This window comes from Brevibacillus sp. MCWH, assembly GCF_013096935.1.
In the GTDB taxonomy this organism is placed as follows: Bacteria; Bacillota; Bacilli; order Brevibacillales; family Brevibacillaceae; genus Brevibacillus; species Brevibacillus aydinogluensis.
Window position 1 is genome coordinate 57,672 of record NZ_SDLF01000013.1, and the last position, 52,309, is coordinate 109,980.

47 protein-coding genes, 1 other RNA gene, 2 pseudogenes and 1 riboswitch (1 of these 51 running past the window's edge) are annotated in these 52,309 nt (G+C 56.3%); of the genes and pseudogenes, 34 read left to right on the top strand and 16 right to left on the bottom strand.

From position 1 onward, the window contains the following. The 5 genes from ETC00_RS12965 to ETC00_RS12985 all read left to right on the top strand — a co-directional run. Nucleotides 1–525: the final stretch of a fumarate hydratase gene (locus tag ETC00_RS12965; protein ID WP_171566507.1), read on the top strand. The gene continues 1,011 nt to the left of window position 1, outside the view; 525 of the gene's 1,536 nt are visible here — the last part of the coding sequence; the start codon falls outside the window, past its left edge; the stop codon is at nt 523–525. A gap of 264 nt (nt 526–789) precedes the next feature. Beyond that, a complete protein-coding gene (locus ETC00_RS12970; protein WP_171566508.1) occupies nt 790–1,074 on the top strand; it encodes a LysM peptidoglycan-binding domain-containing protein in 285 nt (94 codons plus the stop codon). Nucleotides 1,075–1,206: 132 nt separating this feature from the next. After that, the gene (locus ETC00_RS12975; protein ID WP_171566509.1) at nt 1,207–2,001 is read left to right on the top strand and encodes a carbon-nitrogen family hydrolase; all 795 of its coding nucleotides are present in this window, start codon (nt 1,207–1,209) and stop codon (nt 1,999–2,001) included. 176 nt (nt 2,002–2,177) lie between these two features. After that, nucleotides 2,178–2,366: a hypothetical protein gene (locus ETC00_RS12980; protein WP_171566510.1), complete on the top strand. Its 189-nt coding sequence runs from the start codon at nt 2,178–2,180 to the stop codon at nt 2,364–2,366. A 204-nt stretch (nt 2,367–2,570) separates the two neighbouring features. After that, on the top strand, nt 2,571–3,068 hold the full coding sequence (locus tag ETC00_RS12985) for a hypothetical protein (protein ID WP_171566511.1): 498 nt from the start codon (nt 2,571–2,573) through the stop codon (nt 3,066–3,068). Nucleotides 3,069–3,145: 77 nt separating this feature from the next. Here the strand turns inward: ETC00_RS12985 and ETC00_RS12990 are convergent, their stop codons facing one another. Next, nucleotides 3,146–3,400 (bottom strand): alpha/beta-type small acid-soluble spore protein, encoded by a 255-nt coding sequence (locus ETC00_RS12990; RefSeq protein ID WP_171566512.1) that lies wholly within the window; start codon nt 3,398–3,400, stop codon nt 3,146–3,148. A gap of 31 nt (nt 3,401–3,431) precedes the next feature. Beyond that, nucleotides 3,432–4,547, bottom strand: coding sequence for a radical SAM/CxCxxxxC motif protein YfkAB (yfkAB, locus tag ETC00_RS12995; RefSeq protein ID WP_171566513.1), 1,116 nt, complete (start codon nt 4,545–4,547; stop codon nt 3,432–3,434). 78 nt (nt 4,548–4,625) lie between these two features. Here yfkAB and ETC00_RS13000 point away from each other — a divergent pair, with 78 nt between their 5' ends. Further along, nucleotides 4,626–5,306, top strand: coding sequence for a DUF1385 domain-containing protein (locus ETC00_RS13000; RefSeq protein ID WP_171566514.1), 681 nt, complete (start codon nt 4,626–4,628; stop codon nt 5,304–5,306). A gap of 113 nt (nt 5,307–5,419) precedes the next feature. On the opposite strand, the gene ETC00_RS13005 is transcribed toward ETC00_RS13000, so the two are convergent. Then, on the bottom strand, nt 5,420–5,950 hold the full coding sequence (locus ETC00_RS13005) for a gamma carbonic anhydrase (protein WP_171566515.1): 531 nt from the start codon (nt 5,948–5,950) through the stop codon (nt 5,420–5,422). Between the two features lie 85 nt (nt 5,951–6,035). Next, the gene (locus ETC00_RS13010; RefSeq protein WP_253264296.1) at nt 6,036–6,275 is read right to left on the bottom strand and encodes a hypothetical protein; all 240 of its coding nucleotides are present in this window, start codon (nt 6,273–6,275) and stop codon (nt 6,036–6,038) included. 133 nt (nt 6,276–6,408) lie between these two features. Here ETC00_RS13010 and rnpB point away from each other — a divergent pair. Next, an RNA gene (gene rnpB / locus ETC00_RS13015) (RNase P RNA component class B) lies at nt 6,409–6,798 on the top strand. A 292-nt stretch (nt 6,799–7,090) separates the two neighbouring features. Beyond that, a complete protein-coding gene (locus ETC00_RS13020) occupies nt 7,091–7,666 on the top strand; it encodes a DL-endopeptidase inhibitor IseA family protein (protein ID WP_230076798.1) in 576 nt (191 codons plus the stop codon). A 23-nt stretch (nt 7,667–7,689) separates the two neighbouring features. Here the strand turns inward: ETC00_RS13020 and asnB are convergent, their stop codons facing one another. Further along, on the bottom strand, nt 7,690–9,537 hold the full coding sequence (gene asnB / locus ETC00_RS13025; RefSeq protein WP_171566516.1) for an asparagine synthase (glutamine-hydrolyzing): 1,848 nt from the start codon (nt 9,535–9,537) through the stop codon (nt 7,690–7,692). Between the two features lie 137 nt (nt 9,538–9,674). Between asnB and ETC00_RS13030 the strand changes: the two genes are divergently transcribed. From ETC00_RS13030 to ETC00_RS13060, 7 genes are all read left to right on the top strand, one after another. Next, entirely contained in the window at nt 9,675–11,426 is a 1,752-nt protein-coding gene (locus tag ETC00_RS13030) for a LytS/YhcK type 5TM receptor domain-containing protein (protein ID WP_171566517.1), read from the top strand. Next, a complete protein-coding gene (locus tag ETC00_RS13035) occupies nt 11,427–12,152 on the top strand; it encodes a LytR/AlgR family response regulator transcription factor (protein ID WP_171566518.1) in 726 nt (241 codons plus the stop codon). It begins immediately after the preceding gene. Nucleotides 12,153–12,313: 161 nt separating this feature from the next. After that, nucleotides 12,314–12,661: a DUF485 domain-containing protein gene (locus tag ETC00_RS13040; protein ID WP_171566519.1), complete on the top strand. Its 348-nt coding sequence runs from the start codon at nt 12,314–12,316 to the stop codon at nt 12,659–12,661. After that, on the top strand, nt 12,658–14,184 hold the full coding sequence (locus tag ETC00_RS13045; protein WP_171566520.1) for a solute symporter family protein: 1,527 nt from the start codon (nt 12,658–12,660) through the stop codon (nt 14,182–14,184). The genes ETC00_RS13040 and ETC00_RS13045 overlap by 4 nt, the downstream gene beginning before the upstream one ends. 84 nt (nt 14,185–14,268) lie before the next feature. Then, nucleotides 14,269–15,825: a solute symporter family protein gene (locus ETC00_RS13050; protein ID WP_171566521.1), complete on the top strand. Its 1,557-nt coding sequence runs from the start codon at nt 14,269–14,271 to the stop codon at nt 15,823–15,825. A 554-nt stretch (nt 15,826–16,379) separates the two neighbouring features. Beyond that, nucleotides 16,380–17,213, top strand: a complete 834-nt coding sequence (locus ETC00_RS13055; protein ID WP_171566522.1) for a deoxyribonuclease IV — start codon at nt 16,380–16,382, stop codon at nt 17,211–17,213. Between the two features lie 71 nt (nt 17,214–17,284). After that, entirely contained in the window at nt 17,285–17,668 is a 384-nt protein-coding gene (locus ETC00_RS13060) for a hypothetical protein (protein ID WP_171566523.1), read from the top strand. A gap of 89 nt (nt 17,669–17,757) precedes the next feature. Here ETC00_RS13060 and argS read toward each other — a convergent pair whose 3' ends face one another. From argS to ETC00_RS13075, 3 genes are all read right to left on the bottom strand, one after another. Further along, entirely contained in the window at nt 17,758–19,473 is a 1,716-nt protein-coding gene (gene argS, locus ETC00_RS13065) for an arginine--tRNA ligase (protein WP_171566524.1), read from the bottom strand. A 346-nt stretch (nt 19,474–19,819) separates the two neighbouring features. Then, nucleotides 19,820–20,299 carry a hypothetical protein gene (locus ETC00_RS13070; RefSeq protein ID WP_171566525.1) on the bottom strand — a complete coding sequence of 160 codons (480 nt, stop codon included), beginning with the start codon at nt 20,297–20,299 and terminating at the stop codon, nt 19,820–19,822. Between the two features lie 173 nt (nt 20,300–20,472). After that, the gene (locus ETC00_RS13075; protein WP_171566526.1) at nt 20,473–20,580 is read right to left on the bottom strand and encodes a YjcZ family sporulation protein; all 108 of its coding nucleotides are present in this window, start codon (nt 20,578–20,580) and stop codon (nt 20,473–20,475) included. 202 nt (nt 20,581–20,782) lie between these two features. Next, nucleotides 20,783–20,881: riboswitch (SAM riboswitch) on the top strand. Between the two features lie 115 nt (nt 20,882–20,996). Between ETC00_RS13075 and metH the strand changes: the two genes are divergently transcribed. Next, nucleotides 20,997–24,443 carry a methionine synthase gene (gene metH, locus ETC00_RS13080; RefSeq protein WP_171566527.1) on the top strand — a complete coding sequence of 1,149 codons (3,447 nt, stop codon included), beginning with the start codon at nt 20,997–20,999 and terminating at the stop codon, nt 24,441–24,443. 37 nt (nt 24,444–24,480) lie between these two features. Then, entirely contained in the window at nt 24,481–26,352 is a 1,872-nt protein-coding gene (locus ETC00_RS13085) for a bifunctional homocysteine S-methyltransferase/methylenetetrahydrofolate reductase (RefSeq protein WP_171566528.1), read from the top strand. A gap of 114 nt (nt 26,353–26,466) precedes the next feature. Here the strand turns inward: ETC00_RS13085 and ETC00_RS13090 are convergent, their stop codons facing one another. After that, nucleotides 26,467–27,045, bottom strand: a complete 579-nt coding sequence (locus tag ETC00_RS13090) for a mismatch-specific DNA-glycosylase (RefSeq protein WP_171566529.1) — start codon at nt 27,043–27,045, stop codon at nt 26,467–26,469. A gap of 79 nt (nt 27,046–27,124) precedes the next feature. Continuing rightward, nucleotides 27,125–28,645, bottom strand: a complete 1,521-nt coding sequence (locus tag ETC00_RS13095) for a carboxypeptidase M32 (RefSeq protein ID WP_171566530.1) — start codon at nt 28,643–28,645, stop codon at nt 27,125–27,127. Between the two features lie 544 nt (nt 28,646–29,189). Between ETC00_RS13095 and ETC00_RS13100 the strand changes: the two genes are divergently transcribed. Beyond that, nucleotides 29,190–30,788, top strand: coding sequence for a peptide chain release factor 3 (locus tag ETC00_RS13100; protein WP_171566531.1), 1,599 nt, complete (start codon nt 29,190–29,192; stop codon nt 30,786–30,788). Between the two features lie 99 nt (nt 30,789–30,887). On the opposite strand, the pseudogene ETC00_RS13105 reads toward ETC00_RS13100, so the two are convergent. Further along, a pseudogene (locus tag ETC00_RS13105) lies at nt 30,888–31,264 on the bottom strand (MaoC/PaaZ C-terminal domain-containing protein). Between the two features lie 241 nt (nt 31,265–31,505). Here ETC00_RS13105 and ETC00_RS13110 point away from each other — a divergent pair. Next, nucleotides 31,506–32,699, top strand: a complete 1,194-nt coding sequence (locus ETC00_RS13110; protein ID WP_171566532.1) for an MFS transporter — start codon at nt 31,506–31,508, stop codon at nt 32,697–32,699. A 16-nt stretch (nt 32,700–32,715) separates the two neighbouring features. On the opposite strand, the gene ETC00_RS13115 is transcribed toward ETC00_RS13110, so the two are convergent. Next, nucleotides 32,716–33,561 carry a sulfurtransferase gene (locus tag ETC00_RS13115; protein ID WP_171566533.1) on the bottom strand — a complete coding sequence of 282 codons (846 nt, stop codon included), beginning with the start codon at nt 33,559–33,561 and terminating at the stop codon, nt 32,716–32,718. Nucleotides 33,562–33,847: 286 nt separating this feature from the next. On the opposite strand from ETC00_RS13115, the gene ETC00_RS13120 reads away from it, so the two are divergent. From ETC00_RS13120 to ETC00_RS13170, 11 genes are all read left to right on the top strand, one after another. Next, nucleotides 33,848–34,816: a GNAT family N-acetyltransferase gene (locus ETC00_RS13120; RefSeq protein ID WP_171566534.1), complete on the top strand. Its 969-nt coding sequence runs from the start codon at nt 33,848–33,850 to the stop codon at nt 34,814–34,816. 204 nt (nt 34,817–35,020) lie between these two features. Further along, nucleotides 35,021–35,608, top strand: a complete 588-nt coding sequence (locus tag ETC00_RS13125) for a TOMM precursor leader peptide-binding protein (RefSeq protein WP_171566535.1) — start codon at nt 35,021–35,023, stop codon at nt 35,606–35,608. Next, the gene (locus ETC00_RS13130; protein ID WP_171566536.1) at nt 35,605–36,933 is read left to right on the top strand and encodes a YcaO-like family protein; all 1,329 of its coding nucleotides are present in this window, start codon (nt 35,605–35,607) and stop codon (nt 36,931–36,933) included. Before ETC00_RS13125 ends, ETC00_RS13130 begins: the two co-directional genes overlap by 4 nt. Before the next feature lie 28 nt (nt 36,934–36,961). Continuing rightward, nucleotides 36,962–37,651 (top strand): nitroreductase family protein, encoded by a 690-nt coding sequence (locus tag ETC00_RS13135; protein ID WP_171566537.1) that lies wholly within the window; start codon nt 36,962–36,964, stop codon nt 37,649–37,651. After that, nucleotides 37,648–38,841, top strand: coding sequence for an insulinase family protein (locus tag ETC00_RS13140; protein ID WP_171566538.1), 1,194 nt, complete (start codon nt 37,648–37,650; stop codon nt 38,839–38,841). The genes ETC00_RS13135 and ETC00_RS13140 overlap by 4 nt, the downstream gene beginning before the upstream one ends. 1 nt (nt 38,842) lies before the next feature. After that, nucleotides 38,843–40,108 (top strand): M16 family metallopeptidase, encoded by a 1,266-nt coding sequence (locus ETC00_RS13145; RefSeq protein ID WP_171566539.1) that lies wholly within the window; start codon nt 38,843–38,845, stop codon nt 40,106–40,108. A gap of 82 nt (nt 40,109–40,190) precedes the next feature. Continuing rightward, entirely contained in the window at nt 40,191–40,964 is a 774-nt protein-coding gene (locus tag ETC00_RS13150; RefSeq protein WP_171566540.1) for an ABC transporter ATP-binding protein, read from the top strand. Further along, the gene (locus ETC00_RS13155; protein WP_171566541.1) at nt 40,949–42,448 is read left to right on the top strand and encodes a hypothetical protein; all 1,500 of its coding nucleotides are present in this window, start codon (nt 40,949–40,951) and stop codon (nt 42,446–42,448) included. The genes ETC00_RS13150 and ETC00_RS13155 overlap by 16 nt, the downstream gene beginning before the upstream one ends. After that, a complete protein-coding gene (locus ETC00_RS20485; RefSeq protein WP_216369478.1) occupies nt 42,445–42,627 on the top strand; it encodes a mersacidin/lichenicidin family type 2 lantibiotic in 183 nt (60 codons plus the stop codon). The genes ETC00_RS13155 and ETC00_RS20485 overlap by 4 nt, the downstream gene beginning before the upstream one ends. Before the next feature lie 15 nt (nt 42,628–42,642). Next, on the top strand, nt 42,643–45,492 hold the full coding sequence (lanM, locus tag ETC00_RS13165; RefSeq protein ID WP_171566543.1) for a type 2 lanthipeptide synthetase LanM: 2,850 nt from the start codon (nt 42,643–42,645) through the stop codon (nt 45,490–45,492). 251 nt (nt 45,493–45,743) lie between these two features. After that, on the top strand, nt 45,744–46,487 hold the full coding sequence (locus tag ETC00_RS13170) for a LytR/AlgR family response regulator transcription factor (RefSeq protein ID WP_171566544.1): 744 nt from the start codon (nt 45,744–45,746) through the stop codon (nt 46,485–46,487). Nucleotides 46,488–46,711: 224 nt separating this feature from the next. Here the strand turns inward: ETC00_RS13170 and ETC00_RS13175 are convergent, their stop codons facing one another. Together ETC00_RS13175 and ETC00_RS13180 are read right to left on the bottom strand one after the other, a co-directional pair. Next, complete coding sequence (locus tag ETC00_RS13175) at nt 46,712–46,951, bottom strand: hypothetical protein (RefSeq protein WP_171566545.1); 240 nt, start codon at nt 46,949–46,951, stop codon at nt 46,712–46,714. 77 nt (nt 46,952–47,028) lie between these two features. After that, on the bottom strand, nt 47,029–47,463 hold the full coding sequence (locus ETC00_RS13180; RefSeq protein WP_171566554.1) for a DUF2621 domain-containing protein: 435 nt from the start codon (nt 47,461–47,463) through the stop codon (nt 47,029–47,031). 294 nt (nt 47,464–47,757) lie between these two features. On the opposite strand from ETC00_RS13180, the gene ETC00_RS13185 reads away from it, so the two are divergent. Beyond that, nucleotides 47,758–48,132 (top strand): ATPase, encoded by a 375-nt coding sequence (locus ETC00_RS13185; RefSeq protein ID WP_171566546.1) that lies wholly within the window; start codon nt 47,758–47,760, stop codon nt 48,130–48,132. A 105-nt stretch (nt 48,133–48,237) separates the two neighbouring features. Further along, nucleotides 48,238–49,203, top strand: a complete 966-nt coding sequence (locus ETC00_RS13190) for a tetratricopeptide repeat protein (protein WP_171566547.1) — start codon at nt 48,238–48,240, stop codon at nt 49,201–49,203. A gap of 154 nt (nt 49,204–49,357) precedes the next feature. Here ETC00_RS13190 and ETC00_RS13195 read toward each other — a convergent pair. Both ETC00_RS13195 and ETC00_RS13200 read right to left on the bottom strand, forming a co-directional pair. Beyond that, nucleotides 49,358–49,462: pseudogene (locus tag ETC00_RS13195) on the bottom strand (ABC transporter permease); the annotation flags it as partial. A gap of 22 nt (nt 49,463–49,484) precedes the next feature. After that, nucleotides 49,485–50,957, bottom strand: coding sequence for a recombinase family protein (locus ETC00_RS13200; RefSeq protein WP_171566548.1), 1,473 nt, complete (start codon nt 50,955–50,957; stop codon nt 49,485–49,487). Between the two features lie 187 nt (nt 50,958–51,144). Here ETC00_RS13200 and ETC00_RS13205 point away from each other — a divergent pair, with 187 nt between their 5' ends. Together ETC00_RS13205 and ETC00_RS13210 are read left to right on the top strand one after the other, a co-directional pair. Beyond that, on the top strand, nt 51,145–51,303 hold the full coding sequence (locus ETC00_RS13205; RefSeq protein WP_171566549.1) for a hypothetical protein: 159 nt from the start codon (nt 51,145–51,147) through the stop codon (nt 51,301–51,303). Nucleotides 51,304–51,488: 185 nt separating this feature from the next. After that, nucleotides 51,489–52,187 (top strand): S-layer homology domain-containing protein, encoded by a 699-nt coding sequence (locus ETC00_RS13210; protein WP_171566550.1) that lies wholly within the window; start codon nt 51,489–51,491, stop codon nt 52,185–52,187. Nucleotides 52,188–52,309 lie beyond the last annotated feature (122 nt).

A 52,309-nucleotide genomic window follows, 5' to 3' on the forward strand; every position in this document is an offset into this window, starting at 1 on the left:
GACGTGGTCATCATCAACGGTCTGATGCACACGGGACGCGACGCCCTGCACAAGTATCTGATGGATCACGACTGTCCGGTCGACCTGAACGGCGGCATCATCTACCACTGCGGTCCGGTGATGCTGAAAGACGAGGCGGGCAAGTGGCACGTAAAGGCTGCCGGTCCGACCACGTCGATTCGCGAAGAGCCGTACCAAGGCGACATTATCAAGAAATTCGGCATCCGCGCCGTCATCGGAAAAGGCGGCATGGGAGCCAAAACGCTGAAGGCACTGCAGGAACACGGTGCCGTCTACCTCAATGCGATTGGCGGTGCGGCTCAGTACTATGCCGATTGTATTGAAGAAGTGGAAGGCGTCGACTTTATGGAATTCGGCATTCCGGAAGCGATGTGGCACCTGCGCGTCAAGGGCTTTGCCGCCATCGTCACGATGGACGCACACGGCAACAGCCTGCATGCCGATGTGGAAAAAAGCTCGAAGGAAAAGCTGGCGCAGTTTGCCGAGCCAGTCTTCAAATCGTAACGGATATACGGTCAAAAACCTTTGGTCACCTGCTGCGGGGGCCAAAGGTTTTTTTCATCCGCAACCAAGGGGCGTTCTGAAGAAGCAACCTTCATCCGTTGCCTCACCGCTGGCATTTGCCGACATCGAATGGGCAGAGCCTGTCACGGCGAATTTCATGGGTGTTTGACCAATCTGCTGAAATTGGGTATTGGTTTATCTCCTCGCTTCGCAGGCAGGAATAGGTTATTAACGAATTACTATCCCAAAAGGAGATGGTCATGCGTGAATTATGTAGTCCGCCCCGGCGACACGCTAAATTCAATCGCTGCCCGCTTTGGAGTGTCGGTGCAGGATCTGATCCGCGCCAACAACCTTCAGCCTCCATTCTTTATCTACATTGGCCAGACGCTTTTTATTCCAATCCGCGAATCGCCGACACCGCCGCGTGATGACGTAGACCGCCGCCTGCGCCGCCTGGAGGCACAGGTGCGCGAACTGGACCGCCGTGTGGAACGCCTGGAAGTGCGCGTCACCCGTCTGGAAGGCCGCCCGCGCCCTCGTTCGTAAACGACCCGTTCGTCTCCCGAGGAATTTCCTCGGGGGTTTTTTTGCACCGGACGCATGCGCCGAGCGAGATTACACTTGAACTCCCGATAGCGGAAAGCTACGATAAAGACAATATTAATAGGGGGGAGAAGCATGAAGTGGAATGTTGCCTTGCTGCAGATGGATATCGCGTTCGGCCGGCCTGACCTGAATGCGGCAACGGTGCGCAGGTTGGTAAACCAATTGGCGGAGGCCAAGCAGCAGCCGGATCTGGTAGTTTTGCCTGAACTGTGGGATACAGGGTACGATCTGACCCGCCTGGACGAAATCGCAGATGACAATGGCGAGCGCGCAAAAACGCTGCTGCGGGAAGTTGCCGTGCAACTGAAGGCCCACGTCATCGGCGGTTCCGTTGCCGAACGCCGTGACGGGCGCGTCTACAACACCACGTTTGTGTTTGACCGGGAAGGAAATCTGGCGGGTTCCTATTCCAAAGCTCATCTGTTTCGCCTGATGGACGAAGAAAAGTACCTGGCGGCGGGAGAGAAGCCTGGATTGTACATACTGGACGGACAGACGGCGGGTTCTGTCATCTGTTACGACATCCGTTTTCCGGAGTGGCTGCGCGTCCACGCCCTCAAAGGGGCCAAAGTGATGTGCGTGCCAGCGCAGTGGCCTCACCCCCGGCTGGATCACTGGCGCCAACTGCTGATTGCGCGCGCGATCGAAAACCAGATGTACGTCGTCGCCTGCAACCGCGTCGGCGAGGGTGGCGGCAACACGTTCTGCGGTCATTCGATGGTGGTGAATCCGTGGGGGGAAGTGATCGCGGAAGGGATGCAGCAGGAGGAGATTGTGTTCGCCGAGCTGGACCTCGCGCTGGTGGACGAGGTGCGGGGACGGATTCCCGTGTTTGCCGATCGGCGTACTGAACTGTACGAGCTGTAACCGGCCTTGTTGGGCACGGGCTGCGAGCGGCCAGGAAGTGACGCGCATTTCAAACAGCTGGCACTTGATCGGCACACCTGCCGCCAAAAATGGGCGATAGCGGCTGCTGCCTCCACATTTCCTTTCAGGCCCATGCGGCATAGGGTGATAAGAGAGGAACCGAAGGAGGTGCGGTCATGTTACGACTGAACAGCAAAACGATTCGCCACCATTTTGACGGTGTCTACGGCAAAGTGGTGCAGATTCGCGAGCTGGTGGAAGTGCTCGACCAGATGTTCGATTCCTTCCACAGGGTAAACGACATCAGCCGCTCTATGTTCGGGCCGCGCAAGCCGAGGGCCAAACAATTTGATCGTCTGCGCTAAAGCGCACCATACAAAAATCACAGGGGAACCGCGATGGACGTCAAGCGGTTCCTTTTTCACTTCTTTTTCACTTGTAAACGGAACGGCAGTGAAAACAACCAATGACAGCGGGCAACACGGCGGCGTTAGGGGAACATCCGAAAATGAACTGGAACGAATAGGAATTTCCTGACGTCTTAAAACTGTGGGAAGGAGATGAACAAAATGAACAGGAAGATACTTTCGCTGTCTCTCGCGTTCGTTTTGGTTGGATCGGTCGGTGCTTATGCGTTCGCATTTCAAGGCGACGGAAACGAGGACGCAGTCACTCCGAAAGCGTACGCGGAGGTAAAAGCCGACAGTAAGCCGCTCGACAAAAATCCTGAACCCATTCTAAAAGGGAACGCTGACAAATTGGCCGTGCATAGCCAGTCCTTCAAAGCCACCAAAAGCGGTGTTCTTGACGATAAATACCTGGAAGAACATAACGCGGAAGTGAAGCTGACCGAGTACATGACGTACGAGCAATTTGTGAAACTTACGGGAGATGACGCCGTTTCCACCGAAATCGCCAAAGATCGCGTAGTCTTGGCTGTTCAGGTCTATTATCCAAATGGGCTGGAACATCCTCGTTTCGGCCTGATCCAAAACTGCTTGGCCACTGGCATGTATGATGCGGAAACCGGGGAGTATCTTGGAGGGAGTTTTCAAACAATGAAATAAACGGTCTGTACACGAAAAGGACGGGGAGCGCCCGTCCTTGTTCATTATGCGTATCACCCTGGCTGTGCGGATTAGGGTCACGGATGAGATTTCATCCGCTCCAAGGCCAACCGCACCAGTTCCTTGACCATGCTGCCGCCCAGTTGACCGCCGATTCGGCCGGCGCTGTGGGCGGTGAGGTGGCCGTTGTAGCCGCTCGTCAGGGGAATGTTCAGCTCTTTTGCCACTTCATACTTGGCCTGCTCAGGGTCGTTCACCCCGGCCGCCTTGGCTTTCAGCCGGTCCAGCCCGTGCTGTGCCTGCGGGACGAGGGGACGTCTGCGCCTGCTCATCGATCATCACCTCTGTCCCTAGTCTGCCCGTTTAGACCAGCGCTTTACGCTGCTTGAAGTTGGTATCGGCGTAGTAGGTGTTGGCAACCAGCAGATTGGGGCCGGCGCAGTTGACCGCCGGGCAGTGACAGTTGATCGTCTGGTTGAGCGGATGCTCTTGCCAACGCTGAAACATCGTCTGGAGCCGGTCGTTTTGAATGTTGCCGAGCGGCGCTACGTCCCCGAAGTCGGTAACGATGACGTCGCCGGTGAAAATGTTGATGTTCAAGCGGTTCCGGCCGTCGGGGTCGTTGCGCACGGTGACGTTTTTCGCTTCCCGCAGCCGGAGGATCAGCTCCCGGTCCTCTTCCAGCGGGCTGCAGGCGAAGAAGGGAAGCGTGCCGAACAGCATCCACACCTCTTCGTTGCGCACGTCCAGGAGCGAATGGATCGCGGTGCGCAGTTCATCCAGCGTCAGCACCTGCAGATCGCGGGCAAAGTCGCTGGCGTACATCGGATGGACTTCGTGACGGCGGCAGCCCATCTCCTGAATCTGCCGATGCAAGGTGTCCATTTTTTTCCACGTCCGCGTGTTGAGCATCGTCTCCGCAGAGACAAACACGCCGGCTTCCGCCAGTTTTCGCGCATTTTCCCCGATTTGGGCAAATTGCTGTTCTGCTTGTTTGAGTGAAACCGTTCGCCCGCTTTTTGCGTAGACAATCTCAAGGAACTCTTCGGGCGTAGACCAGTTCCAGGAGATGTGCATCACGTCTATGTAAGACAGGATTTGTTCGTACCGAGAGAACGGCAGGGTCATGTTGGAGTTGATCTGTGTGCGCAGGCCGCGGTCCGCCGCGTAGCGCAGGATCGGCAGAATCACCTCTCGCACGGTCCGTTCGCTGTACATCGGTTCCCCGCCTGTTATACTGAGTGTAAGCAGGTCTTCCGCTTCGTCCAGCCGACGCAGAATCAGGTCGACAGGCAGAGCGGGATCGTCCTTGAATCGCAATGTATCGCCGACGGCACAATGCTCGCAGCGGAGATTGCACAGATTGGTCACGGTCAATTCGACGCTGGTCAGCTTGTAAGCAGGCGGCGTCGCGTTAAAAAGCGGCTCCCATGGGTCGTGCCGCGGAGTCAGTGGTGTGGTTGGAACCATGCGGATCATGGTGAGACCTCCTTCAATTACACACGTACATTCATATAATTATACCGACTAGGGAGCGGAAGGAGAATAGCGAATAACATGATAATGGGCATGTCTTTTGGACGCGGTGTCATATTTCACGACCGGAACGTGCTGGCCTGCGCAGAAGTGAAAGACGGTGTCATTCACCTCTGGGCGGAAAAAATCACCTTTCGGACCATCGGAAAAATATGGCTGCGCATTTGTTTTTCCTTCCCCTGGCCGTATCAGCTGCTGCATCTGGCGCTCGTCCTCTATGTGATCACGGCGGTCGCCTTTCCGCGTCTGGCCGTGGTCGATCCGTGGTGGGCTGCCGTGTATGTGGCGGGATTGCACTTCATCTTTCCGCGGGAGCTGAAAAAATTTCACGGTGCAGAGCACAAGGTCTTCAGCTATCACGGGGAAAAGCGGTTGGAGTCCTGGCGTGAGATCGCCAGGGCCGACATTGTCAATGCCGGCTGCTCCACCAATCTGGTGGTGTGGTTCTTCGCCGGGTTTTTGCTGACGTTGCCGTTTGCGCCGCTGCAGTGGTGCGTGGCGGCGGGTGTCGCGTTCCTGCTGGCCGGCGTGATCGGTGACCGCCATCTGCGCAGGTACTGCCGGGTGATCTACCGTTTGTCTGCCTTTTTTCAACGGCATGTGACCACAAATGAACCGGCACGTCTGCACCTGGAGACAGCCATTCGTTCGTATCGCCTGTTTGAGCATATCCGCAGCAAGGAACTGCAGCGGGCGGCGTGACTTGCGGCCAAGACGTGTTGACGACATGCGTGCTTTTTACTGCGAACGACGAGGGGCAAAAGGCTTGAGCGGAATAAAAAAAGCCGCCAAGACGCGGCTTTTTTCATGCACGCTTACCGGCTGAGCGGCTGTTCCTCCAGCTTCCGGTAGATTTTCCCCTTGTCCACATAGGACTGGCGGATGCGGCGCATCTCGCGGAAGTCGTCTTCTGTCAGTTCCCGCTTTACCTTGGCGGGAGAGCCCACCACCAGGCAGCGGGGTGGCACCTTCATCCCCGGCGGAACCAGCGCACCGGCGGCCACCATCGCTTCTTCGCCCACTTCCGCGCCGTCCATGACGATCGCGCCCATGCCGATGAGGGCCCCGCGGCGAACGATGCAGCTGTGCAGCACAACGTTGTGGCCGACTGTCACTTCGTCTTCCAGGATGAGCGGCTTGCCGGGGCTTTGATGCAAGGTGCTGTTGTCCTGGACGCTCACCCTGCGGCCAATGACGGTGGGCGCGATATCGCCGCGGATGACGGTGTTGTACCAGATCGAGGTGTCTTCGCCGATGGTCACATCGCCGGAGATGACGACCCCGCGGGCGATGAATGCGGATTCGTGAATCCGGGGAACGCTATTTTCAAATGGAAGCAGCAGCATGAAAAATCCCTCCTGTCAGTGAGATAACGGGCAGCCGGTCTGCGGCGGACGGGGATGGGCGAGAGAAAATCGGCCGGTCATTGGATCAAAGTCCACAATAATTCCGTTCAGCATGTCTTTTTCTTCTTCGCGGTAAAAACAGACGTATGCCACTCACGTCGATCGATTTGTCCATGCGGCTCGCCTCCGTGATGGCAATGCTGTACGCTAAACTGCCGCAGCCCGATGTGGTTGCAATGATTTTGATGCCCAGACGGTCGGCGTCCTGCTCTTGTGCGATCAACGCGGACAGACGAGCGGCAGCGGCCGGAGTAATGGTGATCACGCTCAGCCCTCCTTTGTCCCTCATTGTACTACAGGCGGGTCCTGTTAACAATTTGCCATGCTTGCCAGATGATTCTCGTTGACTGAACATCCGCCATGTGCTAAATTATATGGTACTGATTCGGTATAGCAAGGAATGTGGGTAGTCGCTGCCGCGGCCGTTCTCGGTCGGCGGTAGAGGAAAGTCCAGGCTCGCCCAGGCTGAGATGCCTGGAGTGTTCGTACCTGGTGCAAACCAGGGCAGTGAGGCTTCGGCTTCGCTGACGGCGCGGAAAGGGTTCTCCCTGAGACCCGAGTACGCTGAAAGTGCCACAGAAACGGAGCTTCCCTGGCGACAGGGGAGATGGAACGCGGTAAACCCTGCGAGCGAGAAACCCAAATTTGGTAGGGGAACCGTCCCGAAGGAAATGAACGGAGGGACGGATGGCGGCTGTAAGCTGCCATAGATAGATGACTACCGCTCTTGGTGCGAGGGGAAAAAGCCCCGCTTGCAGCACGGGAGACACAGAACCTGGCTTACAGCATTCCTTGCTATCACGACGTACGCAAAACCGTCTGGTCACCAGACGGTTTTTTTATTGCCTGCTTCTCCCGACGCAAGCGAGGGATGTCCTCAAAGAAACCTTCAACTCGCTCCCCAAATCCGAATGTTTGCCAACTCCTTCGAGCATATCGTCAATACATACTCCCGCCTTTCAGGCACCCGAACGAAGCAAGCGAACAGCCTGTCGTGACGGCTCACGCCGGAAAAACAGGCGGTTAATCGGGCGTACTAGCACAAGCCCTCTTCCATAGGTTTTAGGAGGAGGTGATTTCTTGGATCACGAACGCTTTTTCCGAAACATGATCGAACAGGCGGAACAGGTCTGGAGCAGGGTGATGTCTTCTCCGCGTCGCAAGGTCATCTACACGGTCAACGGCGTCGACTACACCCCCTTGCCGGATCGGTTTAACACTCGACGCAAAATAGCCCGGTATTTTCGTCGATATTGGGGGAAGCGGCTGACACGGGTGATGGTGTGCAATCTGAACCTGCGCCTCGTCAAAGGTAAACTGTGCGTGCCGGCAGGGGACGTGCCGTTGTTCCCCACCATGGTCCAATCGCTGCGCATCGTACGAAATCGCCCCAATCAAAAAGTGGTCCGGGCCGTGCTCACCGGAGGCGCCACCCGCGTTTGCATTGATTACCGCTTTGTCCGCACAGGGCCGTCCAGTCCCTTTTCCATCGCCAAACGCACAGCCCGACAGTTTGATATCCGATACCGTTCCTGTTCGGCGAAGCCAGCGGCAGCTGCCGAACCGTTCATCATTCCCGCCGCAAAGCCGACCGCCCAACCGGCCGCGAAGCGGAACGCCGTCAGGAAAAAAAGAAAGCTCCTCAAGACCCCGTAAGTGGGGTCGAGGAGCTTTTTTCGTCAGGAACGGATCGTGACGTGATACGCCCGCAACCACACATCCATCTGTGCCAGGTAGGCAAACAGTTGGGGCGTGCTCATCAACTGGCCGAAAAACGGGACGTCCGTCGCTTTCGCATCTGTCATGGCCAGGCGTCTGATCGCTGCCGTGTCGATCAGCTGATGCAGGGGAGAGGAGGGATCGTTTAGAATCTCCAGAAGCCAGGTGCGGGTCGCTTCCGTGTACGCAGGATTATGCGTTTTCGGGTAGGGGCTTTTTTTGCGGTACAGGACGTCGTCCGGCACGATGCCCTCCAGTGCCTTGCGCAGAATGCCCTTTTCGCGGCCGCCCCACATTTTTAGCGACCAGGGGATGTTCCAGACGTATTCCACCAGCCGGTGGTCACAAAACGGCACACGTGCTTCCAGGCTGGCCGCCATGCTCATTCGGTCCTTGCGATCCAGCAGCGTGTTCATAAACCAGGTGAGGTTTAAGTAAAACATTTCCCGGCGGCGTGCTTCCAGCGGACTTTCGCCGGGCAGATGCGGCACCTCGTCAAGCGTCTCCTCATACCGCTGCGCTGCGTATTCCACCGGTTTCACCCACTCCCGCAGATCGGGCGAAAGCCAGGCGGCCCGCTGTTCGATGGCCTGTGACCAAGGGAACGTGCGGGAGTGGAGCAGATCCTCGCGGTGGAACCAGGGGTAGCCGCCAAAGATTTCGTCTGCGCACTCCCCGGAGAGGACCACCGTCGTTTCCTTTTTGATCTCGCGGCAAAACAGGTAAAGAGACGCGTCGACGTCAGCCATGCCGGGCAAGTCGCGAGCGTACGCGGCGGTGCGCAGGGCATCCACCAGTTCGGGCGTGTCAATCTCGATGGCGTGGTGAATGGTCCCAAAGAAGCGGGAAACCTTCTGCACGTACGGGGCGTCGGCATTGGGCTGAAAGGCGTTTGCCTGGAAGTGGCGGTCGTTGTCCACATAGTCGATGGAATAGGTGTGGAGCGGGCCCCGTCCGTCGCGCCGGAAGGTCTCGGCCGCGATCGCGGTGATGGCGCTGGAGTCCAGCCCGCCGGAGAGCAGCGTGGCGACCGGGACGTCCGCGACCAGCTGCCGCTGAATTGAATCGATCAAGAGCGTCCGTACGGTTTGGACGGTTCGGTCCGCGTCGTCGGTGTGGGGGCGGCTTTCCACTTGCCAGTACCGCTTGATGGTGAAGCGCTCGCGGGTGACCGTCAGGTGGCAGCCGGGGCGTAGTTCAAAGACGTCGTGAAAAACGCCGTGTCCAGGTGTCCGGGCCGGACCGAGAGCAAAAATTTCCGCGATCCCTTCCCGGGACAAGACCGGCTCTACATCCGGATGGGCCAACAGCGCCTTCAGCTCTGACCCAAACAGAAACGAACTGCCCCGTCTGGCGTAAAAGAGCGGCTTTACCCCCAGACGGTCGCGGGCAAGAAACAGGGTTTGCTCCCGTTCGTTCCAGACCGCAAAGGCAAAGATGCCGTTCAACCTGTGGACACACTCGCTGCCCCATTCGATGTAGGAAGCGAGCAGCACTTCCGTGTCCGAGTGAGAGTGGAACGTATGGCCCTTTTCCACTAGAATCTGGCGAAGATCGTCCGTGTTGTACAGCTCTCCGTTGTATATCAAGGTATAGGCGTGTCCGCCCCGGTAGCGCGTCATCGGTTGACGGCCGCCCGCAGGGTCGACGACGCACAGCCGTCGGTGTCCAAATGCGACCCGCGGCGACAGCCAGTATCCCTCGTCGTCAGGTCCCCGGCTGGTCAGCGTCTGTGTCATGGTTTCAATCGTGGCTCTCTCCCGGGAAAGGTCTTTTTCCCAGTCAACCCATCCAGCAATTCCGCACATAATCGGTCACCCTTCCGCATGAAGCGTTGCACATCCAGCCTATGCAGGGCGCCCAGCCAAGTTGTCTGTCCAGCAGGGAAAGCAAAAGCGAAAGCGGAATTGTTAACAGATGGAGAGAGTTGCGGAGGGATGGCGCAGTGGAACAGTTGACGCTGTTGTTGATTGAGCGGATGGGGATATTGCTTACGCTCGCCTTTATTCTGACGCGCATCCCGCTGTTTCGCCAGCTGCTGGACCGGGACGTTCACCTCGGGACGTCGATTGCGTATTCGCTGTTGTTTGGCCTGTTCGGAATGGCCGGCACCTATGCGGGCGTGGTGGTGCGGGAGGAGGTGTACCACCCCGCTTTCTGGATCTTTTCCCTGCAGTCCGATGAAGCGATCGCCAACTCCACCCTGGTAGGCGTGGTGATCGGCGGGCTGTTGGGCGGGCCATTGGTGGGACTGGGAGCGGGTTTGATCGCCGGAGCTCATCTCTACAGCCTGGGTGGATTTGCCGCCTGGCCGGCGGGACTATCCGTGCCGATCACCGGTCTCTTCGCCGGTTACGTGGCGCGCTTTTTTTCCCAGGAGCGGGTAATCTCTCCCGCCAAAGCGCTGTTTATCGGCATGTTCGCCCCCATCATCCAAATGTCGCTGCTGCTGATTTTCGCACATCCTCCCGAGCTGGTTCGGACTGTCGTCAATCTGATCGGCATTCCCATGGTGTTGACCAACAGCATCTCCATCGCCATCTTTACCACGATGATTCACGTCGCCCTGAAAGAGGAGGAGCGCTCCGCCGCGACGGAAGCGGAACGGGCCTTTACCATTGCCGAGCGGATTCTGCCGCATCTCAAGCAGGGCCTGACGCCGCAGACGTCTCAAGCCGCCGCCCAACTGCTGCTGCGGGAGACGAAGGCGGCTGCTGTGGCGGTCACCGACCGGGAGCGCCTGCTCGCCCACGTCGGTGCCGGAGCGGATCACCACCTGCCCGGCGAGCCGATCGGGAGCGATCTGGACCGGCGGGCGATGTTCAGCGGCGGCATCGAGACGGGACTTACCCGTGAGAGCGTCTCCTGTGGGCAAAAGCACTGTCCGCTGCAAGCGGCAGTGGTGGTGCCGATCCGGGAAGGGGACAGCGTGGTCGGATTGATCAAGCTGTATTTTCGCCGTCCCCAACAGATCGGCAAGGTGCAGGAAGCACTGGCCAAAGGACTGGGCAACCTGCTGTCCAATCAGCTGACGCTGACCCTGGCTGAGAAAATGAAAGGGCTGATGAAGGATGCGGAGCTCAGGATGCTGCAGGCGCAAATTCAGCCGCATTTCCTGTTCAACACACTCAATTCCATCGTCACCCTGATTCGGATCAATCCCGATCTGGCGCGGCACATGACGATCCAGCTCGGCGTGTTCATGCGCCTCAACCTGAAGCTGACGGCGAGCCCGCTGGTCACCGTCGGACAGGAACTGAATCACTTGAACGCATATCTGGAGATCATCAACATTCGCTTTGCGGAACAGTTTGTCGTCCGCTGTGAGGCGGACGACGGAGTCGAAGAAGCGCTGATCCCGCCGGGAACGCTGCAAACGCTCGTGGAGAACAGCATTCACCACGGCCTGCGGGGCAAGACCAGCGGCGGGGAGATCGAGGTGCGTGTAAAGCAGGACGGACGACGGGTGGCCGTGGTCATCGAGGACAACGGTGCGGGCATCCCCGCGGACATCCTGGACAAGCTGGGCGCGATGCCGCTGGAGAGCCGCGACGGAAACGGGATCGGCGTCTACAACGTCAACCAGCGGCTGGTCAGCCTGCTCGGCCAATCAGCCCGTCTGCGTTTTGCCAACAAACCGGAGGGGGGCAGCCGGATCACCTTTTTCATACCTCACAGAGGAGGAGAGGATGCCTAGATGGTCATTCGTGTCATGATAGCCGAAGACGAACACCTGGCTCGGGAAGAGCTGACCTACCTGCTTCAGCAGGAAAGCGACGTAGAACTCCTGCCCTGTGCCTCCAATGGCAGGGAACTGTTGCGCCTGGTGGAAGAGCACGACCCGGACGTGGTGTTTCTGGACATCAAAATGCCGGAACTGGAGGGGGATCAGGCAGCCCGCATGCTGGCGGCGCGCAAGGATCGCCCGCTGCTGGTCTTTTCGACCGCCCACGAGGACTACGCGGTGGAAGCGTTCAAGCTGAATGCCGTCGATTACCTGCTGAAGCCGACGGAACCCCAACGTCTGCGGGAAACACTGCAGCGCGTGCGCAAGCGGCTCGCGGAGACATCCGGGCCGCAGGCGGGAAAAGTCTCCAAGCTGATTGTGGAAGAGAGCAGCCGGCTGGTGGTGATCGATCCGGCCGCGATCATGTACGCCGTTCGGGACGATCGGGTAGTGCGCATCTGCACGGAGACAGAGGTGTACACCACCCGGATGACCTTGCAGCAGTTGGAGGAAAAGCTGCAAGCCCATTCCTTTTTCCGCACGCACAAGAGCTACCTGGTCAACCTGCAGTACGTCAGCGAGCTGGAGCCATGGTTCAACGGGGCGTACAACCTGATATTGAAAGGACCGAAAAAAGTGCGCGTACCCGTCTCCCGCACGGCGGCAAAAGACCTGCTGAAACGCTTGGAAGGGTAAAGGTTGCCTGCGCTGATTCCTCGTTTTGTGCATGTGGCGCACGAGATTGTGCAAGATACGCAAAAATATACGCAATATTGATATTTTTTTGTAAACTGTAAAAAACTAAAGGAAGCGCTTACAATCCAGTAGGCGCCACATTTGCAAGAGGGGGAGTTCCAATGGGAAATACGAGCCCGGCGGTCCAAGGAAAGTCGAAGCCGCAGTCGATTGACTACACGGCCGTAAGCCGTTCCGCCGCCTTCAAGGAACTGCTGAGGCGAAAAAAAGCTTTCATTCTGCCTTATTCCATTTTTTTCTTCGTGTTCTATTTCACCCTCCCAATCATGACCTCTTACTTTGAAGTCCTGAACCGTCCCGCTATCGGGGTGATCACCTGGGCATGGGTATTTGCTTTTGCCCAGTTCATCATGACCTGGACGCTCTGTATCATCTACACCAAGCGTTCGGAAGAGTTTGACCGGATGGTGGAACAGATCAAACAGGAGACGGGAGGGAAACAGGTATGAACGTAACCGCGTTTTTGCTGTTTCTGGCCATTGTCATCTTGACGCTCATCATCACCTACTACGCTTCCAAGCGAACCAATACGACCAGCGAATTTTACACCGCCGGGGGCGGCCTGACCGGATGGCAGAACGGCCTGGCGATCGCCGGCGACTACATGTCGGCAGCTTCGTTCCTCGGCATCGCCGGGATGATCGCGCTGTCCGGCTTCGACGGCTTTTTCTACAGCATCGGGTTTCTCGTCGCGTACCTGGTCGTGCTGTACCTGGTGGCCGAACCGCTGCGAAATCTGGGCAAGTACACGATGGCGGACATGATTGCGGCGCGCTTCAACAACAAGCAGATTCGCGGCGTGGCAGCGCTCAACTCCGTCGCCATCTCCATTTTTTACATGATCGCGCAGTTGGTGGGGGCCGGCGCGCTGATCAAACTTTTGCTCGGGCTGGAATACACCACGTCCGTGCTGATCGTCGGCGCCTTGATGACGGTGTACGTGGTCTTCGGCGGGATGACCGCCACTTCCTGGGTGCAGATCGTCAAGGCGGTGCTGTTGATGGCCGGCACGTTCATCATCTCACTGATGGTGTTTGCCAAATTTGGCTTCAGCTTTACGGCCATGTTTGAACACATGCAGACGGCAACGCCGCTGGGCGAGAAGTTTCTCCATCCCGGCAACAAGTTCAAGGACGGGCTGGACACGATCTCGCTCAACCTGGCGCTGGTGCTGGGCACGGCCGGCCTGCCGCACATCCTGATTCGCTTCTTTACCGTGAAGGATGCGCCGACCGCCCGAAAGTCGGTAGTGTACGCCACCTGGATCATCGGCATTTTCTACGTCATGACCATTTTCCTGGGCTTTGGTGCGGCTGCGTTCGTCGGGCAGGACAACATGGACCCGGCGGGCAACATGGGCGCTCCGCTGCTGGCGCAGTACCTCGGGGGGAACTTCCTGTTCGCGTTTGTCTCCGCCGTCGCCTTCGCCACGATCCTGGCTGTGGTGGCGGGGCTGGTCCTGTCGGCTGCGTCCGCCTTTGCGCACGATTTTTACAGCCACGTGATCCGGCAGGGCAAAGCGTCGGAGCGCGAGCAGATGTTGGCGGCCAAGTGGGCGTCGGTCGGCGTGGCTGTCATCTCCATCCTGCTTGCCTTGTTCGCGCAAAAGCTGAACGTCGCCTTTCTCGTGGCGCTCGCGTTTGCGGTGGCAGCCAGCGCCAACCTGCCGGTGATCATCTTCACCATTTACTGGCGCCGCTTTAACACGACGGGAGCGGTGACCGGCATGCTGGTGGGGCTGTTCAGCTCCCTGATCCTGGTCGCCCTCAGCCCGAACGTCTGGCATCCGGAGCCGGGCAAGGCGATTCTCGTCGGCGAAGCGCTCTTCCCGCTCAGCAATCCGGGCATCGTCTCCATCCCGCTGGGCTTTTTGGCCGCATGGATCGGCACGTACTTTTCCTCCTCGCGGGACGACGCCAAATTTGAAGAAATTCTGGTCAAGGCCAATACGGGCATGAAGGAAACGGCATAGCCCGCGGATAAGTATACAGGAAACTGGAGATGCTGGGGTGTACGCCCCGGCTTCTTTGCCATTCAGGCGGAAGTGGAGGCTGGCATGTCTGCGGTGATTTTCTTTTGCAGCGTCATTATCGGCACGCTGTTCATCACGTATTCGGCAGCCAGGCGGGCGGTCAACCCGCGTGAGTTCTACGCTGCGGGCAACCGTCTGACCGGTTTGCAGAACGGCGTAGCCATCGCGGGAGACTACATGAGCGCTGCGTCTTTCCTCGGCATTGCGGGTACGATCGCCCTGTACGGATTTGACGGCTTTCTCTACGCGATCGGATTTTTCGTCTCCTATCTGGTGATGCTGTCTTTGATCGCGGAACCGCTGCACAACCTGGGGCGATACACCCTGGCCGACGCGATCGCCGTTCGCTTTGACAGCAAAGGGCTGCGCGGGGTGATCGCCTGCACGACACTGCTGATCACGATTTTTTACATGATCGCTCAACTGGTGGGGGCGGGAGCGCTGATCCACCACCTGTTTGACATCGAGTACAAGACCGCGGTGATGGTGGTGGGCAGCCTGATGACGATCTACGTCGTCTTTGGCGGGATGGAGGCCACCTCCTGGGTGCAGATTATCAAGGCCATTCTGCTCCTGACGGGGACCTGCATCGTTTCCATGATCGTGCTGGCCCGCTTTGACTGGAGCCTGGCAGCGCTGTTTGATTACGTCAGCACGGCTACTCCGCTCGGGGAGCGGTACCTCTATCCGGGCAACCAGTACGTCAAGCCGCTGGACATCCTTTCGCTGCATCTGGCGCTGATCCTGGGCACGGCCGGCCTGCCGCACATCATCGCCCGGCTGTTTACGGTGAAGGACGCAGTCACCACGCGCAAGTCGATCATCACGGCCACCTGGATCATGGGGGCGTTTTACCTGATGACCATTCTGCTGGGATTCGGCGCGTGCGCGTTTATCGGCTGGCAGACCCTGAATCAGGCCGGGTTTGGGGGAAATCTGACGGTGACGCTGCTGGCTGATGCGCTGGGGGGCGAATTCCTGATGGCCTACATCTCGGCCGTCGCCTTCGCCACGATACTGGCAGTCGTGACCGGATTGGTGCTCGCCGCGTCTTCCGCGTTCGCCCACGACGTCTACAGCCACATCGTCCGCAGCGGGCAGGCTTCCGAACGGGAGCAGGTGCTGGTCGCCAAGGCGTCGTCCGTCGCTGTCGGCTTCGTCTCCATCTGGCTGGCGATCGGTGCGGAGAAGATGAACGTGGCGATTCTCGTGGCGCTCACTTTTGCTGTGGCGGCTTCGGCCAACCTGCCGATGATCCTGTTTACCTTGTACTGGAGGCGGTTTACGGTGCAGGGAGCGATCGCCGGAGTCATCACCGGTGTTGTGGCTTCGCTCCTGCTCGTCAGTCTCGGCCCGTCGGTAATGCATCCCGAGCACGGCATGATTCTGGCCGAACCGCTGTTTCCCCTGGCCAATCCGGGCCTGGTCTCGATTCCGCTCGGGTTCCTCGGCGCGATGCTGGGCACTTGGTTGAGCCGACCGTCGCCGGGGGCGTCGGAGCGGTACGATCGGGTGCTGGTGCAGGCGTATACCGGCATCCGCCCGCCCGCCGACCGGTACAGGCGCACGCCAAACGCATAGAGCGGCCGCAGTCGGCGTATCAGGACGGGCCGCTTTCACGCACAACGGAAGTTGTCCTTCATATTCAACAACAAAACCACCCCTCAACGTATTCGACTTGAGGGGTGGTTTCTCAATATTTGTTCTGAAGTGCTCACTCAAGTGCCTGGAAGATTGAAGATTACCCAACCTGCCATAAGCGTAATCAACAAACAAACCAGAATCACAAGAGTGGTTACTTTCGGTTTCTTCATTAAACTTCGAATTGCCGTAACCAAACCAGTCATCAGCTCTATCGGAAACAATATGACCTCTTTTAGGATTTTCAGGACTTTCCTGCCAACCATAACACATTACTCCCAGTGATCATCAGACATCAAAGTATACCAGTTCACCATTAGCCAATTTTTCCCTCCAAATATTTTCCTGCAATTGGGATAAACTGTTGCGGACAGGCTTCCGAACGGGAGGTTCTGGCCAATCGCAGCGGGACGCTTTCGGAGCAGTGTCTCCAATCCGGCCTGTGAATCGCGGAAAAGGATCCTGGATACCACATGCCACAGGGAGGGAGTTGCGTGTACGTCGGGTGTCACGTCAGCATTCGCGGCGGGTATCTGGCCGCAGCAAAGACGGCTTTGGCGCTGGGAGCCGACGCGTTCCAATACTTTCCCAAAAACCCGCGCAGTCTGACGCTCAAAGCGTTCGACCCGAAGGATGCAGAGGCATGCCGCGCCTTTTGCCGAGAGCAGGGGATCGTCTCCATCGCCCACACGTCCTATCCTGTCAATCTTGCCGCAGCGCCGGGCGCATTGTATGAAGCGATTGCTGATTCACTGCGAAACGACCTGGAAATCGCCGAATCATGCGGTTCCATCGGGGTGGTCGTCCACTTCGGCCAATACAAGGGGGCGGATGTGCTGGAAGGGTACCGTTTGATGATCCGGATGGTAAACGACATTCTGGACGGCTGGAGCGGTGCGGCGAAGCTGCTGATCGAAAACAACGCGGGCCAGGGCAGCCGCATGGGGACAACGCTGGAAGAACTGACCCAGGTGCGGCAGCTGCTGAATCATCCGGAAAAGGTGGGCTTCTGCTTCGACACGTGCCACGCCTTTGCCAGCGGGCTGTGGACGGGAGACGACTGGGAGCAGGTGGCCGACCGCATGCGGAATCTCGGGTATCTGGGCGCGCTGGCCGCTGTTCACCTCAACGATTCGGTGTATCCGGCCGTCTCCTTTCGCGACAGGCACGCGCCGATCGGGCGTGGTGCGATCGGCAGGGAAGCGTTCGTCTCGCTGCTGCGGACACCAGAACTGCGGGGAATTCCGGTCGTGCTGGAAACGCCCCGTCCGCCCGGCGGGGACCACCGGGAGGAAATTGCCCTGGTGCGACAGCTGGCCGGGCCGTGACAGGCTGACCGGTCGTATGGTAGAGTGTGAGAGTAAACCGTACAGTGCGCTGTCAGCGAGGAGGAGTCTGTGTGAAACGAAGAGTCAAGGTTACCATCGAGGATTTTGCTCCGCTCCGGGAAAACCTGAACAATCCGGAAGAGCTGGCCTTGTATGAGGCGGCAAACGGACATACATACGATGCGGAAATCGAGCATGACGGCTATGCCGTGATCGACCTGCCCGACGGGGACTACATCGAACTGGCTCCCGGCGAGTATCAGATCATGATCGAGGAATGGACGAAAGCGGGGACGATTGGCGCACTGACGCTGGAGACCAAGTCGGACCCGGCAGACGACAAGGCGCTGTTGTACCGTCTCGTCGACGCGTCCGGCGCCGAAACAGAGCCGCCGCGCTCCCTGTCCAAGCAGGTGGTGGAACTGCTCGGCAAGACGTGGTTTGGGAAAAAGTAGCACCTGTTCACCATTGAAAAGAAAAGCCGACGTCCTGTCACAACAGGAACGTCGGCTTTTTTGACGGGTGTATTTTCGTCAACAGGCGATTACATCTCTTCCGGCGCGGCGATTCCGAGCAGGCGCAGCCCCTCTTTCAGCACTGTCACCACGGCGGCGACCAATTGCAGACGGGCCGTCTTGACGTCTGCTTCTTCCGCCAGGATGCGGACATTGGCGTAGAACTTGTTGAACGCCTGCGCCAGGTCGATGACGTATTTGCCGATCTGCGACGGGTCAAACTGCTCCCGCGCCCGGTCGATCACTTCCGGGAAGCTGTTCAGCAGCGTGATGACCGCCCAGGCTTCCTTGCTGTCCAGGGCGCCTTCGGGCAGCATCACCTCGCTGATCGGCACGTACTCGCCCTTGCGCAGCAGCGAGCAGGCGCGGGCGTGCGTGTACTGGACGTACGGACCGGTCTCGCCTTCAAACGTAAGCATTTCCTCCCAGGAGAAATTGATGTCGTTCAGGCGGTAGTTTTTCAGGTCGTGGAAGATGACCGCACCAACCCCAACCTGTCTAGCCACCTCTTCCTTGTTTTCCAGCGACGGATTTTTCTCCCGGATCACGTTCAGCACGTCTTCGATGGCCTGAGCCAGCACTTCTTCCAGCAGGACCACTTTTCCTTTGCGGGTGGACATTTTCTTGCCGTCCTTGAGCATCATGCCAAACGGGATGTGGTACATTTCCTTGGCCCATTCAAAGCCCATCTTTTCCAGCACTTTGAACAGCTGCTGGAAGTGGAGGCGCTGCTCGTTGCCCACGACGTAGAGGGCCTTGGCAAAGTCATAGGTTTCATTCCGATACAGGGCGGCTGCCAGGTCGCGGGTGGCGTACAGGGTGGCACCGTCCGATTTTTTGATCAGGCACGGCGGCATGTCATACTCGTCCAGATTGACCACCAGGGCGCCCTCAGATTCGGTCAACAGCCCTTGTTCCTCCAGCATGGCGACGACGCGGTCCATCTTGTCGTTGTAGAACGCCTCGCCGTGGAACGAGTCAAATCGAACGCCCATGAGGTCGTAGATTTTCATGAATTCTTTCAGCGACTCGTCGCGGAACCACTGCCAGAGGCGGCGCGCTTCCTCGTCTCCGTCCTCCAGCTTTTTGAACCACTCGCGTCCCTGATCTTCCAGCGACGGGTCTTTTTCTGCCTCTTCGTGGAAGCGGACGTAGAGCTGGAGCAGCTCCTTGATCGGCTCGGCTTTTACTTTTTCTTCGTCACCCCACAGCTTGTAGGCGACGATCAGCTTGCCAAACTGCGTCCCCCAGTCGCCCAGGTGGTTGATGCGGATCGGACGGTAGCCGTGTTTTTCCAAGATGTTGGCGATCGCGTTGCCGATTACGGTGGAGCGCAGGTGGCCCATGGAGAACGGCTTGGCGATATTGGGGGAGGAGAGGTCAATCGGCACATTGCGCCCTTTACCGATGTCGCGGCTGCCGTATGCGCTGCCCTGCGTCAGGATCGTGCCGATTACGTCGCGGGCGACGCTTTGCTGATCGAGGAACAGGTTGAGGTACGGACCGACCGCCTTGACTTCGCGGATCGGCGTACCGCTAACCTCGCCGGCCAGTTCGGAGGCGATCAGCGGCGGCGCTTTGCGAAGCGCCTTGGCCAGTTGGAAGCAGGGGAAGGCGATATCCCCCATGCTGGGATTGGGTGGCGTTTCCAGCATGTCGTATACGGTTTCGGCGGTAAATTGGTCCGCGCCGAGGCGGGTGAGTGCTGCGGCAATGATGCTGGCCGCTTGATGCTTATAGCTCATCGAATTCTCCTTTCGGTCTGGAATCTAAAAAATAGAAAAACCTCTGCGTCTCATCAGGGAAGAGACGAGAGGTTGTACTCCCGCGGTGCCACTCTTGTTGCTCTCGCCTCCCGCACGGGAAAAGGCGAAAGCCGCTTTGCCTGCGGTAACGGGCAGACCCGGCGTGCCCTACGCAATCCGGCTGTCCGGACCTTCAGGACGCGTCTCCGAGGTGCGCTTCCCCGCGTCAGTTTGCACCGGGCTCCCACCGTCCCCGGCTCGCTTCTGCTTTCTGACGGAGTACTCTCCTCTTCAGCGACAACGATATTCTTCTAGCATTATAGCGGCATCTCCTGCGGGATGCAACTCACTCTTCCGGTTTTTTCAGCAAATCGTCCAAATCGTGGAACAGGTCCCGCGTCAGCCGTTCCTTGTCGTCGGCCGACTGCCACTGCCGCTTGTACTCGGCCAGCTTGGTGAGAAGCGATCGTTCTGCTTCGGCAGCTTCCTTAAGATCGTGGTTTTCACTGGGATCAAACGGCATCAGCCGCTCATCCGTCCCGCTGCGCAGATAGGGAGAGCGCCAGTGATCGGGAAAGCGATAGGGCTGGTCGCCAAACAGAATGCCCAGCACGTCGTCCGATTCCAGCGGGAGGAAGTGGTCGTATTCGTCCCGCCTGCCTCCTTCAAACAGGTTGACATGCGTAAATGAATAACGCAGGTAGTGCTGCCCCGTCGCTTGATTCTTGACGATTGAATATGTCTCAAAATCCGTGTGCTCCAACTCTTTCACCGTCTCCAGGCGAGAGAGGAATTCCTGTCGGTTACAGGGTACCAATTGATCCACAGTGGTTCGCTCCTTTGTACGGAATCGCTTTTCATCATAGCAAAAACGGACAGCGGCTGACAACGAACCAGCATCAGGCGCAAACGTCCCGCAGGGAACGGCAGGCGGACAGGGTTGTCCAGCGAAAAAAGAGCCTAGGTTTAGCTAGGCTCCTTGTTGATGTACGCACTCGTTTAGTTGCAGTCGTTCGAACACCCGACGATGACCAACAGGATAAACAGAACGAGCACAATTGCGAACGTGTCACCGAAAAAGCCGGAACCGCAGTAGGAAGTACTCATTGTTGTTTCCCCTCCTTTCCGTATGCTTTAGTCTATACACGAATGTGCCGGTTGTTGTGGGCGAATGACCAGCTCGCAAAAAATGGGCGGGGGCAGTCTGGAGAAAATAGACAAATTCTACATTGACGCGAGGAAAAGGGGGTGTTAAGATACATTCAAACATCGTTACCGTTTGACAAAACTGCATAACAGACAGTGACGACTCTTATCCAGAGAGGTTGAGGGACTGGCCCAATGAAGCCTCGGCAACCGGATTACCAGGTGCCAATTCCAGCAAAGCGTGTGCTTTGAAAGATAAGAGGATGGTCATGCGTGTATGTTTCGCGGACAAATCCTCTTCTTGTTGCACACAGAAGAGGATTTTTTATTGTACACGGACCAATGCGTGTGAGTTTGGAAGAAAAGGAGTTTGCCCCATGAAAATAAGTCTTCGTGAACAGCTTTACCGGAAAATTCTGATTCTGGACGGTGCGATGGGGACGATGCTGCAACAGGCCAGCCTGACTGCTGATGATTTTGGCGGTGATGCCTACGAAGGCTGTAACGAGCTGCTCAATCTCACCCGTCCTGACGTGATCCGCTCCATTCATGAAAAATACCTGGAGGCGGGTGCGGACATCGTGGAGACCAACACGTTTGGTGCCACCTCGATCGTCCTGGCCGAGTACGACGTGGCAGACAAAGATCTGGAGATCAACATCGCTGCAGCCCGGCTAGCACGGGAAGCGGCTGACGCCTATTCCACCCAGGAGTGGCCGCGTTACGTCGCCGGCTCGATGGGGCCGACGACCAAGACGCTGTCTCTGACGGGAGGCGTCACCTTTGAAGAGCTGGTGGAAGCGTACTACCGGCAGGCGAAAGGGCTGCTGATCGGCGGCGTGGACGCGCTGCTTTTGGAGACCTCGCAGGACACCTTAAACGTCAAGGCCGGCGGCATCGGCATTCGCCGGGCGTTCGCGGAGCTGGGCAGGGAAGTGCCGGTGATGATCTCCGGCACGATTGAGCCGATGGGCACGACCCTGGCCGGGCAAACCATCGAAGCGTTTTACGTCTCGTTGGAGCATCTGAAGCCGATTACCATTGGTCTGAACTGCGCCACCGGGCCGGAGTTCATGCGTGACCATCTGCGCACGCTGGCGAATTTGGCCCAGTGCGGGGTGAGCTGTTATCCCAACGCCGGCCTGCCGGATGAAAACGGCCATTACCACGAGACGCCGCACGGACTGGCTGCCAAGATGCGGGCGTTTGCCGAGCAGGGCTGGCTCAACGTCGCCGGAGGATGCTGCGGCACGACGCCGGAGCATATCCGCGCGCTGGCGGAAGCATTGAAGGACTGCAAGCCCCGTGTCCCGGCCGGACAGCCGGTCAGCGCCGTGTCGGGGATCGAGGTCGTCTACGCGGAAGCAGACAATCGGCCGCTGCTTGTCGGAGAGAGGAGCAACGTGATTGGGTCGAAAAAATTCCGCGACCTGATCGCGGCCGGGAAGTACGAGGAAGCGTCCGACATCGCCCGCGCCCAGGTAAAGCGGGGGGCACAGATCATTGACATCTGTCTCGCCGACCCGGACCGGGATGAGTACGGGGACATGGAGAAGTTCCTGCAGTTTGTCATCAAAAAAGTGAAAGCGCCGCTGATGATCGACTCCACCGACGTGCGCGTCATGGAACTTGGACTGCGGTACTCGCAGGGCAAGGCGATTCTCAACTCGATCAACCTGGAAGACGGGCTGGAGCGGTTTGAACAGGTGGCGCCGTTGATTCACAAGTACGGCGCGGCTGTCGTCGTCGGCACGATCGACGAGACCGGCATGGCAGTCACCCGGGAACGGAAGCTGGAAGTGGCCAAACGCGCCTACGATCTGCTGGTCAATCGATTCGGGGTCAACCCGCGCGACATCATTTTCGATCCGCTGGTCTTTCCGGTGGGCACCGGCGACGAGCAGTACATCGGCTCCGCCCGCGAGACGGTGGAAGGCCTCCGCCTGATCAAGGAGGCGATGCCGGAGTGCAAGACGATTCTCGGCATCAGCAACGTCTCGTTCGGGCTGCCGGCGGCCGGACGGGAGGTGCTGAACGCCGTCTTCCTTTACCATACGACTCTGGCCGGACTTGATTACGCCATCGTCAATACCGAGAAGCTGGAACGCTACGCCTCCATTCCGGAAGAGGAGCGGCGATTGGCAGAGGCGCTCCTGTTTGAGACCAACGACGAGACGCTGGCCGCCTTTACCGAGTTTTACCGGCAGAAGAAAAAGGAAGTACGCGTGGAAGCGTCGTCGCTCACGCTGGAAGAGCGTCTGGCCCGTTACGTGGTGGAAGGCTCCAAGGACGGGCTGATGGACGACCTGAAGCTGGCGCTGGAGAAATACACGCCGCTAGAAATCATCAACGGTCCGCTGATGGCCGGGATGGAAGAGGTAGGCCGGCTGTTCAACGACAACCAACTGATCGTCGCGGAAGTGCTGCAGAGCGCCGAAGTGATGAAGGCCTCCGTATCGTTCCTGGAACCTTACATGGAAAAGACGGAGACGGCCACCAAAGGGAAAATTTTGCTGGCGACGGTAAAAGGGGACGTGCATGACATCGGCAAGAACCTGGTGGAGATCATCCTCGCCAACAACGGGTACGAAGTGGTCAACCTGGGCATCAAGGTGCCGCCGGAGCAGCTGATTGCCGCCTGCCGTGAAGAGCAGCCAGACGCGATCGGCCTGTCGGGCCTGCTGGTCAAGTCGGCGCAGCAGATGGTGATTACCGCCCAGGACCTGCGGGCAGCCGGGATTGACGTGCCGCTGTTGGTAGGCGGCGCGGCCCTGACCCGCAAGTTTACCTCCAACCGGATCGCGCCGGAGTACAAGGGAATCGTGCTGTACGCCAAGGACGCGATGGATGGGCTCGACCTGGTCAACCGCCTGCAGGACCCCGTGGAACGGGAAAAGCTGCGTGCGGCTCAGCAGGCAGCGGAAGAGGAAGCGTCGACGACGAAGCAGGCCGAAACAGCGGCGTCATCGCTCAAGCCGAAGCGCTCCGCCGTCAACCGCACCGTGCCCGTTCACGTGCCGCCCGACTGCGAGCGGCATGTGCTGCGCCACTATCCGATCAGCCATCTGCAGCCCTACCTCAACCTGCGGATGCTGCTCGGCAAGCATCTCGGCGTCCGCGGCAACGTGGAGAAACTGCTGGAGACCGGAGATGAAAAAGTGACCGGGCTGTATCAGCTGGTGCAGGAGCTGCTGGCGGAAGCCAATCAGGACGGCACGATCACGGCGCACGGGATGTATCAGTTTTTCCCCGCCCAGGCGGATGGCGACGACATCCTCGTCTACGATCCGCGCGACCACAGCCGTCTGCTGGAGCGCTTCCACTTCCCTCGTCAGCAGGAGGAACCGTATCTCTGTCTGTCTGACTTCCTCAGGCCAGTAGAGAGCGGCGAGATGGATTACGTCGGGTTTTTGGCCGTGACGGCCGGCTCCGGCATCCGCGAGCGCTCCGCCCTGTTGAAAGAGCGGGGGGACTACCTCCGTTCCCACGTCCTGCAGGCGCTGGCGCTGGAATTGGCGGAAGCCTTCGCGGAGCGGCTGCACCACGTGATGCGGGACGTCTGGGGCTTCCCCGATCCGGCGGAGATGACCATGCTGGAGCGGTTTGGTGCCCGTTATCAGGGGATTCGCGTCTCGTTCGGTTACCCGGCCTGCCCCAACCTGGAGGATCAGGCCAAGCTGTTCCGTTTATTGAAACCGGAGGACATTGGCATCCAGCTTACGGAAGGGTTCATGATGGAGCCGGAAGCCTCCGTCTCGGCGATGGTCTTCGCCCATCCGGAGGCGCGGTATTTCAACGCCGGCCCGTCCGCGTTCGACCTGTAGACCGATAGACTTTTCACAGAGCAATGGGAGAGAAGGGATGGATTTGACAGCCAAAAAAGATTTGCGCGAATATTTGCGAGACCACCTGCTGGTCGGGGATGGGGCGATGGCGACCCAGTTGTACCGTTCGGGGGTGCCGGTGGGCGTCAGTTTTGAGGAACTGTGCCTGACTAATCCGCGCCTGGTGTACGACGTGCACAAGGCGTATTACGAGGCAGGAGCGCGCTTGATGGAAACCAACACGTTCGGCGCCAATCGGGACGCGCTCGCCCGTTACGGGCTGGAGCACAAGGTGACGCGCATCAACCGCGTCGCCGTCACAATCGCCCGGGAGGCGGCACAGGACGACGCCTATGTCGTTGGCAGCATCGGCTCCATCATCGCCGGACGAGTGCGGAAAAAAGTGCTGGACGAGTACCGCGATCAATTTGAAGAGCAGGCGATCGCGCTGCTGCACGCCGGAGTGGACGGCTTGATTCTGGAAACGTTTCTCGACCTGGAGGAACTGCTGCTCGCGATTGACGTGATCCGCCCGCTCACCGGCCTGCCGCTGATTTGCCAGTTGGCGACGCTGGACGTGGGACGGACCCGTGACGGCTATACGCTGACGGAGGCGTTTTCCCAGCTGCAAAAGGCGGGGGCGGACATCATCGGTCTCAACTGTCGGCTGGGGCCGGCTGAGATTCTCCGCTCGTTCGAGAGCGCGAGCGTGCCGGATGGGGCGCTGCTCTCCGCCTTTCCCAATGCGGGCCGGCTCGGCATCAGCGACGGCGAGTACGCCTACAAGTCCTCACCGGAGTACTTTGCCGAGAGCGCGCTGCGCCTCCGGGAACAAGGCGTGCGCCTGTTGGGCGGCTGTTGCGGAACCACGCCGGACCACGTCCGGGCCATGGCGGAAGCGCTGAAGGGACTTGCACCGCTGCCGCGCGTCAACCCGTCCGAAGCGTTGACGGAGCGGCCGTCCGTCGCCTCGTACAGCGTCAGGGAGCGGCAGAAACCCAGCATCGTGGAGCGGGTCAAAACCGGCACTACAATTATTGTAGAATTTGACCCGCCAAAGGATCTGGACACAGAAGGATTCTTGACCGGCTGTTTTGAGCTGCACAAGGCCGGAGCGGACGCCATCACCCTGGCGGACAACTCGCTGGCCAACGTTCGGATGAGCAACATGGCGCTGGGAGCGATCATGAAAAGCCAGTACGGCATCGATCCGCTCGTACACATCGCCTGCCGGGACCGCAATCTGATCGGGCAGCAGTCTCACTTGATGGGACTGCACGCGCTCGGCATCGACCAGGTGCTGGTGGTGACCGGCGACCCCTCCCGCTTTGGTGACTTGCCGGGAGCCAGCTCGGTGTTTGATGTCACGTCGTTTGACTTGATCCGCATGGTCAAACAGCTCAACGAAGGCATCTCGTTCTCCGGCCGGCCGCTGAAACAAAAGGCGCAGTTCATCGTGGGCGCAGCCTTCAACCCCAACGTGCGCCACATCGAAGCCGCGATCAAACGGCTGGAGAAAAAGGTGGAGGCTGGAGCCGACTTCATCATGACGCAGCCTGTGTACGACGCAGAGTCAATCCGGCTCGTCCACGATGCGACGAAACACATCAAGATTCCGGTGTTTATCGGGATCATGCCGCTGACCAGCTCGCGCAACGCGGAATTTCTGCACAACGAAGTGCCGGGGATCAAGCTCTCCGACGAAGCGAGGGAGCGGATGAGGCGTGTTCAGGGAGAAGCGGCCAGACAGGAAGGCATCAAGATGGCCAAGGAGCTGCTGGACGTGGCCATCACCTACTTCAACGGAATCTATTTGATCACGCCGTTTAACTACTACCAGATGAGCGTGGAGCTGATCCAGTACGTTCGTCAGCAGAGCCAATTGCTGAAAACGGCCGCAAAGGCCTGATGCCTGCAACCAACCGTGCCAACATCACTCGGGCGGGCGGTATCGCCATCGGTACCGTCGTGCCCGAGTCTTTTTTTGGTGCATGCTGTCTGCCGTACCTTGCGGGGCGGGGGCTTACGTGCGTTGCGGATCGAGCGGATGCCACCCTTTCTCGCGCAGGAAACGGCTCAGCTCACCGAACATCGCCAGCCGTTCTTCCCGCGTATAGGAGGCGTTGGCGCCGCTGGTGGAGGGGATGACGAACAGATGGCTGCCGGCCCAATCCGCGGTTCCGAAGGCGAGCTGCGGCTGCAGGCCGAGCGAGACTGCTTCCTTTTTGCGCCCGGTGGCGTGACGGTACGCAGTAATGCCGTTAAAGCAGATGACCCGGGGACGGTACGTCTGGACCATCTGCCGGAACTGTTTCGCTCCGGCAGAGAAATCCGCTTCCCGCAGCTCACCGGAGGAGCGGGTGGGGCGACAGACCAGATCAGTGATGCCGTATCCGTACTCAAGCAGGCATGCCGTCTCTTCCGGCTTTAGCTGCCGGGGGGTAAGGCCGCCTTCGTACAGCCCGCGCCAAAACAGATTGGACGGATTGGCGTAGTGATAGCCGACTGTCGCCGATACACGCCCCGGATTAATGCCGCAGAATAGCACAATCAGATCGCGGCGGATGTAGGTGGGCAGCCATTTTTCAGTAAAGTGTACCACCGTTGCACCTCCTTTTGCCCCATTGAACACGACTTTGTATACACTGAGAGCGCCTCGACTTGCGAGGCGCTCACTCTTCTTACAGCTTGTAGATGTACGTGTACTTGCTTTCCAGATAGTCCATCAGGTACGATGCGTTGATCCCCTCGCCGGTGATCTCCTTCACCAGCTCGTTCGGGCTCTTTGTTTTGCCGTGCTGATGGATGCGCTCCTTCAGCCACTGACGAATCGGTCCAAACTCGCCCTTGGCCACCAGGTCATCGTAGCCGCTGAGCTCCTTGCGCATCACATGGGTAAACTGGGCGGCGTAGACGTTGCCCAACGAATAGGTGGGGAAGTAACCGAAGCTGCCTCCCGCCCAATGCACGTCCTGCAGCACGCCTTCCTTGTCGTTGGCCGGGACGATGCCGAGGTACTCCTTCATTTTGTCGTTCCAGATGGCGGGCAGGTCGGCCACCTTGATCGTTTGGTTGATCAGCCCTTTTTCAATCTCGTAGCGGATCATGACGTGCAGGTTGTACGTCAGTTCGTCCGCTTCCGTACGAATAAACGATGGAGTGACCTCATTGATCGCGCGGTAGAACTGTTCGACGTCCACACCGGCAAACTGAACCGGGAAGGCTTTCAGCAGATCACCGTAGAAATGCTGCCAGAACGGCAGGCTGCGCCCTATCATGTTTTCCCAGTAGCGGGACTGGGATTCATGGATGCCCATCGAAGTGCCTTCGCACAGCGGCGTGCCCAGCAGCTCCGGATTGATGTTTTGCTCGTACATGGCGTGACCGGCTTCGTGAATGCAGCTGAACAGCGCTGAGTTGAAGTCGTTCGGGTCGAAACGGGTCGTGATTCGGACGTCGCCCGGGTTGAACGACGTGCAGAACGGATGTACGCTGCGATCCATGCGTCCTGCCTGGAAGTCGTACCCGATCTTCTCCAGGACATATCGGCTGAACGCATCCTGCTCGCTCTCCGGGAAGTGTTTTTTCAGGAAAGACGTGTCCGGTTTGTGCGGCGACTCGGCGATGGCCGCCACCAGCTTGACCGTTTTTTCACGCAGGGTGGCAAAGATCGGGTCCAACTGGTCTACGGTCACGCCCGGCTCGTACAGATCAAGCAGGGTGTTGTACTTGTTTTTGCCGTCGCAGCCCCAGTAGTCGATAAACTCAAGCTGGAAGTCGACGATTTTTTCCAGATAGGGGCGGAACATGGCGAAATCGCTGTTGGCCCGCGCTTCTTCCCAGATGGTCTCCGCCTGCGAGGTCAGCACCACAAACTCCTGGTAGCGGTCCGCCGGAATTTTTTTGTTGCGGTCAAACTCCTTTTTGCACTCCAGTACCGTCGCCCGGGTGATGGGGTCGAGCGAATCAAGCACGGCCGGTTCGCTCAGTGCCTCCAGGTGTTCTTCCATTTCCTTGGAGGTGGCCAGTTTGAACTGTTCGCCAGACAGAACGCCGATCACCTCGGAGCGGGCGTCCATCCCTTTGCGCGGCGCCTGTGTGCGCATGTCCCAATGCAGCACGGCAAGCGCCTGGCCGAAGCTGGTCATTTTTTTCACATACTCGCGAAAAGCAGCTGCACGATTTTCCACAGAGCTTGTCATAGGGTTCCTCCCTTTTCTATGTAGGATGCACATGGTAGGATGCACATGCAGTCAAAAAATTTTTACTACTTTATAATCCACTATTATACCTGATCTGATGGAAAAGGAAAGATACGAACTGGCTCACACGTCAGTTTCATTCATTGAGTAATCGCCCACAAGAAAACGATTTTCAGGCCGGAAGGCCTGCCCATTCATCAACCGAAGCGGAAGACAATGTACATCGCATGGAGGGATGGGCCAAGCGAGCTCCTTTGACGACCTGCTCAGCGGAAAAACGAAAGACGCGGGGATACACAGGGGACACAAGTCTCACTTCATCGAAACACCCAGATGTTTGTCCCCTGCCCGCGTCTCGTTTTGGAGCGGACTTCATCTGCTTCTTTGCTGGGCGTCAAGCGAGCGAGCGGGCCCGATCTCCCATGCGTTTCGGACTTTGTCTACAAGCTGGAACTGGCTCACACGTCAGTTTGTCGTTATAATCGTTGTTATGGAATCCATTATGGAATACGCTATGGCAAAGAACTACGACAGGAGAATGAAGATGAGTCAAAAAAACCCCCAATGGGAACAAGAGATTGCCAGACGGCGCACCTTTGCGATTATCTCCCACCCGGACGCGGGCAAGACGACAATGACGGAAAAGCTGCTGTACTACGGTGGAGCGATCCGTGAGGCGGGGATGGTCAAGGGGCGGAAGAATTCCAAACACGCCACCTCCGACTGGATGGAAATCGAAAAGAAGCGCGGTATCTCCGTCACGTCCAGCGCGATGGATTTCGAATACAAGGGGCATCGCATCAACATTCTGGATACACCGGGCCACCAAGACTTCAGCGAGGACACGTACCGGACGCTGACGGCTGCTGACGCAGCGGTGATGATCATCGACGTAGCCAAAGGGGTAGAGGCGCAGACGATCAAGCTGTTCAAGGTTTGCCGGATGCGCGGCATCCCGATTTTTACCTTTATCAACAAGTTGGACCGACACGGCAAAGACCCGTTCGAGCTGCTGGAAGAAATTGAACGGGTGCTGGGCATCCGCTCCTACCCGATGAACTGGCCGATCGGCATGGGGAGCCACTTCAGCGGCGTGTATGACCGGATGAAATCGCGTGTGGAACTGTATGAAGACGGCTCGCAGCATGAGGACATCCGCTTCTTCGAGGTGAGCGGCCCGGACGATCCGCTGATCGGTGAACGCGTCGGTCAGGATTTGTGGCAGCAGCTTCAGGAGGAAATCGCCCTGCTTGACGTGGCGGGCGACGCCTTTGACATGGAGTTGATCGGCAAAGGAGAACTGACCCCCGTCTTTTTCGGCAGTGCGATCAGCAATTTCGGGGTGCAGACGTTCCTCGACAACTTTTTGCAAATGGCTCCGCCGCCGTCGCCCAAGAAGAGCAGTGTGGGCCTGATTGACCCATGCAGCAATCCGTTTTCCGGCTTTATTTTCAAAATCCAGGCCAACATGAATCCGGCGCACCGCGACCGTGTGGCGTTTCTGCGCATTTGCTCGGGTCGCTTTGAACGCGGCATGACCGTCCGACACGTGCGACTGGGAAAAGATATCAAGCTGGCCCAGCCGGTGCAGTTTATGGCCCAGGACCGGGAAATTGTCGAGGAGTCGTACGCCGGAGACGTCATCGGCCTGTTCGACCCGGGCATCTTCCAGATCGGCGACACGCTCTGCGTCGGGAAGCCGTTCGAGTATGAAGAGATGCCCCACTTTTCGCCGGAGTTTTTCTCCCGGGTAATGGTAAAGGACGCGATGAAGCACAAGCAGTTCCAAAAAGGGATCATGCAGTTGACGGAGGAAGGAACGGTGCAGCTGTTCCGCACCTACCCGATGGAGGAGCTGATTCTCGGCGTGGTCGGGGTGCTTCAGTTTGAAGTGCTGGAGTACCGGCTGAAAGCGGAGTACGGGGTGGAGATCACGCTGACCCGCCTGCCGTACCAGATCGCCCGCTGGCTGGAAGGAGACAAGGCGGCGCTGGACGCCCTGAAGAACAAAACGGTGACGGACCGTTACGGCCGGCCGGTGATGCTGTTTGAGAGCGAGTACCAACTGCGGATGGCGATGGAAAAGTATCCAAACATCAAGTTCCACGAAAGCTCGCTGGGATTGAAAACAGTGCATGCCTAGGCGGCAACGGTACGAGCAAACCAACAAAGCACATTCGCCCATATGGTGCGAATGACATGTCCGATAAGGGAGACTCTCCAACCGGGGGAGTCTCCTTTTCTAACACCTGATAATCCCGTCAAACGTGCCTTCCAGTACTTTTTTCCCTCCTGGTTATAGCACTCCGCAGTGGCAGCGATTTCCGCCCGGCTTTCCTGCCGTTCGTAACGGGTGATGGTCACTTCACAGCGAATCGTGTCTCCCGTAAAGACCGGCCGGAGAAAGGTAAATGTCATGTTCCTGGCCAGAACATGCAGGTCCCCGCCAATTTTCGTCGGCAAGGTAGCGGTCAGCAAACCATGCACCACCAAACGCCCGTGTTCGTCCGGTGTAACATGGTGCGCGCCGTTGTCGCCGGAGATTCTGCAAAACTCCCGCACATCCTGCTCGGTAAATGTCCTCTCCCAGGTCAGGACATCGCCAGCCTGCATAAGCATCCTCCTTTTCTTCTGCGTCCGGTTGCAACTGTAGGAAATACCAATTGGTTGGATTGGGCGCTTGTCAATTTTGGTATTATACAAAATATTCTGTCTAAACGTCAACAAAGGGAACGCAACACCTCCCGAGGACATCACCATGATCCGAAAAACCAATCGGGTGCCTCCTGGTAAGACAGCTCCTTTCTATGTGGACGACCTGCGTCATATAGATGGGAGATAGAGAAGGGAGTGGAAGGAAATGCGGGTTCTCCTGTTTGTCGTCTTGTTTCTCGTATCGTTTGACATGCATGCGCAGACGCCACTGCTTGCGCCGTACATGCTCGTGCTGGGGGCGTCGGGGGCGATGATCGGCGTGGTTCTGGGGGCGTACGCGATCAGCAACCTGGCCGGCAACCTGATCGCCGGACCGTTTTTGGATCGCTTTCCGAAAAAGTGGTTTGTCGCCGGAGGGCTGCTCCTGGCCGGGCTGATCCTGAGCGGCCAGGGGGTGGTGCAGGCGCCGGAGCATTTCTTCGTGCTGCGCCTGATTTTGGGGTTTTTGATGGCGTTTGTCTCACCGGCCTGTTTTGCCATGCTGGGGGAAACCGGACAGACGAGGGCGGAACAGGGCGAACTGATGGCGAAAAACGGGATGGTGCTGACGACAGCGGCGATCGTCTCGCCTGCGGTGGGCAGCTTCCTGGCGGTACAGTTTGGTTACGGGCAGTCGTTTGTCATCCTGGGCGGCATCATGGGAGCTGCCGGGGTGTTTGCCCTGTTGGTCCTGCCCGGCCGCCAAGCGGGCGGCGGGAGCGCATCCGTCAGCGCTGCCAACAACGCCGACAATGCGGCCGTCGCTGCCCGCCTGCCGCAGATGTCTTCGCTGCTGGCCGTGGTGGCAAACCCGTACCTCTATCCCGCCTTTGTCGGCGGGTTTGCCGTCGTCTACGCGCAGGGGGTGCTGATTTACGAGGTCCCCATGCTCATCCAACGGAGCGATCTTTCGCCTTCTGTGACGGGTATTTTGTTCAGTCTCAAGGGATTGGGGGCGCTGGCGGCGCTCAGCCAGTTCTGGCTGGCCCGCACGTCCCCGGAGCAGCGCACGCTCGTCGGCCTTTGCCTGATGAGTCTGCTTGCGTACGGGCTGGCGATTGGCCTGGATGTGTCGCTGTATGTGATGATGTTTCTGTTCGGCATCTGTTCCGGCCTTCTGTTCCCGGCCTTGTCCACTGTTTTGATGCTTCACGTGCCGCGCGAGCTGTACGGGAGCGCGTTCAGCCTGTTTTCCGCCGTCACCTCCGCCGGTGCCATTCTCAGCCCGATTGTGGCGGGCCTCATCGACAACTGGAACCACTCGTTCTTCATTGTCTTTTTTGTCACCGGCGGGGCGTTTTTGCTCGCGGGTCTGCACCGGCTGATCCGGCAGGGAGCGGCAACGCCGATTGATCGCTAAACGGGGGAAGGCGATCTCACTTCACAATGTCATCGGATGGAGTAGGTCCTTTTGCCACCGGCAGATCGTAGGAGCACCAGTCGCTCCAACTGCCGGGGTACAGTTTGGCGTCAGTCCGGCCGATGGAGTGCAGGGCCAGGAGATTGGTGCAAGCGGTCACGCCGGAGCCGCAGTAGACGATGATCTCCTGCCCGTCCAAGGGGGCAAACCGCTCCCGCAGCCGTTCAGGCGGCAGCATCGTGCCGTCCGCGGAAAGGTTGTCCTTGTAAAAGTAGTGCAGGGCGCCGGGAATGTGTCCCGCTTTTGGATCGAGCGGTTCCTGTTCGCCGCGGTAGCGTTCGCCGGCGCGGGAGTCGATCAGCGCGGTATGTTCGCCGCGTTCCTGCACACTGCGGATGTCCCCCAGCATGTCCGGCTGCACCCGGGGGACAAAGGAGCGCGGAGCGGGAGTGGGCACATCGGCCGTCACCGGATAGCCAGCCTTCTTCCAGGCGGCAAATCCGCCGTCCAGCACGGCCGCCTTTTCGTGCCCCAGATAGCGGAGCAGCCACCAAAGCCGGCCGGCCATGGACATTTCCTGATCGTCGTAGGCGATCACGGTGACATTTTCGTCAATACCTGCGAGGGACAGGCGGGCGGCCAGCGCTTCCGGATCAGGCAGCGGATGGCGTCCGCCATGTGTCTGTTTGGGACCGGACAAATCCCGCTCCAGATGGAAATAAAGGGCGCCGGGGATGTGCTCCTGCCGGTACTGCTCCTCGCCGAGAGCGGGGTTGTTCAGGGCAAAGCGGCAGTCGATGACGCTTAGCCGGTCGTCCTGGAGGTGTTCGTACAGCCAACGGGGAGTAACGAGCGGTTGCATGATTCACCCTACTTTCTTTTTTCTTCCATGATAGCAGATAGCCCGTTTACGTGAATCACTTTTCAGAAAAAAGAATCCGCACCGGCAGGAGAAGCGAACTGTACCTTTCGTCTGTTCGCCAGCGTCCGCTCGTTCCTTCTATTAATCGTTTCGTCCGCCCAAACTTACATATCGTGGTAAAAATGTTGTATTTTCCATGATCTGTATTATGTTTAAAGAGGGACGCGACATCGGACAGCGAGGCGGAACAGCAAAACGCTTCGCGTGGAATGAGGGAGGCCCAATCATGAAGATAGCAAAAATGAAGCCGTGGGAAGCGTATCGAGCCAGCCTGATTCTTTGCAACCATTTCTTTCAAACCGGCGATCTGACGTATCGGGCATGGATGAATCACCCGCTGAAAAAATTCCTGTTTCAATATCTGGTTTTTCCATTCGTCTGCATGCTGTTTTTTCAGGGGATAAAGCTGGTTGACGCTGAGAGTGGTTCGGAAATAGGCTTCATGTTTGTCATGTACCGGAATCAGGTTGCGATTGGGACGGACATCTTCATCCATCCGGAATATCAGGCAAAAGGAGCTGGATTCGCGTTCCTGGTTCGTTATGCCCAGTATGCACATCAGAAAGGACTGCGCTATTTTATCGGAAAAATCTCCAGTGAAAATAAACCATCATTAAAGCTCACTACGAAAAAGATGGGAATGACTCGCTATTACGATCGCGTCATACTCATCCCGGAGGCCAACATTCCAAAGCATGATTATGTATACAACCGGCTCCAGCTGAACCGATTGCCGAAGAAGGCGGTAAAGGAAGCGCTGCAATTCGTCGCCAACCAGATGTTTTCCCGACAGTTTCAAACACATGTCGAGGGAATGGGAGGCGTAATCGAGCCCCTGTGGCTGGGGGCCGTGCACGAGCTGCGTTATGAGGGGGAGTTGGCCGGGTACGCTTCCGTATCCACTACGGACAGTCATCCAATCGTCCGGATATGTTTTCTGCCGAAATGGTGGGAGAGCGAGTTGGAGACCGCATTCATTTCCTATCTTGCACGAAAATTGATAACAAAACAGCAGGCGAAAAGCGGTTTGATCGGCGTCCAGGCAGGGTGTTCCGAGCATCACATGCAGCTGGCGGGCAAGCTGAAAGAACTCGGAGCAGAAGAAAAGGAGCACGCGGAAGTAGCTGTCGTCGGACTGTTCGAGCAATTGGCACAGCTGGGTGAACGAGAACAGGTCGCATCGTTTTCCTCCTAGCGAACATCCGCATGCTCTTGAAAGGAGGTGATAGGAATGAACAAAGAGCAACTCCTGAAAGCTGTTGCCAACCCTGCAGCTGCTGAAAAGAAAGCAGATGTTGGCACGATCATCTGGACTATTCGCTTGCTGTAATCGCAGGCGACAGACAGGATTGAACGTCAGGTTCAATCCTGTCTATCCCATACATAGGAGTGATTTGCGATGATTGGAATTTTGGTCAAAGACAACCGTGATTTGGCCGCCCAATTGGCGAATCATTATCAATTGTTCAATCTCTCCGCCCGTGTCATCGAATCGTTGGAAGAGCATCGGTCGGAGATTGATTTGCTTGTTGTGGTCAATGCCGGTACGTTCGGCAGTCAGATAAACCAACTCATGCGAAAAGAAGGGAAACGCTGGCTTCATGTTCTATGGGACCGAGGGAGAGTGCTTGCAGGTCCCGTATTTCATCCTACGGAAGGTCCCTGCTTTGAGTGCCTGTCGCTTCGGATGAAAGCCAATATGGTCGAGGAGCCGGAACGTCCCGAGATTCCCGAATGCCTGGAAGAAAACGTGCGCCGGATGATGTGTGACGCTGTCGCATTGGAAACGTACAAATTTGTCTCCAAGGATCACCGCGCAGGGGCTGCCCATATTACGGACCAGATGTTGGAGATTGACTTTTTGACGCTTGAAGGGGAGCTTCATCCCGTCCTGCGTGTTCCAACCTGCCCTGTGTGTGGTGTGGAAACCCGCATCCATCAATATGTACAGCCGTGGATGACCCGCTTTTCGGAGGTTGGCTCATGAGCAGAAAGCGATTGGCAGGCGACTGGAAAGACGTTTCTTCTCTCGGTGCGCTGCGTTCGGTTGTCAGTCGGTATGGCGGCATTGTGCGATGGTTCGCTGATTGCTTGAATGATCCCGGCGATCAAAAACTGTATGCGGCGATGGCGGCGCCCACTTACGCGAACGAATTGATGCCTGGGATCAGCGGCAGCCCCGAGATTACGACGGGGGTTGGATTTACCCGGGAAGAAGCAAGACGTTCCGCTGTAGGGGAAGCCATCGAACGTTACTGCGGCTCGTACTACGTGCGTTCCGGAATGGCATTGGCTTCCTGGAGAGAACTGAAGGGAGCGGTTCATCCGGAGCGTTTTGCCTGGTTTCATCCGGATCAATATTTGCAAGAGGATTTTCCCTTTGTGCGGTTTACGGAGGACACCAAGGTGAGATGGGTGCCCGGATACAATTTGACACGGGGGCAAGAGGTATGGGTCCCGGCGGCAGCGGTATGGGAAAATTATCTTCCCGGCGAGGACGAAGCGCTCGTGTGGAGAGGGTTGACCACGGGACTTTCATGCGCCCCCACAGCGGAAGAAGCCGTATTGCGGGGGATATTGGAAATCGTCGAACGGGACTCGTATTCCATCATGTGGCACAACAAACTAAGTTTGCCCAGGCTGAATGTGGAAAGCAACAAGCGGCTTCATGAGATCTACCAACAGTATTTTGCCGCGGAACACTTCCGGTATCATCTGGTTGATACGACCACGACGCTTGGCATTCCTGCAGTTTGCGCCATCATGAAAGCGCCGAATGGACGAACCATTGTCGGAGCCGCTTCCCGCCCTTCCCTGGAGGAAGCATGCATCAAGGCGCTGTGTGAGATTGCGCAGCAGTGGATGGGATGCCGCTACCTTTCTACCAAATACATTCACTTTACCCTCACGCCTGACGAAGTTGAGGATTTCGTGCTGCGTCCGTTCTTCTATTGTGACGAGCTGAACCACAGCCATGCAGCATTCGTCTATCAGTCAACGGTCGAAAACGATGTGCCGGCGGGGAAATGGCTGTCCGAACTGAATGTGACGGAGGAGTTGGACAAGTGTATCGCAGCGCTGGAACGGAACGGACTAGAGGTGATTGCCGTCGACATTACATTGCCGGACGTCAGACAGCTCGGCTTGCACGTCTATCGGGTCATCGTTCCCGGGGCGGTGGACATTACGCGCAGTGAAAAGGAAAAGGTTGCGGGCGGAACCCGGCTTTATCAGGTGCCTGTTGAGATGGGATACCTGGACCGTCCCTACACATACCACGAATTGAATTCCATGCCACATCCCCTTCCGTAACAGAGCCGTTGGAGCTGGGAGGTTTTCGATGAAAAGAGGAATAGACTATTCTTTCCGTTTGATCGAGCACAATCGTTTGCACCCGGAACATGTGACTGCGTGGTATCACGAAAACAGCAAGCTGTTTCCCTCTGTATATTGGGCAAAAGAGGAAGCGAGAAAAGAACTGCTGTCGATTCTGCATGAACGATATCATGTGGAACACTCGTATAAAGATTATGGAATCGCAGAAGAATTGGACATAAACGAACGAGAGGAGCTTCCTTCCTCCATACGCTCCTTGAAAGACTTGGCGCCGCACGCTGCCGGGCTGAATGCCGTGGAACTCTATGCTGTGACAAACAGTCATGGCGTCAATACCTTCTATCATTTTGATTTCCGCCGGTCAAAGCTGGTCCCGCTGCGCACTAGTTCCGATTCGTTTCTGCGTGACGCGCTGATCCATTCCGCTGAGGGAGAAGCGGATTCGGCCATTATCGTAACGGCCAATCTCGATCGAGGGATGCTGCTGCACGGAGAACGCGGTTACCGTGCGGTGCTGCTGCAGACTGGCAGAATGGTTGAAAAAATCACGACCCGGTGGGAGCGTGACCATATCCCGCATAAGGTGCATGTGGAATTTTTTGATGACCGCCTTCATGAGCGAATGGGGATCGACGGCTTTTACGAAGCGGTTTTTGCCGTGTTAACGGTGTTCAAACAGGGGGTAGACGCTTGAATGTTCAGGATCGGCCTGTCAACGACAATCTCCGGTTGGTAAACGTTGAGACAGGTAAATTTTTGACGTCAGCCTATTACGTTCTGTTTCGTGTCCCGCCTGACTGGCCGCTATGGTTTTGGAGCGGCCTGATGGACAGCCTGGTCGCGATTCACTGTATACAGCATCCGGACAGTCGCAGGTGGGAACGGCCGGAGATTGTTGAGCACAGGTTTCAAGAGGCGAGTTATGTTGGGCTCAAGATGGAATCGCTGTCGAGCGGCGAACCATTTGGTACAGATGACAGCCATGTCCAATTCCTCCTGTCCGTCGTCTGTGCGCCGCTGATTAACCAGGAAGCGTACGTGAACTGGATGTCCGCAGCCCCCCGCAAGATCGCACGCAGAAGGATTCACGTCACGAGCGCAATCGACCCTGTCACCTCATCTTTGCTGCGTTTTCTGGACGCGGACGGCGACAAATGGGGAGACGAGCTTTTGGATCGTTCCTTCATCGCACAGCAGTACGACCATCTTGTTCGGGAGGCTCCCGCTATCTGTTATGCAATTGGAACAGGCGATCCCGCCCAAAATTGGAGAGTGCTGCAGAGTTGGTGTGGAGAGCGTTCGCGGCTGTGGACTGCTGACGTTAAACAGGAAAGGACGGGAGTTGATCCGCGTGTTCCCGATCCCGTCTCCGGGACGGATGCCGGCGATTCCCATCTGATTGTCTTGCCATACCGGCTGACAGCGAAGAACCCCTCTTTGCCGGCGCGCATCAGCCTTCAGGTTGCCAATGCCCTGTTGGGCGGATGCTTCCACTCCAAGTTGATTTCCCGCATACGCAGAGAACTGGGGTTGGCTTACTTCGCGTTCTCCGTGTGGGATCAAACGACGGGAACAATCGTGATGGTGGCAGGGGCGGAGCCTGACAATCGCGATCAGGTGCGCGAAGAGATGGTGGGACAGCTCCACGCCCTGCAGCGAGGTGATTTTACCGATCGCGACCTGCAGGTGACCAAGCGGTTTCTGATCAGTGATGCGTGGTACACCATGGATGATTGTGATTCCATCGTCAGCTGTCATCTTGCTCATGTCGAGACAGGGGAACCATTCGAACCTGCATCCAGGGTTGCGCTTATTCAAGACGTGACCAAGCAGGATGTAATGGAGGCTGTGTCTTTCCTGGAACCTGTTCTGATGGAGGAGTAATATGAAGGCAATTCGAAATGGTTCCGATTGGCAATGTGTGGAGTGCCACAACGGGATGACCGTTCTGTTTATCGAAAAACCGCAATACTACTCCGCACACGTTCGGCTCGTGGTGAAGTACGGTTCGCTTCACCACCGGTTTTTTGATCCGATTTCATCCGCCACAGTGGTTCAACCCGAAGGTGTGGCGCATTTTCTTGAGCACGCCCTTTTTCCCAGTGAGGGCAATGACGCGTACGTTCAACTGGCTGAATACGGAGCCGATTTGCAGGCTTCCACCTATATTGACCGAACGGCCTTCTATTCCACCACCGTTGGAAACGTCATGGACACGGTGGGCTTTTTGCTGGAGTTGGCATTTCGTTCGAACATCACGGAAGACAGGATTCAGCTGGAAAAACAAGTCATTCAAAATGAAATGTTGATGTCTCAAGCAGATCCGGCTGAAGTGGCGAGACAAAACATGTTGAATGCCTTGTACTGGAACCATCCTGTCAAAAAGGACGTCAAAGGGACAGAGGAGTCTCTGTCGCAAATCACGCTCGACCATGTGCGAACGGCCCATTCCCTGTTTTACGTACCGCACAATTGTCTGCTTCTGGTCGCGGGGAATGTTCACATACACGATCTGGTGGAACGAGCAGAGCAAATGGTTTCCCGAAAGCCATTCGCCGCCACGGCAGATCTGCCTGAGTGGCGAGAACCGCCTAACGCCGTGCAGGACTTCTCGCTTGCGGAAATGGGCTTGAATCAGGCGTACGTGCACGTCGGATACAAGCATGTCCATGCCGGTCTGACAGCAACCGCTCTGTTTCAGGAGGAGTTGGTCATTCGCATTTGTGCCGTGATGCTGGAACATGAATTGTACAATTTGCTCAACGAGAAGGAATTGACCGGTGATGATGGATCGGCTGACGCCATCAGGGTGAACTACTGCCGGGCAGCCGATGCCGGATATCTGGAGATCACTGCTCAGACCGATTCGTGGGAATGGTTTCGTGAAGCTGTCATGCAGGCGGCAGAGCGGGTGAGAAATGCCCCATGGTCGGAATCGCTTGCGGATGACTGGAAAAAATTGTGGCTGCTGCGCTGCCAAAAAGAAGCAAATGACCTGAGCGTCTTGACGTATTATCTGGAAAAATGGTGGACAACGCTGGAGGGGTTTGATTTGGACCGCACCTTGAGGAACATTTCCGCACGACATCTCCGCGATGCGATCGAGCGCTTGCTAGTTCCGGAAAACATGGCAGTGAGCGTTGTTTGTTGACCATGATCAACATTCACCCAAATGAATGACGTCCCCGCTTGGAGTTACCGTTCAACACCCGGATGGATTGTGAGGAGAAAACATGAATGATCAGAAATATTCCATTGAACTCCTGAACCTGAAAAAACGATATGGAGATTTCGAAGCCGTTCACGATCTCACGCTGCACGTGAAAAAGGGAAGCATTTTTGCATTCCTGGGAAATAACGGTGCCGGGAAAACCACGACGATTAAAATGATGACCGGACAGCTGAGGCCGACGGGGGGAAAGGTGCATATCCTGGGCCAGGATATCTGGGAAGATCGCAAAGCGCGAAAACAGGTCGGGTATGTTCCTGACACCCCTCTGTTGCACGAAGGGCTGACGGCTCGTGAAATGCTGTGGTTCGTTGGCGGATTGTACGGGATTCCGCTTGAGACTGCCAGGCAGCGGGCTGATCAATTGCTGGGACAAATGGGGTTGTCGGAGCGAGCCGATGATTTGATTCGCGACTTTTCGTTGGGGATGAAACGGAAAATGGCGATTGCAGCCGCCTTGATCCACAAACCGGAAGTCTTGTTGCTGGACGAGGTCACCAACGGTCTGGACCCCAGAGCGAGCCGGGAAGTGAAGGAACTGATCAAGGAAGTTGCTCGCGAAGGATGTACCGTTTTCTTGACAACACACATCCTGGATATCGTGGAAGAATTGGCGGACACCATCGCGATTTTGCATAAAGGGCAATTGAAAATCCAGGGGACATTGGAGGAGCTGAGGTCTGTCGTCGAGATGCCCAACGCCACCCTTGAGCAAATCTTTTTGTCGTTGACCGGGGAAGAGGGACAAGGAGGGAGTCAGGCATGTCAGACCAGTTGAAATCCATCTGTTTGCTCTACCTGAAACCCCGTTGGAATACCGGTTTCCGCCACAGTCGTCTGAAACCTGCGCTGTGGATGCGGTTGAGCGAAGTGCTCGTTGCGTTTCTGCTGGTCGACCGTGTGGCTCATCTGCTGGTTAACTTTGATCTAACCGCCCTGCTGTATCTGGCAGCTGTTGAGGCCATGCTGGTAGGAAGTTTGCGCCTGTTTTTTGACGTCTCGTCCCAAATGTACCAGCATCGGCTCATGCCTCTCATCGTCGCCTCGGGAGCCCCGCCTTTTCTCCACCTGACCGGCATGTGGCTTGCTTCCCTGCCGATGATGGGATGGTCCGCCCTGATTTTCTCCTATGCGTTGACGGGGAATTTTCAGGGGCTCGATCGCATAACCGCCATGGCGGCCGTTTTTGCGGTGTCGTTTGCGGCCAACGCCCTCTGGGAGCTGTTGGGCCGTTTGTATCTGGCCGTCTTTGTGTACCTTCAGCCGCGGCTCGTGAAGATGCTGTTTGGCTTGTCCATTGTAGGCTTTATCGGCGTAATTGCGGGGGTGGCTTACCTGCTGGTGCGGATGCCGATGTTCGCGTCGGCTGATGTTGCAGCACTGGAGCGGTATACGTTGTACGCGATGGGCATCCTCGGCATCCCCGGACTGGTACTGGCGCTGATGCCTCGCAGGGTAGGGACGTGGTATGTAGACGGGTGGCTTCGCATGCAGGAGACCGGACACACGGTACGGTCCACCAGGTCCGGTTTTGTTCGCATCGTTCCCGGAATTCCCGGAACAATTCAGGCGAAGGATGTGGCCGTCATCTGGCGGAATCCGATCACCAAAATCCGCTTGATCGTATGGGGAGTGTTATTGCTTGGCCTTGCCTGGTTGATCAGCAGTCATACAAATGACGGTCAATTCGCGTTCTGGGGCGTGTCGGTTGCCGCCAGCTCGCTGATTCCCTTCATCTCCGTATTCCTTTCCGCTCTGGTCTTTGGTGAGATTGCCGTCACGCTGTATACAGCTGAACGGGAATGCGTGTATCTGTATCAGGTGGCTGGCATTTCCTACACCTCGCTGGTGGCTGGCAAAGCAGCCAGTGCATCGCTCCTGATCACCTTGCCGGCGTTCATCGGCAGTCTCCTGTTGGGCGTTTGCACGAAACAGCCGGGCTGGGCAATTGCTGCCGGGCTGGGCAATACTTTGCTGATCTCCACGCTTACCGTTTTGCTTAAGGTAGGCATTCTCACCTTCGACAAGAGCGGCCTGAAAAAACAGGTCATGGAAGAGCAGTCCGGTCAACAGGTGATGCTGGAACAGGTTCCCCGCTCGCTCCTGTCGGCGGTGGCCTTTTGGGGGGCACTGTTTTATATCGGGGCCTTCTGGAAAGTATGGACGGATATGTGGCTGGAACCCGCGCTCATTTGGGCCGTGTTTGCAGCTCCGCCGTTGATCCTGTTGGTATTGGGCAGAAAGAGAGGGTTCGTTCAATGATTGTGGATCAAGAGGGATGGGTCGAGGTAAACGGCAAGAAGATCAGGGTGGAAGAATTAATCCGCGCCTGGAAAGATCCCGACTACCGCTCGCAGTTGTCTCACTTCCTCGGACGAGTTCCGCACCCCTCCGGGTACCCGTTGGATGAACTCAGTGAGGAGATTCTGGATCAGGAATAGAAGAGGGGTGAATCGATGAAAACAAAATGGCTGGCAGCATCCTATCCGGAGGATTTTTCTGGTGTCGGGCAATCAAATGTTGATACGGCAGGTGACTTCGACCGGGGATGGGAGGACATTCTGGAAACCATTGCTAATCGACCCGAGTTCCATTCCGCCGTATCGCTGACGCCTCTTCCCGGAAACGAGGACGCAAGCCTTCCGTTTCTTTCGTTTGTGGAACCTTTTTTGCATCTTGCGCGCGAACGATGGACGGAAGCAATCCCCGAACTGGGGTTTGGACCAGAAACAGTGGAAGTGGATCAGCTGTCATTGGTAAACAGCTTGCTGGTCGCCTTGGGAGACCAACTGCATGACATTGCGTCGAGAGCATTGGCCATGGAGCTGCATATCGCTGATTTGACCAACGAACTAACGGGGCAGACCGCCTCCGAGCGGCTCCATTCATTTGCGGAAAGCAAGCTGCGCGATCCGCAATTTTTCCGGGCGACGTTGGAGGAGTATCCGGTATTGGGGAGACTGTTGGCGACGCGTACGCTGTACTGGATTCAGTTTTCGCTGGAAGCCCTGAGCCACTTCGTCCAGCATTACCCCAACATCCAGGCACTGATGGACGGGACGTTTGGCAAGCTGGCGGAGGTGCGCGGGGGAGTATCCGACCCCCATAACCGCGGCAGAAGCGTACTGTTTTTTGTGTCGAACAGCGATCAAATCGTCGTCTACAAACCGCGGTCAATGGCTGTGGATGTATGTGTTCAATCCCTGTTGGCATACTTGAACGACCAAGGATTCCCCTGCCCGTTTTACGTCCAACGCGTTCTGGATTGTGAAGTGTGCGGCTGGGTGCCGTATGTTGAACCGAAGGAATGCCAGTCTGTGGAGGAAGTGCAGCGATTTTTCTTCAGACAGGGGGCCTATTTGGCCATCTGGCATCTGTTGGACGGAAATGATTTTCATGCGGAAAATGTGATCGCGCACGGGGAACATCCCCTCTATATCGATGTGGAGACGCTGTTCCAAACGCCGTTTTTCCAATTTGACAGCGGTACGGCCGAAGGAATCGCCAGCCAGTATCTGTTCGATTCCCCCCTGCGGACAGGACTGCTGCCCGTCTTGGCTTATCCGTCCGAGGGGCAGCCGGGGGTGGAATTCAGCGGTCTGGGCGGCGATGAGTCGGAAGTCACGTATTCAGTGGAATGGCTGGATACGGAAGGGGACGATCTTCCCGTATTCAGGCGCTCTTCCTTCCCCTTGCCTCCGTTTGACAATTTGCCCATGTTGGACGGCAAGAGGATGAAGGCCGTCGACTTTCTGTCGTTTATTGAAAAGGGATTTGAATGGATATACCGCTTCTTCGCTGAACGCAAACAGGAGTTGACAGCTCAAGGGGGAATATTGGACCGGTTCCGCCGCGTTCGCATTCGCTATGTGATCCGTTCCACCCAACACTATTACAATTTTCTGCAGGCGGGGAATCACCCTGACTACCTGAAAAGCGGACGGGATCGCGAAAAGCTGCTGGATCGACTGTACCTCGGGACAAAGCGATATCCGCTGCGAAAGCAATTTGTTCCGCATGAAAAACGGGACCTGCTGTACGGAGACATCCCCTTGTTCACGACCCAACCGGACTCCAGGGACGTCCAAGACGCGCAAGGCAGATGCGTGGTCACCATGTCGCAAGCAAGCGGGTGGGATCGCGTGATGCGCCGCTTGGATCTGCTGGGGGAAGACGATCTGGCAAAATCCCTTGCCATCATCCGGAAGACGATCCTTTCCACCAAACGTGAGCGCATGGACGTGCAGGGGGGAGGTGGAGACAGCCGGCCGACAGCGGTCGAAGTGAGCGGGGGGGACGTGCTCGGGTGTTTGCGGGGAATTGCCAACCACCTGGTTGATCAGGCTTTTTGGAATCCGCTTCGTACGGAAGCCACCTGGATTGGCTTTCAGTGCAACCGGTTCGGTCAGTGGAGTTACGATGTGCTTGATGGGTCCCTCTCCGACGGATTGGTCGGTCTGTCGCTGTTGTTGGTGGGTACAGGGACGATGTTGAAGGAAGGGAGCTATATCGACACAGGCCTGGCTGCGTTTCACACGCTCCTGGGCAGCAAGCGTCCCATCCGCCGGGCGGATGTCCTGTATGGAAGCGTGATGCTGCACCGTTTTCTCGGAGACGTTCGCTATGCGGAATGGGCGAGAGAGCAGGCAGGGTTGCTGATACGCGAGGTGCGGGAAAACCGTTTGGAGAACGTTGTGTCCTTGTTTGAAGCGGCGAAGGCATCTGTGTGTTATTGGGAAGCGGATCAAACGGAGGCGGCGCGTACGGCGGTGAACGAAATCGCCGCGCGCTTGTATCAAAAACTGCTGCAGGACGGCCAGGGCAAGGAATGGGTTCTCCCGTTGGTCAAACGTCTGGAACGACTGGGAGTGGCATCTGCGGGCGCGTTGAATTTCGAGCGTCCGTCCCTGCACAACCTTTCCCAGTGGGAGCGGCTCCATGTACTTGCAGATTGCCTTGGCTTGGACGGAGAGCCAGGCGCCTGCTTCAAATCCATAGAAGGAGAAATTGCAGAAGGAGAATTTCAACAGCTTGCTCAGCAATCCTTGCCCAACGATGGATATGCGAGCGGAACAGCCGGAGCGGTGGAAGTGCTTCTCCTCGGCGGACAGTGTTTCAATGACCCCGATTGCATCCGCCAGGCAGCAAAACTTGCTCAAAAGTTGGCCGCTCGAACAGGCTGGACGTTTGCTTCTCCGTCCTCATCCGATACACCCGGCTTATACCGGGGGGTGTCGGGAATCGCATACGCGCTGTTGCGTTCATCATTCCCGGAAAAGGTTCCTCCTTTTGCCCTTTACATGTAGGTCATGGAGAAAATGCTTCCTCGATGCTGGTTGATGGGGGGCGGATAACAGTTCCTGTCATGATGGAGTGCAAACGGGCGGAAATCACCAATCGGTGCGTGGATATATGAAGAAAATTATGAAGAAATTATGAAGAAGTAATGTTTGGGGAATATATGCTGGACTAGAAAATATTGAGAATGATAGAATTTGAAGAGGAAAAAAAGACTCTGGTTCATAGGATGGAGTTGAGACCAAAGGGGTAATGAGGCATGTATGTGGACATGTATTTTACAGCGATCGTCGCTCATCAGGACCCAGAGACATGTGAATTCCTCTCCAATTTATTGACAGAAAGGATGTGGGGAGTTACCGGGATCGCGACAACAGGACAGGAGGCGATTGATGCAGTATTTCGGAACAAAGCGGATATCGTGTTTCTCGATCCTGAATTGCGTGATCAAAAAGGGACCTATGTGGCCCAACAACTTGCTACGTTGTTTCCGCATACGGAATCAGTTCTGGTGCTGGCCGATTCCACCCACCCATCTTGGGCGTTTGAAATTGATGCGGTCGATTACATCGTAAAGCCCTTTGAACGGGAGAGGCTGCACAAGAGCCTCTACAAGATTGAGTGCTATCTCTTCGGGAAAAGGGCGGACCCTCGTTTTGTAAGCAGTTTTATCGGCATCCGCAACAACAATGAGATTGAGTTTATTGATCAGCGCGACATCGTCTTGATTTCATCCGAAAAACGGGTAACCAAAATCTACCTTCACTCCCCTGAACGCCGCAGAGTAATAAAAGTTTCCGAAAGCTTGTGTTCATTTGAAAAACGCTTGCATGCGACAAGCTTTTTTCGGACTCACCGCAGTTATCTGATCAATTTGCGATATCTTCACAAAATTTATCCATCAGGCCAAACGTATATCGCCACCTTTAAAGGTTTGCAGGAGATTGCATACGTAAGCAAAAACAAAATCGGAACGTTGTACAAAATGGTCAACATTGGCTAGCTCGTCTACATTGGCAAAAAATCGTCAGGATGCTGACGAGCTGTGAGATGATGCCAACACACCAGGGAAGTGCTGCGGGAACTGAAGTATTCGGAAGAAGCAATCCGGGAGCTGGAGGAGAACCAGATCATCTGACAGCATCCTCGTCCACACCACGGACGTTGACTGCAAACGGAGCCCCCTTTCTGAGGGAAAGGGGGCTGTTCACTGTTGAAGCCGGGTTGTTAACTGCTGAAAAAACCGCTGTGGCTGCTGTGTTTGCGGCGGTAGTGCTTATGGCCGTAAGAAGTGTGCCCAAAATGGCCGAAGTGGCCGCGGTGGCGGTAATCGCTGCTGCTGTAGCGGCGGTATCCGCCTGTTTTCATCAGCAGACCGGCCCCTTTTTTCAGCAGGGCGATCACCACGATTGCTGCGATGATCAACAGCAGCAGGCCGATGCCGAGTATGGTGAGAATGATGGACATGCTCATCGTCTCCTTGTCATGGGGGTCTACCTGTATGTACGAACGGGCAGGCGCCCGGTTTCAGAAGGACGACGAGCTTACGATTTCGCTTGCAGATAGCGTTCGTACGGCGTGTAATCGATCTGTTTTTTCTGCAGGTGCTGAATCAGCCACTTGTGATCCCGCTTCGGCGTGGCGATGATGTAGCCTTTGACAATCAGCTCGGTGGTGATGGTCGTCGCCTTTTCCTCCAGGGCGAGCTGGCCGATCTTCGCCGCGATCGAGCGGCGGGCCACATCTCGGAACAGATTCGGCACCGGTTCCACCAGTTCGTTGAGCAGGGCAAGCCCTTCATCCGTCCACATGGAGCGGGTCTGTTCGATATAGTAGTCCTGCCAGTCCAGCTCCGATTTGCCGTCTTGTTTTGGCATGGATTTCAGGAACTTGCGGAACATGAAAAACCCGCCGATGCCCATCAGCATGACCAGCACAAACGACCAGCCGATGATAAACAAGGAAAAACCCGTGGACATTTGCATTGCGTATGCAACCCCTCAATCCAGTTCTTCTAAGCGCAACTATAGCGCATTTCACGCGTTCCAACAAATCTTTTTTCCACACGTCGTGCGCCATTCCCGAAAGTACCTGGTTACAGCGTACTGGAAGCGCAGGATGTTTGCAAGCGGGCAGGGCAGCCGAGAGGAGAAGCGGAAGGCGGCATTTGGGATACAGTTGACGGGCAGATGTGCGAAGTAGGCGGTTTACTCTTCCCAAGCGCACATACAATTTAGTATTATTAGAATGAGACTCAAAAGGAGCTGACGCCCATGTTCAAGCTAGGACAACGTGTCGTCATCATTGCTGACACCTTTGAACAAGGGTTGCCGGTTGGTGAATACGGGTACCTGATTGGTCGTGATCGAAATCCCGACAGCGCGTTTGCGTGGATTGTGCGCATTCCAAAGATAGATAAGCAGTACGCTGTACCGGAAGAGGACATCGCCTTGGAAGAGAAGCTGATCGAGCAGGAGGCGGAACGCATCCAACGGGAGGCACTGCTTGACTTTGCGCTGGCTACCCGCAACGAGGCTCTCTTCCGCCAACTGATGGGCATGCAGGATGAAGCAGCGGACAATGGCGACCCGGTAAAGGAATCAATGGAAGAGTTCATTCGCAAAGTGAATATAAAAGCCTGGATCTAACGGGGGCCCTTGGACAGCGAACGGTTTCCTTGCGAGGAAATCGTTCTTCTTCTTGGGGGCATGTCCCTGTTTGACATGGCACAGAGACGAAAGTGAGGCTGTTGCATGTCGGATTTTGTGACGTTTACCAACGAATTTGGCCAAACGATCCAGATGTCGCGCGAAGATTTCCAGAAGAAAGTAATCCCCAACTATCTGGACAAGTACTGGGACGAGAAGGAAAAGCTCCGCGATTTTGCGATGGGGCTGGTGCGCGACCAGTTCACCGAACAGGCGGCCATCGCGGCTGATCGACTGCTGGAACTGTACGGACCGATCGAGTCTGCGATCTTGTTTCGCGCCGTGGTGCACATGCAGGCGCTTGAGTTCGACAAGGCCAAGGCGATGCTGATCGACTGTTTGGAGCGCTTTCCCACCTCCGGCACAGCTTGTACCAATCTGGCCAAAATCTACGCCTATGAGGGCGACGAGGCCAAAGCGTTTGAAACCTTGGAAGCCGGACTGTTCAAGGACCCCAATCAGGAGAACGGGCTGAACATGTACATGGAAAGCTTCCTGAAGTTTGGCAAACGGGAAGAGCTGAAACAGCGGCTTGAGGCGCTTGCCGCCAAAGAAGGGGCGTGGATGCCGCAGCTGCACATAGCGCGCCTGTTCCTGACGGAGGACAATTTGCTGAAGGCGGTGCAGTGGTACAGGCAGGCCATCGACGGTGCCAAGGGGAAGGAAGACGTGGTCATGACTGTCACCGGCGAACTTGGACAAGCCGGGTACGTCTATCAACTGATCCAGATCTGCGAGGAGTACTGGACGCCCACATTCCAACTCCCGTACGCGGGCTTCAACTACGCCAACGCGCTGCTGGCCACGGACCAGAAGGAAAAGGCCATCGCCATCCTGCGTGAGATGCAGCAGCATCTGGCCGACAAGTACAAGCCAATGGTGGACCAATTTTTGGCCCGGGTGCCGGGAGCACAGGAGACGGAAGCAGCAATGCGGGAGCAGGCGCAGACGCCGACGGTACCCAGACAGGCAGAATCGAACAAAAAGAGTTGGTGGAAGTTTTGGCAATAGCCCGTTTGCATCCAGGTGTCCGGCAGTATGTACAGCCGGACGTTTTTTGTGTGAGGGGAGAAGCGGGTGAGTCTGTGCCGTGGACGAACGGAACGTGTTTCACGCAGACCGGCGCCGTTCCCTGTGAAAGCGGATTGGCGCCGGTGACAAGCCTCTATTGAAACTGGCGGGTGAGCATCCGTTCGAGCACGGCGACGCCTTGGTACATCAGGGTGGCGACTACCGCAATGATCGCCAGGCTCACCATGACCAGCGTGAAGGTAATAAAACTGCTTAAAAAATCATCCGTGAAACACAAGCGACTCCAATACATATCCGCGCGGCTCTTTCGGGTGCCTTTGCGCCGTAATGCTCTTGACCAGGATAGACACAAATTGTTTCTTTTCCTCAAAGGACAGTTCTTCCCAAGACTGTTGCAGATTTTCGTACAGGGAGAGCAATTGTTCATTTGAGAAACGGTTTTCCAGCTGTTCGGACTCGGTTTGAATCAACTGTTCCAGCTCGGCTTGGCGAGTATTGAACGCCTCCAGCTGCTCTCGCAGTTCATCCATCTCAATGAGGTCTGTGATGAAAAGCTGTTGGAGGCGTTTGCGCTTCTGCTTCAGAGACTCCAGTTCTCGTTTGTAGTCGTCAAGGTTTGCGGCTTTCAGGCAAGCGTTTTTGTCTCCTGTTACCTCACGCCTGATCTGATCGGTACGGTTGCGCAGCTCAGCCAAAAACAAGCGCTCCAATTTGTCTTCACGGATTTGGAAGTGATGACAAGCACCTGGCTTTGTAAACGAGCAGCGATAATACCTGATAGGCTGACCTGGCGTCTTTTTTCCTTTGCTGTGGTAAGTGGTTCCGTTCAACGTGCTGCCGCAGTTCGGGCATGTCACCAGGCCGGAAAAGAGGTACCCGGAAGCTACACTCCGTGGTTTTTTCATCGCTTGTGCGTCGAGGATTTTTTGAACAAAATAAAATTCCTCTTTATCGATGATGGGAGGAAGCGCATCCTCAACGATGATCCAGTCTTCTTCCGGTTTTACGGTTGTGATTGTGCCTGTTTGGGTGGTGTAATTATAGCGGAGTGTGCCGATATATATCGGGTTTTTCAAGATTTTTTGGACGGTGTTGACAGAAAAAATGGCATTGTTTTTCGTTCTGCACCCTTGACGATATAACTCTTCGGTTACTTTATTGAGATTGGCGTGTTTGGCATATAGCCGAAAGATCATCCTGACAGTTTCTGCTTCTTTCTCGTTCACAACGAGCTCTCCATTTACTTTGTCATATCCAAAAGGGGCTTTCCCGCCTGGCCGTTTTCCTTGCCGGGCCTTTTCCACTTTGCCGAATTTCGTGCGTTCCCCAAGGTTTTCCCGTTCCCATTGAGCCAGGGCGGCAACCAGCGTAATGAACAGCCTGCCGATCGCTGTTGTCGTGTCGTATACTTCTGTAGCGCTCTTGAACGTTACGTTGTAACGATCAAACTCCTGAAGAAGGTTGTACAAGTCCAGGACAGATCGCGTCAGCCGGTCCAGCCGGTACACAAGCACAACGTCAATCAGCCCGCAGTGGATGTCATTGAGCATGCGCTGTAATTCAGGACGATTGGTATTCTTCGCGCTCACCCCCTCATCGATGTAGTAATCAGCGATTTCCCAACCTTGCGATGTTACATAGGCCGTTAACCGCTCGCGTTGAGCAGGGATGGAATATCCTTCTTTCGCCTGTTCGTCCGTACTGACACGGATGTATAAAGCGGCTTTTTTCATGATGCGACTCCCCTCCCTACAGGAATGCATATGCAGCAATTCTTCCGTGTCTGCAACGCAAATGATACGTTGCGCTGCTTCCCCAAAATTGACCGTGATTTCCACAGCCATTGAGAGGGTGAGCCGGGTTGAGCGTCATGTTAAACAAGCTGCTCGACATAAAGTGACACTAAAGGAGGGGATGAACATGAAGGTTGTTGTGACGTTGCCGCCTGATTATCCCCGAAACGACCCCAACTATCCAAGCAAGGAACGGCTTGAAATGGCATATACCGCATTATTGCCAGCCATGATTCGCATACTGACGCAGAAGCAGAAAGGAAAGAAGCAGGCGAATTCTGCCTGATTGCCCGATCTCGGGCAAACGGACAAGCCCAACGGGAGAAACATTCGATTTGGAACGCCTCTTTCGCTGAAAGGAGGCGTTTCGTTTGATTTACATTGGCATTTTACATTTCGTGAGTGACGTACAGGTGTTCATTGAGACAACAGATGGTGGTAACATTAGGTAAGGTTAGAGGAGGTAATGACATGAAACGAATCCATTTTTTCCTGTCCAGCGTAAATGCAGCCATTTTTACGGTAGGCAGCCTCTTTGCGACCGTTCATCCGCCTATCGCGCAGGCACAAACGGTACAGAAAGACTATGTAAACCATCCGGAAAAAGCCAATATCGAATATGCGGTGAAAAATAGACTGATGTGGTTGTATCCAGACGGGAATTTCCGTCCCGAGCAGCCGATTACTCAGGCCGATGTGGTCGCTGGGTTGGTTAATGTGAAGGGCTTGACGGTAGGTACGCCGGTCCAAGGATTCCCGGCCAATCATTGGGCAAAGGTTTACTATGAAAGAGCCAATAAAGACGGAATGCTTAATGGTGTCGTTATCAGTCCCAATAAAGTGTTGACTCGTGAAGAAGTGGCAAAACTTCTCGTAAATGCTTGGCAAAACGTGAGAGCATCGGTTACTCAAAAAAATTCCGAGTTTCGTAAAAATGATTCATACGTTCAATTTGTTGTTGGTTCAAGACAGATGAGGCCAAAGGCCGGAAAGTTTCCGAATGGTGTAGCAACGAGTTTGTACGATTCGTTTGGTTCGTTGACTAGGGCTGAGCTTGCTTATACTTTGTCGTTCATGAAAAAGGACTTCATGGAAGTACGAGAGGCAGAAGTAATCGCGGACAAAATGCACAATTCAATCAAGATAAGTGGCGGCTATATCACAGTGTGAAGATCAACGTTAAAATCCCCAATATAATCGGTTGAAAATTCCCCACTTTCATCGCAAACTCTCTCCTTGGAGGAGAGAGGAATCATGATAAAGAATGGGGAGTTTTACATGATTCACGAAAT

Excerpts from the sequence above, each read along its gene's own strand:
- ETC00_RS13000 (WP_171566514.1), top strand. The coding sequence starts at position 4,626 with ATGATAATGGGCATGTCTTTTGGACGCGGTGTCATATTTCACGACCGG.
- ETC00_RS13050 (WP_171566521.1), top strand. The coding sequence starts at position 14,269 with ATGTCTGCGGTGATTTTCTTTTGCAGCGTCATTATCGGCACGCTGTTC.
- ETC00_RS13180 (WP_171566554.1), bottom strand. The coding sequence starts at position 47,463 with ATGTCCACGGGTTTTTCCTTGTTTATCATCGGCTGGTCGTTTGTGCTG.
- ETC00_RS13155 (WP_171566541.1), top strand. The coding sequence starts at position 40,949 with ATGTCAGACCAGTTGAAATCCATCTGTTTGCTCTACCTGAAACCCCGT.
- ETC00_RS13075 (WP_171566526.1), bottom strand. The coding sequence starts at position 20,580 with ATGAGTACTTCCTACTGCGGTTCCGGCTTTTTCGGTGACACGTTCGCA.
- ETC00_RS13045 (WP_171566520.1), top strand. The coding sequence starts at position 12,658 with ATGAACGTAACCGCGTTTTTGCTGTTTCTGGCCATTGTCATCTTGACG.
- ETC00_RS12980 (WP_171566510.1), top strand. The coding sequence starts at position 2,178 with ATGTTACGACTGAACAGCAAAACGATTCGCCACCATTTTGACGGTGTC.
- ETC00_RS13035 (WP_171566518.1), top strand. The coding sequence starts at position 11,427 with ATGGTCATTCGTGTCATGATAGCCGAAGACGAACACCTGGCTCGGGAA.
- argS (WP_171566524.1), bottom strand. The coding sequence starts at position 19,473 with ATGAGCTATAAGCATCAAGCGGCCAGCATCATTGCCGCAGCACTCACC.
- ETC00_RS13095 (WP_171566530.1), bottom strand. The coding sequence starts at position 28,645 with ATGACAAGCTCTGTGGAAAATCGTGCAGCTGCTTTTCGCGAGTATGTG.
- ETC00_RS12990 (WP_171566512.1), bottom strand. The coding sequence starts at position 3,400 with ATGAGCAGGCGCAGACGTCCCCTCGTCCCGCAGGCACAGCACGGGCTG.
- ETC00_RS13100 (WP_171566531.1), top strand. The coding sequence starts at position 29,190 with ATGAGTCAAAAAAACCCCCAATGGGAACAAGAGATTGCCAGACGGCGC.
- ETC00_RS13185 (WP_171566546.1), top strand. The coding sequence starts at position 47,758 with ATGTTCAAGCTAGGACAACGTGTCGTCATCATTGCTGACACCTTTGAA.
- ETC00_RS13125 (WP_171566535.1), top strand. The coding sequence starts at position 35,021 with ATGATTGGAATTTTGGTCAAAGACAACCGTGATTTGGCCGCCCAATTG.
- ETC00_RS13175 (WP_171566545.1), bottom strand. The coding sequence starts at position 46,951 with ATGTCCATCATTCTCACCATACTCGGCATCGGCCTGCTGCTGTTGATC.
- asnB (WP_171566516.1), bottom strand. The coding sequence starts at position 9,537 with ATGTGCGGAATTGCTGGATGGGTTGACTGGGAAAAAGACCTTTCCCGG.
- ETC00_RS13040 (WP_171566519.1), top strand. The coding sequence starts at position 12,314 with ATGGGAAATACGAGCCCGGCGGTCCAAGGAAAGTCGAAGCCGCAGTCG.
- ETC00_RS13210 (WP_171566550.1), top strand. The coding sequence starts at position 51,489 with ATGAAACGAATCCATTTTTTCCTGTCCAGCGTAAATGCAGCCATTTTT.
- ETC00_RS13130 (WP_171566536.1), top strand. The coding sequence starts at position 35,605 with ATGAGCAGAAAGCGATTGGCAGGCGACTGGAAAGACGTTTCTTCTCTC.
- ETC00_RS13190 (WP_171566547.1), top strand. The coding sequence starts at position 48,238 with ATGTCGGATTTTGTGACGTTTACCAACGAATTTGGCCAAACGATCCAG.
- ETC00_RS13085 (WP_171566528.1), top strand. The coding sequence starts at position 24,481 with ATGGATTTGACAGCCAAAAAAGATTTGCGCGAATATTTGCGAGACCAC.
- ETC00_RS13005 (WP_171566515.1), bottom strand. The coding sequence starts at position 5,950 with ATGCTGCTGCTTCCATTTGAAAATAGCGTTCCCCGGATTCACGAATCC.
- ETC00_RS13200 (WP_171566548.1), bottom strand. The coding sequence starts at position 50,957 with ATGAAAAAAGCCGCTTTATACATCCGTGTCAGTACGGACGAACAGGCG.
- ETC00_RS13135 (WP_171566537.1), top strand. The coding sequence starts at position 36,962 with ATGAAAAGAGGAATAGACTATTCTTTCCGTTTGATCGAGCACAATCGT.
- ETC00_RS12985 (WP_171566511.1), top strand. The coding sequence starts at position 2,571 with ATGAACAGGAAGATACTTTCGCTGTCTCTCGCGTTCGTTTTGGTTGGA.
- metH (WP_171566527.1), top strand. The coding sequence starts at position 20,997 with ATGAAAATAAGTCTTCGTGAACAGCTTTACCGGAAAATTCTGATTCTG.
- ETC00_RS13115 (WP_171566533.1), bottom strand. The coding sequence starts at position 33,561 with ATGCAACCGCTCGTTACTCCCCGTTGGCTGTACGAACACCTCCAGGAC.
- ETC00_RS13150 (WP_171566540.1), top strand. The coding sequence starts at position 40,191 with ATGAATGATCAGAAATATTCCATTGAACTCCTGAACCTGAAAAAACGA.
- ETC00_RS13205 (WP_171566549.1), top strand. The coding sequence starts at position 51,145 with ATGAAGGTTGTTGTGACGTTGCCGCCTGATTATCCCCGAAACGACCCC.
- ETC00_RS12975 (WP_171566509.1), top strand. The coding sequence starts at position 1,207 with ATGAAGTGGAATGTTGCCTTGCTGCAGATGGATATCGCGTTCGGCCGG.
- ETC00_RS13170 (WP_171566544.1), top strand. The coding sequence starts at position 45,744 with ATGTATGTGGACATGTATTTTACAGCGATCGTCGCTCATCAGGACCCA.
- lanM (WP_171566543.1), top strand. The coding sequence starts at position 42,643 with ATGAAAACAAAATGGCTGGCAGCATCCTATCCGGAGGATTTTTCTGGT.
- yfkAB (WP_171566513.1), bottom strand. The coding sequence starts at position 4,547 with ATGATCCGCATGGTTCCAACCACACCACTGACTCCGCGGCACGACCCA.
- ETC00_RS13120 (WP_171566534.1), top strand. The coding sequence starts at position 33,848 with ATGAAGATAGCAAAAATGAAGCCGTGGGAAGCGTATCGAGCCAGCCTG.
- ETC00_RS13145 (WP_171566539.1), top strand. The coding sequence starts at position 38,843 with ATGAAGGCAATTCGAAATGGTTCCGATTGGCAATGTGTGGAGTGCCAC.
- ETC00_RS20485 (WP_216369478.1), top strand. The coding sequence starts at position 42,445 with ATGATTGTGGATCAAGAGGGATGGGTCGAGGTAAACGGCAAGAAGATC.
- ETC00_RS13110 (WP_171566532.1), top strand. The coding sequence starts at position 31,506 with ATGCGGGTTCTCCTGTTTGTCGTCTTGTTTCTCGTATCGTTTGACATG.